Raw genomic sequence first — 57,671 nt, 5'->3', positions numbered from 1 at the left:
GCTGGACGGCGTCAGCGTGCGCTACGAAGACGCCTGGGCGGCCGCCCACCCGGACGAGGCGGGGCACACCTTCACGCCGCACAACCCGCTGGTCCGCGCCGGCCAGATGCCCCTGGAGCGTGGGCGCCGCATCGACTACGCCATGGTCCGCGGCGGGCCCCACGGCCCGTTGCTCGACGTCGCCGACTGCCGCCTCATCTTCACCGAGCCCGTCGACGGGGTGTGGGCCAGCGACCACTTCGGTGTCTGCGCCGACCTCCGGCTGCCACACCACCCACCGGGCACGTGGGCGTGACCGGGGACCTCAGGCGTGTCGGTACCCTTTCGCGTGCCAGACCGCGGTCGCCGCGGCCACCGCGATGATGCCCACGGAGACCACGCTCACCCCGGCGAACAGTGACAGCACGTCGCTGAGCAGCCCGACGCTGACGGCGGCGACCGTCACCCCGAGGTACACGCAGGTGATGAACGCCGCGGTCACCTCACCCCGCCGCTGCTGGGGTGCGAGGTGGTTGACCTGGGTCTGCGCGCCGATGAAACCCAACCCGAGGCCGGTACCGGCCAGCACTGCGGCGATCAGCAGCAGCGGCAGCGATCGGGGCGGGAACGCGCCCACCAGGGCGATCAGTCCAGCGATCAGCACCAGAAGGCCGATCAGCTGCCCGGTCGCCGAGCGCAGACCGGCACGCAGCGACACGACCTGGGCCACGCACGCGGTACCGAGCATCACCGCGGTCACCGCGCCGAGCAGCGCCAGGTCGTGTGTTTTGAGCACCGTCCCGGCGTAGGTCGGCACCACCGACAGGAACAGGGCACCCACCGCCCACACCGCGCCGCCGGTCAACCCGGCCCGGGCGAACTCCGATCGCCGTTCCCGGGGCACCGACGGCCACTGCGGGCGCCACCGGCCGCCAGGAACGGGTGGCTCGGGTACCCGCAGCGTCGCCACCGCCACCACCGCGGTCAGCGCGGCGCCGACCAGGTAGCACAGCACCCGGGGCGCGGGGGCCCACTCGGCCAGTACCCCGGCGAGGACCGGCCCCGCCGCGCCGCCGCCGGCCTGGCCCAGGGTGGCCGCCAGGGCCGCGCGTCCCTGGTTCCCGTCCGGCTCGTGCTCCACCAGGGCGGCCGTGGCGGTACCGGTGATGACACCGACCGCCAGCCCCTGGGCGGCCCGGGCGGCGAACAGCCATCCGGTCCCCCGGGCGAGCGCGAACAGCACCATGGCGACGGTGGCCACGGCCAGTCCGAGCGCGATCACCCGCCGGCGCCCGATGCTGTCCGACAGCTGGCCGAACACCAGCAGTGAGGGCACCAGCACAATGGCGTAGGTGGCGAAAATCAGCGTGAGTACCGCACCGGAGAAGCCGAACCGTTCCCGGTACACCGAGTACAGCGGCGTCGGCAGGTTGGCGCTGAGCAGCATCACGAAGATTCCCGTGCCGAGCAGCCAGAACGGCCACGATGCCCGCTGGCCGGCGGGTGGGGCTTCGCGTTCTTCGGTAGCACCGAACATTCTCACGACTATCACTCCCCGCTGACCGCGTACCCGATGCCCCGCGTCGTCAACCCGCCGCCGGCGAGTGCGTCCACCGGCGGATCAGCGCGACCGGGTTGGACCGGCTCGACGCCGCGTAGGCACTGGCCAGGATGAGCACCGAGCCGACCAGTTGCAGAACCGACGGGCGTTCTCCGAGTACCACCGCGCCGAGCACGAGCGCGCCGATCGGGGTGAGCATGAGCAGTGCCGCACCCACCTCGCTGGGCAGGCGCGGCGCCGCCAGCGCCACCAGCAGCCAACCCACCACCTGACCCACCACTGCGACCAGCGCCAGCCAGCCGATCGCCGCCCACCCCGGAGCCATCGACACGCCGTGCCACAACGCCCCCGCGACCAGCGACACCACCGCCGAGACCGCGATGACCCCGCAGTATGCCTGGACCGCCCGGCCCCGCTGGTGTTCCGGGGTGCCGCCGGCCTTCGCCTGGCCGACGCGATCCTGACCGACCCGGCGCAACAGGAACAGGAGCATCGAGTAGCACACCGCCGCCAGTACCGCGTGCACGGTGCCCCAGGTCGGGTCGCTGCCGGGCACGCCGTTTTCCAGCACGCCTCCGACCAGCAGCATCCCGGCCAGCATCACCGGCAGCGAGAGCACGAAGCGCCGGGCGATCCGCTCGTGGTCCACGCTCCAGGCCAGCAGCGGCACGATCATGATCTGGGCGTTGACGAGTACCGTCGACAGGCCGGCACCGACTTCGAGGATCGCCTGGGTCCACAGCAGCATGTCGCCGGCGAACATCGCCCCGGCGACCACCACGGCGATCCACTGCCCACCGGTCAGACCGCCGCCCCGGCGACGCTCCGCCAGGGCTAGGCCGACCAGCAGCGGCAGCGCGAGCGCGCAGCGGTAGAAGGACGCGGTTCCCGGCGTGGTGTGTGCCAGCTCGATCAGGATCGCGGAGAAGGACACGCACAGCGCGCCGGCGGCCATCGCGACCGGCGCCGGCAACCGCGTGCCGGCCAGCCCACGTTCGGTACGGCCGCCCGTCTGCGCGGTGTTGGTCTGCTCGGTGTTCGTCTGCGCCGTGTTCGTCTGCTTGATGGCGGGGATCGGTCCGCTCCTTCCGTCCGTCTGATCGCTCCAGTTCCTCAATTCCTTCCGGGTGAGCGCTTCAGTAGCCCTCAGTAGCACGGCCTACCCGGCCCGTCCGCCCACGAAACCGGGGCGACGGGCGGCATCGACAGCTCTGTGCGCATCGATGTCAACACGCAGCGTGAAAGCGGGCCGAAGACGGACTTCCGTGATTCATCCGACGGCCGGAGTGGGTAGGCGGGGAAGTATGCGAGCACTCATCTACCAAGGCCCCCGAGATGTGGCCGTACGCGACGTTCCCGACGCCAGAATCGAACGCCCCACCGATGTGCTGGTCCGGATCACCAGTACCAACATCTGCGGCTCCGACCTGCACATGTACGAAGGCCGCACCAGCGTCGAGCAGGGCACGGTGCTCGGCCACGAGAACCTCGGAGAAGTCGTCGGGGTCGGCCGGGCCGTCGACCGGGTCAAGGTCGGCGACATGGTCTGCCTGCCGTTCAACGTCGCCTGTGGCTTCTGCAGGAACTGCGAACGCGGCTTCACCGGCTACTGCCTGACCGTGAACCCGGGCTTCGCCGGCGGCGCGTACGGCTACGCCGACATGGGCCCGTACAGCGGTGGACAGGCCGAACTGCTGCGCGTCCCGTACGGCGACGTCAACTGCCTGCGGCTGCCACCCGACGCGCGGGAGAAGGAGAACGACTATGTGATGCTGAGCGACATCTGGCCCACCGGGTACCACGCCACCGAACTGGCCGGCGTGTCCACCGGCGACTCGGTCGTGGTGTACGGCGCCGGACCGGTCGGCCTGATGGCCGCGTACTCCGCGATGCTGTGCGGCGCGAGCAAGGTCATGGTCGTCGACCGCCAGCCCGACCGGCTCGCGCTGGCCGACAAGATCGGCGCGATACCGGTCGACGACGGCCTCGGCGACCCGGTCGAGCAGGTCCTCGACCAGACCGGCGGCGAGGGAGCCGACAAGGGCTGCGAGTGCGTGGGCTGGCAGGCCCATGACCCCGACGGGAACGAGCGGCCCAACCAGACGATGAACAACCTGATCCGGTCGGTACGGGCGACCGGCGCGCTCGGTGTCGTCGGGGTGTTCGTCCCGCAGGACCCGCAGTCACCCGACAGCCTGATGCGCGACGGCGAGGTGGCCCTCGACCTCGGGCTGTTCTTCCAGAAGGGTCTGCGGATGGGCTCCGGTCAGGCCGACGTCAAGCGCTACAACCGGCAGTTGCGGGACCTGATCGCCGCCGACCGCGCCCAGCCGTCGTTCCTGGTCTCCCACAATCTCGGTCTCGACGACGCGCCGGACGCCTACCGGCACTTCGACAACCGCGAGGACGGCTGGACCAAGGTGGTCCTGAATCCGTGACCTCGGCCTCGCTTTCGCCGGTGCGCGTCCGGCCGCCCGGACCGGCCGCGCACCGGCCCCGTTCTGTCGCACCCGCCAGGCTCTGTCGCACCGGCCAGCTCGTTCGCGCCGGCCGGCCGTGCCGCGGTCAGCAGCTGGCGTGACGCTGCGCGCACGCCTCGTGCGCGGTCTTCGCGTATACCACCTTCGGGCTGCCGGTCAGCGTCTGCCAGTAGTAGTAGGGCCGCTTCGTGGTGTCCGGGTGCAGGGCACCGGTCAGCGCGTCCTTGCCCGGGTTGCTGATCGCACCGGGTGGCAGTCCGGGATTCAGGTGGGTGCTGTAGGGGTCCTTCGGACTCGTCAACTGGGACACCGTGAGGCTTTCGGACTCCTGCGCCGAGTGCCCGGTGATCCGCAGCCAGTAGTTGACTTCGCTGTCGATGGACAGCGTGGATCCGGAGTCACCGCCGCCCGGGCGGTAGATCCGGTTGTAGACCACCTCGGAGACGCCGGCCATGTCCTCTTTGGACTGTGCTTCGGCCTGGGCGATCGACGCGGTGATCAGAGCCTCGTACGGCGTCATGCCCAACGTCTTCGCGCCGGCCTGCACGTTCAACTGGCTGGGGCCGGTCGCGTCCATGAATTCCTTCACCATCGCGCTCAGCATCTGCTTCGCCGTCTCCCCCGGCGTGAACGTGTACGTGTCCGGGAACAGGAAACCCTCGATCGAGACGATCGGCTTCTTGCCGTCGTCGCGCGTGTACCACGACGACGGAACACCCAGCGACACCGGATCCTTCGCCGCCGCGACGAAGTCGGCCAACGGAACGCCGGTCTTCTCGTGCAACTTCTCGAAGATATCGACCGAGATCATGCCCTCGGTGATCGTGATGCCCGGCGCGAGGTTGACGAGAGCGCCGTCGGAGTTCCGCGCCAGCAGCATGTCCAGCGCCTTGGCGGCACTCATCCGCTGGTGCAGGTTGTACGCACCCGGCTGGATCTTCACGCTGTCTGGGTTGGTGGCCGCCGCCTGGATGAACGCCTTGACGCTCTTGATCACGTCCTTGTTCGTCAGCATCGTGCCGACCACCGTCGCGGTGTCGCCGGAGTTGATGACGACCTCCACGGTTCCGTTGCCGGAACCGGCGTAGTCGGGTATCGCGAAGTGGCTCTGGTAGAACCGGAAACCGGCGAGGCCGATGGCTCCGGCGAAGCCGACGACCAGGACGAGGACGAACGCCAGCACCACCCGGCGCTTGCCGCGTGGCTTGCCCGGCTTCTCGTCGTCGACCCCCTGGTCCGGGGCGCCGTAGTTCTCGTCGCCACGGCGGGCGGCATAGCTTTCGTCGCCACGGCGGGCGGCGCCGGTGTCGTCGCGGCGGCGGACGGCGTTGCGGAGCCGGCTGTGGTCGCGGTCGGAGCGGTCGTAACCCCGGTCGTCGGGTCCGGCGCCGGGATAGCCGTCGTCGTAGCCGGTGCTCCCGTAACCGGCGCTGTCGTAGCCACGCTCGTCGTAGCCGGGACTCTGGTAGCCCGGCTCTTGGTAGCCGCGGTTCCGATCGGCCGGTTCCCGGTAGCCGGGACCCTGGTGCCCGGGATCCTGATAACCGGGATCCTGATAACCGCGGCCGGGATACCGGTCGTCATGACCAGGGTCGGCATGGCCCGAGGCGGCCTGGCCCGAGGCGGCCTGGCCCGGGTCGGCGTAACCCGGGGTGGCGTAGCTCGAGGCGGCCTGGCCCGGTGCGGCGTAGCCCTGGGCGGCGTAGCCTCGGTCGGCATGGCCCGGCTCGCCGTAGCGGGAGCCCCGGTGCCTGTCGTCGTAACCCGGGCCGCCATGGCCGGTGTCGCCGTAGCCTGTGCCGGCATAACCGGTGCCTGAATGGCCGGTGTCGGCATAGCCGGTGTCGGCGTATGCCGCTGTCTCGCGACCGGGCCCCGGATAGCCGTTGCCTTCGTGGCCGGCGGGAGCATACCCGGACTCGTCGTAGCGATCGCGATACCCGCTGTCGTACCCGTCGCGACGCGCACTGCCCCGGGGCTCGGGGCCGCGGGCCGGCGAGCCCTGGCGGTCGGCGAGCCCACCGGTCTCCGGCATGCCCCGCCGGAATCCGGCGTCGCCGCGGCCGGCGCCGCGCTGACCGGTCTCCTCGGGTGGACCCCAGGCGCCGCTGGGGTGCTCGGGCGCGTTGCCGGCGCCAGGAGGGCCGGCAGCGGCAGGGTGGCCGGCAACGTCAGAAGGGCCGGGAACGGCACCGGCATCGGTGGCCGCGGCCGGGTTTCCGCGGCGGCCCCAGACGCCGCGACGCTGGCGGGGCGCGGGGTCGTCGTCGAAGCCGCGCTCGATGAAGCTCGGCGCGAAGCCACTGTCCTCACCGTGCGATGCCGGCGCGTACGCGTCGTAACCCCGCTCGGGGTACCCGGCCGGCTCGGCGCCGTCCCGCGGGTCGCGCCAGTCTCCGTGCCCGCGGTCCGATTCGGAACGCTGCCTTCGCTGGCGACCTCGACCGTCGTCGTAGGGTTGGTTGCGCCAGTCCGTCATGCGTGAGTCCGCTCCCCCGAGACCGACCAGGCGACAAGGCCGATGTGCTCGCCGCGCCCGCTCATCGCGCCCACTCCTGCGCCCTTCGAGTCAGCCTCGGTCATTGATTAAGGGCTACCTGATCAATCACAGTTCGCTGACACTATCGTCTGACGCCGTGGTCTAGCCAGCCCAGAGGGCGGCGGTGTTCGAGCCATGCGGAGCGCGACCCGTCCCGGTAATCCCTGGGTGACGGCGCGGTGACCGGGCGCAGGCGCCCGGTGGTGGCCCGGCCACTCGCCGACTGGCCGCGGCCCGGGCAGACCGGCCGCGACCCCGGGCGAGCCGACTGCGGCCCGGGCAGACCGGTCCGGCGGTGGCGGGGATGCGTGCGCCGGTCGCCCGTCGCCGCACCGGACGGTCAGTGCCCTGGCGTGGGCGGCCCGAGATAGGGAAAGCGCGGCATCAGGTCGGCGTGCGGCATCAGGCCGGTCGGCGGCACCTTGCCGTTGGTCAGCCAGGCGAACCGCATGCTGAAGACGTCGTCGGTGAGCGCCCGGCCATTGGGGTAGGCGGCGGCCTTGCCTCGGTCGTACCGGAGGATGTCGGGCAGCACCTGCATGGCGACCGCCTTGGCCTCCTCGGGTGAATAGCCACCCTTCTCGATGAGTAGCTGGGACCACGGGCCCAGGTAGTTGGCCACGTCGTCGGCGGGCTGCCGGGTGTTGTACAGATTCTTTTCCCCGTCCGGGTTGATGAACGGGTTGATGGTCGGGTTCCCGCCCCGGTCCATCTGCTCCAGCACACCGTTCTCGCGCCGGCTGATCGAGGCCCACATCCCGATCGACGGCCCGGATCCGAGCAGATCGGCGGGCACCTCCAAGACGATGGAGTCCACGTTGTTGCCGGCGAAGTCGTCGTGCCCGGTCCACTCGAACCCGTGCAGTGCCCCCTCGACATCAGCGAAGAACGGATCGCTGCGCAGCCCGGCGAACAGCCGGATCTGGCTCGGCCCGCCGACCAGGATGGGCTGCGCCGAACCGTCGAAGCTGACCGGGAAGGAGTCGACGAGCACCTGGCCGGCAGGCTCGGGCTGGCGGGCATCGCCACCGGTGGCGCACCACGCGGTCCCGGTCTGGCTGCCGTTCGCGTACTCCGAGAAGGTGAAGGTGAACGCGACGTCGGCCTGTGCGTCGCCGTCACTGTCGATGTTGATCCGGTACACCGCGCCGGGGCAGAACTCCGGGCCGGTGGTGGGTGCCGGAATCGGCGGCGGGGCAACGGTCGGGTTCGCATCGATGATCAGCACTGTCTTGCCGGGATCCTCCGGCGAGGCGAAGGCGAACACGTCGGTCAGCTCGAGGCGACGGTCGTCGCCGGGAAACTTGAGGTTGTCGGCGCTGAAGTGGTTCGACATGTCACTCCTTCGGGCACGCGGGCGCGCGGTGCCGGTCGGGCCGGATTTCCCTTACTGACGCTAGCCGTGGTCACGGTCCCGGCGTGCTCGATTCGGCGAAGGTGTACCCGCGTGCCAGGGCACACCGCGCCGGTCGGCACGCCGTCGCGGCGGTCCGCTATAGTCACCGCTTGTTAGGTTTGCCTACCCTAAGAACCGCGGGATGGAGGCGGTACGTGGACGTCCTGGACACGGTTCGGCCAGCCGCCGGGGTCGCTGCGAGCCGCCGGTCGAGCCGCTGGATCGTGCGGCTCGCCGGCCTCCTGGCGGCGGTCGCGGCGCTGCTGCTCGTCGCGCTGCTGAGCCTGGCCGTCGGCGCCAAACCCATCCCGCCGGGCACTGTCGTGCACGAACTGCTGCACTACGACGGCTCGGACGACGGCGTGGTGATCTACAGCCTCCGGCTGCCCCGCACCGCGCTGGGGCTGGCCGTCGGCGCCGGGCTCGGCCTGGCCGGTGCCCTGATGCAGGCCCTGACCCGCAACCCGCTGGCCGACCCCGGCCTGTTGGGGGTCAACGCCGGCGCCGCCGCCGCGGTCGTCGCCGCGATCGGCGTGGTGGGTGTGCGCAGCGCCAGCGGGTACGTGTGGTTCGCCCTCGCCGGCGCGGCGGTCGCCGCGGTCGGCGTCTACCTGCTCGGCTCGCGCGGCCGCTCCGCCGCCACCCCGGTACGCCTGGCGCTGGCCGGTGCCGCGATCAGCGCGGTGCTCGAGTCGTTCATCTCCGGGCTGGTGCTGACCGATCAGCGGACGTTCAACGACTTCCGGTTCTGGTCGGTCGGCGCGATTGCCGGGCGCGACCTGACCGTACTCTGGCAGACCGGACCGTTCCTGCTCGCCGGCGCCGTACTCGCGCTCGGGCTGGCCCGGCCGCTGAACGCGATCGCCCTCGGCGACGACGCCGGACGGGCGCTGGGCGCGCATCTCGGCCGCACCCGGGTGCTGGGCATCCTCGCCATCACCCTGCTCTGTGGAGCGGCGACCGCGGCGGCGGGCCCGATCGGTTTCGTCGGGCTGGCCGTTCCGCACCTGGTGCGCGCCATCACCGGCCCCGACCAGCGCTGGGTGCTGCCGTACTCGATGGTGTTGGCACCCGCCCTGTTGCTCGCGGCGGACATCGTCGGCCGGGTCGTCGCCCGGCCCGGGGAGATCGAGGTCGGCATCGTGACCGCGTTCGTCGGCGCCCCGGTCCTGGTGCTGCTCGCCCGTCGCCGGCGGCTGGTGGCGCTGTGACCGGCGGACCGATCGGCGCCATCCGGGCCCGTCCCGTCCACACCCGGATTCTCGGCAGCCGTCGCAGCGGCCTGTCGGTGCGCGTGCACACCCGCTCCTGCCTGGTGGCCGGCGTCCTGGTCGCGCTGATCCTGGTCGTCTCCGCGGTGATCCTGACCACCGGCGACTACCCCATCTCGTTGCGGGACGCCATCCCCGCGATCGTCGGCCGCGGCAACGGCGCGGCACAGTTCATCGTCACGACGCTGCGCCTGCCGCGACTGTTGACCGGGCTGCTCGTGGGCGTCGCCCTCGGCGTCGGCGGCGCGGTCTTCCAGAGCCTGTCGCGCAACCCGCTCGGCTCCCCCGACATCGTCGGCTTCGACACCGGCGCCGCGACCGGCGCGCTGCTGGTCATCCTCGTGCTGCACGGCACGATGTTCCAGATCGCCGCGGGCTCGGTGCTGGGCGGCGTCGCCACCGCGCTGCTGGTGTACCTGCTGGCCGTCAGGCGCGGCGTACAGGGGTACCGGCTCATCCTCGTCGGGATCGGTGCCGCGGCCATGCTGTCGTCCGTCAACTCGTACCTGCTGACCCGAGCCGACATCACCGACGCTCAGACCGCGGCGGTCTGGCTGACCGGCAGCCTCAACGGCCGCGGCTGGGAGCATGTCAGGCCGGTGGCGATCGCGCTCGCGGTGCTCCTGCCGCTGGCCTGCTTGCTCGGGCGCGAGCTGCGGATGCTCGAACTCGGTGACGACACCGCCCGGGCACTGGGCGTCCGCGCGGAACGTACCCGGCTCGCCTCGGTGGTCGTCGGCGTCGGACTCACCGCGATCGCGACGGCCAGCGCCGGACCGATCGCGTTCGTCGCGCTGGCCGCACCGCAGATCGCGCGCCGGCTCACCGCCGTGCCCGGCCCCAACGTACTGCCCTCGGCCCTGGTCGGCGCGCTGGTCCTGTCCGCCAGCGACCTGGCCGCCCAGCGCGCCTTCGCGCCCACCCAACTGCCGGTCGGCGTCGCCACCGGCGTCATCGGCGGCGTCTACCTGGTCTGGCTGTTGGCCCGCCAGTGGCGCCGGGGACACGGATGAGCAGAACCCGTCGAGAAGGGAACCGCCGGTGAGCCGCCTGCGTGCCGAGCACGTCGAACTGGCCTACGACCAGCGCACCATCGTCCGTGACCTGGACGTCACGATCCCCGACCAGTCGTTCACGGTCATCGTCGGCGCCAACGGCTGCGGGAAGTCCACGCTGCTGCGCGGACTGGCGCGGATGCTCACCCCCAGGGCGGGGGCGGTGCTCCTGGACGGGCAACAGATCCGGTCGCTGCCGTCCAAGGAGGTCGCGCGCCGGCTCGGGCTGCTGCCACAGGGCCCGATCGCACCGGACGGCATCACGGTCAGCGATCTGGTCGGCCGCGGCCGGTACCCGCACCAGGGCCTGCTGCGGCAGTGGTCGCCGAACGACGAGCTAGCGGTCACCGACGCCATGACCGCCACCGGAATCACCGAACTGGCGGACCGCTACGTCGACGAACTGTCCGGCGGCCAGCGCCAGCGGGTGTGGCTGGCGATGGCTCTGGCCCAGCAGACCCCGATCATGCTGCTCGACGAGCCCACCACGTTCCTGGACATCGCCCACCAGATCGACGTGCTGGACCTGTGTCGCGACCTGCACGAACGCGGGGGCCGAACCCTCATCCTGGTGCTGCACGACCTCAACCACGCCTGCCGGTACGCCACCCACCTGATCGCCATGCGCCAGGGACGGATCATCGCCGAGGGCGGACCGGGCGAGATCGTCACCGCGGAACTGGTCGAACAGGTCTTCGGGCTGCGCTGCCGCATCATCACCGACCCGGAGTCGGGCACGCCGCTGGTAGTTCCCGCGGTCCGCCGGCCCGGCGGGGCCCACCCGGACGGGATCAGCCCGGACGGTGGGAGCTACGTGCGGTGAAACCCCCGGCGGCGGCCGGCGGACGAATGGCGGGTTACAGTGACTTCAGCGCGGTCTCCAGCGCGGTCTCCAGCGCGTCCAGTGCGCCGAGCGCGTCGCTGTAGCCCCCGGGCAGGAAATGGATGCTGCCGAATAGGTGCCGCTGCCGCGCCGCAGAAAGCTGGGTGAACGCCTGCTGCGCGAACAGTTGCGGTCCCAGATTCGCCGGCTTCCCGTCGTTGGTGGTGTAGTAGAAGACCGCGTCGGCGTCGGCCAGCGCGTCGATCCGCTCGTAGGACAGGGCACGCTGTCCGGTCGGTGCCGTGGTTGCGGCCGACCCGCTCGCGAAGCGCACGCCCGCGTCGGCCAGGATCGTTCCGATCGGCGACGCCGGGCCGTAGAGCCAGTACTGTCCCTGGTCGAAGCCGCCCTGCAGTACGTCCCACCGGCTCACGGCGAGAACGCCGGCATACCTGCTCTTGATCTCGGCGGTACGCGACGCGTAGCGGCTTCGCAGGGCCTGGAGAGCGTCGGTGCGGCCGACCGCCGTGGCGGTGTCCTCCGTCATGTCCCGCCAGGCCACCTTCGACGCGGCGAACGGCATAATGACCGTCGGCGCCAGCGCCGTCAACTGGTCATACGGCGACTTCTGCGCGTCGATACCCAGGATCAGGTCGGGCTTGCACGCGGCGACCTTTTCCAGGTCGACGGCACCGCCGATCGTGCCCCCGGAAATCTTCGCGATCGTGCGCCACTTGGCCAGGAACTGCGGCTGGACGTACTGCTCGCCGGCGCTGTAGACGCCCACGGGATCCATCCCGAGGTCGAACATCGCGGCCATGGAGAAGTCGTCCAGGGTCACCACCCGGGCCGGGCGGGCCGGTACGGCGATCGGCCCGTTGACGCTGTCCACCTGCCGGGCGGCCAGTCCAGCGTTGCCGGAGGCCGCGCCCGTACCGGCGGCACCGCAGGCGGCGAGGCCCAGCAGTGCGGCCGATCCGGCAGCGGCACCGAGAAAGCCCCGCCGGGTCAACGCATCCACGATGCGCGCGAACTTAATGTCGGCATCCGGTGTGGGTTTCCGACCAGTCCGGCTCGGCGTGTCTGGCGCCTCGCCACGACCCAGACCAGTCGCGAGCAGCGATGTCACCACAAATTTCCTTTCGGTTTCACTGGTGTGCTAGCAAGTCGCGAGCGCGCGACAGGGTCAGAGCCCGGCCTGTTCCAGCGCATCGTCGAGCATGTCGATGACGTCGTCTTCGGACTTCCCGTCGCGGATGCCGGCCGTCCAGAGTTCCTCCATCCGCGCCTCGACCGAGCGGTACCGGGCGAGCCACGCCTCCTGCTCGGCCCGCCAGTACCCGATGATGTCGAACCGGGACGCGGCCAGGTGCCAGCTGGTGCGCGCGTGCTTTCGGATCGTGCGGGCGATCCCGGCCTCGGCGGCCGACCAGACGTAGCACGGGGACGCGGGGAGCGCGAGCGCGCGCACCGCACCGGTGAGCGCGCTCGGGCCGACCCCGTTCCCGCTGCCCACCAGCCACTGGACCGACAGGTCCGCGGCACACCGCCACCGCTGGACGTCAGCGCTCTCGGGCACCTCGGCGAGCACGTGCGCCCGGGCACCGGCCGGGAGGGTCTCCACGATCCGTGCCAGGGCGGGAAGGCCGGCGAGGTCGGCGACCAGCAGCCGCCACGCGGTGTCGGCCGGGGGCCGGTACCAGCCGGTGTCGGCGTGGACATAAACGACGGCTCCGGCCCTGGCCCGCCGGGCCCACTCGGTGGCCACCCCGGCGGCGTGCAGCGCGAAGTCCACGACCAGTTCGCCGTGCCGCGGGTCCCAGTCCCGCACGGTGTAGCTGCGCAGTTCGGGGCACCTCGTCCCGTCGGGGTACCCGCGCGACCCGTCCACCGTCACCGGCGGGGTGGGCTCGTCCTCACCGGGCGACGGGAGGGCGATGATGACCCGCTGATCGGCGTGCCCGGTCGCGGCGAAACCGCGCAGTTCGTCGCCGCCGAACCGGATCCGCATCAGGCTCGGGCTGACCGGCTCCGCCGAACACACCCGCGCGCGCCGGTAGTCTTCGCGCCGGTCCCGGCCGGTCACGCGGGTACCTTCGTCGCCGGATCGCCGTCGACGGCGGCGGACAGCTGCGGGACCAGGTGCTGAAGCACGTACGGCAGGCTCAGCACCGAGGCGAACGAGATGGCGTTGCCGTAGTCGGCGGACTGGTCGACGAGGACCTCGCGCCCGTCCCGCACGACCGGTTGCCGCGAGTACAGCGTGCCGTCGTGCAGCGCCGTCGTGTCGGCCGCCGGGTTGTCCAGCAGCCACACCAGCGCGTCGGTATCGAGCAGGGCGGCGCGCTCCGGGCTGATGCTTCGCCCGTAGCTGTCGCCGGTGACGGCGACGAGGTCGGCCGGGAACGTGAAGCCGAGCCCGGTCAGCAGCCGCGTGCGCGGGTCGTCGCGACCGTAGACGAAGTAGCCCTCGTACGGGGTGACCATGGCCGCGGTCTTCCCGGCGAACTCGGGGTGTGCCTCGCGTGCCGCGGCGAAGTCGTCCTTCACCCCGTCGACCAGGCGCTGGGCCTCGGCCTGCTTGCCCACCGCCCTGCCGACGGTCAGCGTGGCCTGATCCCAGCCGATGCCGAAGTCGGGTACGCCGGCCGGAGGCGCGACCGTCGCGGCAATCGCGGACAGGGTGGTGTAGTCCTTCTGGGTCACGCCGGAGTACAGGGCCAGGATCAGGTCCGGGTGCAGCGCGGCGATCTTCTCGAACTGGATGCCGTCGGCGTCGTCCAGCACGGTAGGTGCCGGCGCGCCGCCCAGCGACCGCTTGGCCCACGGGCCGATCTCACCAGGGTAGGCGCCGAGCCACTTCGTGGTCGCGATCGGAACGACACCCAGCGCCAGCAAGGCGTCCTGCTCGGTCAGCCCGACCGCGACGATCCGCTTCGGTTGAGCCTTGATCGTCGTACTGCCGAACTTGTGCGCGATCGTCACCGGGAACGTGGCGGCGGACGAGGAGCCGGCGCCCGGTACGCCGGAAACCCGCCCACCGTTCGGCGAGCACGCGGCTGCCGCCACGAGCACCGCGGTTGCCGCGAGCACGGCCAGCTTTCGCGGGAACAGGTGGCGGCCGGGGGTCGCGGCGGTCAGCGACGTCATGCGAAGGGGTCCTCCGGTCGGTGAGCCGCCGGCGCGCACGGAATCCACGCTCCGCCGCCTGCGGCTAGTAAGGTAAGGCACACCTAATTTAGGGTAGACTAACAAGGAGCGCAAGAGGCCGGCGACACGCACATCCACCGGGCTTGCCGGCGGGCGTGAGCACGAGGTTTCCTGCCAGACGACACCCCTGCCGGACGACGCCCCGCCGGGCCACGCGGCAAACACCTGGACGTCTCCGCCGGGTAGCGCTAACTTGCGACGGATGCGCGCCTACGAGGAGATCACCCGGCACCGCGACCCCGACCCGTCCGAAAACCCGTGGGTCGTCGGGCCACCCGCGCACGAGACGGTGACGATCGTCCCCTACGACCCGCAGTGGCCACGCCGCTACCAGACCCTCGCCGCGCAGATCCGCGCGGCACTCGGCGACGTCGCTCTGGGCGTCGAACACGTCGGATCGACATCCATCGAAGGGCTGGCCGCCAAGGATGTCATCGACATCGACCTCACTGTCGCCGACCCGCGGCAAGAAGACAGATACGTCCCGGCACTCGAACGCCTCGGCTACGTCCTGGTCATCCGGGAACCGTCATTCCACGAACACCGCTGCCTGAGGTTCCCCGATCCACCGGTAAACCTGCACGTGTTCGGCCCGGACAGCCCGGAGGCGATCCGGCACCGCATGTTCCGCGACTGGCTGCGGGCGCATCCGGACGATCGCGCGCTCTACGAGGAAGCGAAACGCTCGGCGATCCCCGGGGGCGGGAACGTCATGGACTACAACGCCCGCAAGCAACGGATCATCCGTGACATCTACGACCGGCTCTTCCGCGCGGCGGGCATGCTGTAGGCGAGGGCCGGCCATCCGCACGCCACCACCGTCGCCAATCAGCCTCAGGCGTCCGACAACCTGCGCAGGCTGCGCCCCAGCGCGTCATCATCGACTGTCATGCCACGTCCGCCAGTGACATCGCCTGCCGCACCGTCGCGATCACCCGCAACTGCCCGCCCAGGCGCAACGCCTCGGTCATCAACCGCAACGAGACGGGCGGGTCAACCACCACCAGGGACCGCCCGCGCCGGCGCATCCGGGCGCTCGCGTCGATCAACACGTCCAGGCCACGCAGGCCGACGAACCGGTCCGGGCCAGCCATGACCAGAAGGCACCGCACGGCTTCGTCGCGGCACAGGCGCGCCAGCCTCATCCGGGCGGCACCCTCGGTGGCCAGATCCAGGTCCGCCAGCAACCGCACGCACATCACGCCGTCGTCGGCGTCGCGCGTCTCTTCCCAGAGACCGCCGACCAGCAACCATTGATTCATAGACAACACAGCCGGTACCTCCGCTCATCGTGCTGTCGTTCGCCATCAGTGGAACGTCCAGCACCGCGGACACACGGCGGCACCTTCGAGTTTCGCGTGAGACGCTGGGCTCTCCCGCCGACACTACGCCGTCAGTCGCCATCGGCAACCGCAGTGCGTGATGTGCCGGCGACTCATCGGGTGGCATACGACCGCCGCCGGTCGTGCGCTGGCTGGTTACCCTGGGCGCATAGGGAGGCGACGATGAATGTGCCGGACACTGTGGAGACCGAGTTCGCGAAGGTCGTGGTACAGGCCGCCGCGAGCGGGATGATCGCTCTGGCGAAGAAGCTGCCGGCCCTGTTCCGCAGGCAGGGTTTCCGACGGGAGGAGTTCGTAGCGGCGGAGCTGGAGCGTACACGTGCCAGCCTGCTCGCCGCCGGCGAAGACGACGGGCGGCAGCTCGTCCGCCAGGAGGCAGCCTGGGAGGTTCTGGTGCGCGGCCTGCTCACCGAGCACCCGGACGCGGCCGCCGAGGTGTCCGCGCTGTCCGCGGAGATCCGTGCCGCGCTGTCCGCGGCGCCACGCACCGTGTACCAGCAGTACGTGAGCGGTGGCAGTGCCGGTGCGCAGGGCCCTGGCGCCACGGCCGTCGTGTATCACCGGCCCGAGGCATGACGCCCGAGTACCACCAGCACGTCGCCCCCGGCGGATACGGGGTGCAGGGGCCGGGTGCTCGGCTCACCATCCACCACACCGGGCCCCGATACCATCTGTGCCGGTTCGAGCCGGTGCCGCCGACCCCGGTCGAGCGACTTCGGCACTGGCTCGACCAGCCCGGTAGCCTGCTGCGTGAACATCGCCAGGTCGTCCCGTTCACGGCCCGCGGGGAGCTGATCCGGGAACTGGACGGTTGGCGTGACCAGCCCGACGCGCCCGCCGCCCTGCTGCTGCACGCCGCCGGCGGCCAGGGCAAGACCCGCCTGGCCCGGCACGCCTGCACCCGCTGGCGGGAGGCGGGCTGGGCGGCGGTGTGGGCGCACCACGCCACCGATCCGCCGGCCGCAGAGACGGCCGGACCGCCTGCACCCGACCGACCGATGCTGCTGGTGGTCGACTACGCCGAGCGGTGGCCGGCCGTGGACCTGACCCGGCTGCTGCACGACCAGCTCGCGCCGCGCCGCGCACCGACCCGGGTTCTGCTGCTGGCCCGGTCGATCGAGTGGTGGCCGCGGATCGCGGCCGAGCTGGACAAGCTGGATATGCGCGGCCACGTCCGGCCGCTGCCGCCCCTCGCGATCAGCGACGGCGAGCGCGCCCGGCTGCTCGCCCAGGCTCGCGACCGGTACGCGGAGATCTACCGGTATCCCGACCCGTCCGCGGTAGCGCTGCCAACGATGACCGGAGCCGACGCCGGACAGGTGCTGAGCATCCACATGGCGGCGCTGGCCGCGGTGGACGCGGCCAGCCGCGCGGCCCGGCCACCGGGGCATCTTGCGGACGTGACCGCGTACCTGCTGCTGCGGGAGCGCGAGTACTGGGCCAAGCTCTACGGCGACGAGCGGGTAACCGCAATCGCCCGGACCACCTTTGTGGCCGCGCTGACAGGCCAACTGGCCAACGCAATCGCTGCGTCCACAGTGGACAGTACCGGGCTGCCCGCGGCCACCGGGCTGCCCGCGCAGCAGCTCCTCGACGCTCACCGGCGCTGCTACCCGGGCCTGGACGGTAACGCGCTGGAGCCGCTGTACCCGGACCGCCTCGCCGAGGACTTCATCGCATTGAACCTGCCCGGGCACGACGAAGGGTATCCGGCGGACCCGTGGTGCGGCGAGCTGCTGGTGGCCGCAGGCGATCCGGCCCGCCCCGGCCGCCTGTTCGCCCGGGGCACCGGCAACGGCCTCGCGCCGTACACCGGTCGAGCGCTGACGTTCCTAGCCGCGTCGGCGGCGCGTTGGCCGCAGGCCGGCCGGTACCTGGCGCAGCTGTTGTCCGCCGATCCCGCCATCGCCATGGACGCGGGCGGTGCCGCGCTGGCCGCGGTGGCCGCCGCCGCCGACCCGGCGCTGCTGGTGCGCCTGGCCGAGCAGCTACCCGAGCGCCCGCACGCCGACCTCGACGCGGCCGCGGCGCTACTGACCGAGCGCGCCACCAGGTACCTGCTGGCCGGCGAGACCGACGACGCCAAACGAGCGCAGCTGAAGCATGACCTGAGTTGGCGCTACGCCCAGGCCGGACAGGCGGCGGCCGCCCTCGGCCCGGCGCGGGAGTCCGTCACGCTCTACCGCACGCTGGCCGCCGACGACGCCGCCTACCGGGGCAAGCTGGCCAACGCGCTCGACAATCTCGGCAACCGGCTGGATGACATCGGGGAGTACGCCGAGGCCGCCCGCGTCACCGAGCAGGCCGTCGGGCATCTGGAGGCGCTCGCGACCGCTGACCCCGCCGCGGTACCGACCCTGGCGACCTGCCTGGACAATCTCGCGAACCGGCTCAAGCACCTCGGCCAGGACGACCAGGCGCTGCGGCTCAACGGCCAGGCCGTGGAGTTGCTGCGCACTGTCAGCCGGGCCGCCCCCGCGCTCCGGCCGCACCATCTCGCCATCGCGCTGAACAACCGCGCCGCGCTGCTCCTCAAGCTCGCCCAACGGCACGCCGGCAGCGCTACGCGGAAAGGGCAAGCGAAGGCAGGCAACAGGCGGGAAGGTGAAGGCGAGCAAGGCGGGCACACGGCGGGCTTTGTCGAGCTGCTGGCCGAGGCCAGGGCGGCGGCCGAAGAGGCGCGTGACCGGTACCGCGCGCTGGCCGCGGCGGACGGCGACACGTACCTACCGGGGCTGGCCCGGTCCCTGGCCAACCTCGCCACGGCCATCTCGGGAGACGGCGACCACGCCGGTGCCGCGCGCCTGCTACGCGGGGCCGTCGACGCGTTCCAGACCCTCGTCGCGCGTAATCCCGCGTACGTTCCCGACCTGGTCGGTGGGCTGTTCAACCTCGGCTGGACGCAGATTCAGGCCGGTCAGCGTCGCGAGGCCCTGAACACGCTGCGCGAGGCCCTTGGTACGCTGACCGCCCACCCGGTACCGGCCAACCGTGAGGTGTACGCGCAGCAGCTCACCTTGATCCTGCGCACACTCGCCGCAGTCGCCAGTCCCGATCTTGACGAGATCATGCCCGACATCCAGGCGCTGGTCACCGCGCTGCACACCGCCTCCCGCGCGACGGAGGGCGCCGATACCGACGACCGGCACTGGTTGGCGCCACCGCCGGTGCGGGACCTGCTACGCAAGCTGGCGTCCGAATCCCTGTTCACCTCGATTGACCGGCTCGCCGACCAGTTCGGCACCGACCTCGAGACCGCTCGCTGGACAGTGGCGCAGTACGCCGATGCCAGACAATGGGCCGCCTGGCGTACCGCACCCGGCGGGCAGGCCCTGCCACTTACCGGTGACATGCTGCTCGCGCTCCAACCGCACGACCGGTTCTGGCTAGGGCTGGCAATGCCGACACCCGGCCATACCGCGAAATGAACACCTTGACAAGCATGAGGAAGGCGGGGCATGGGCAGGTCAACGCGGAGGGCCACCGGGAAGGGTCGGACCAGGCCCGCACCGCAGCCAGCTACCCCGCCCGGCACATCCGACCGGCACGACGACCGAGCGGTGAGCAAAGGCCGGTCAACCACTGAGCCCACCGAACGGCGCGATGACGCGACACCACTGCACGTATGGTTCCGTCGTGCCGACCACAGCCCGGTAGGCTCCGGCTACCTGGCATTCGCCGCGGTCCTCACCGCGCCCATCGTCGGATTGATCGCCGGCAAGTACGCCGGATGCCCCCAACAGGCCACCGGCGCGGCACATGTCGCGCTCTCGGCCGTCGTCGGCGTGCCCGCGGGCTTAGGTCTCGGCACCTTGGCAATGATCGTCCAGAGCCTGGGCATTCCGCCAATGCGTACCGAGCGAAGCTCGCGCACGATACGCCGGGTGGTGGAGCGAGCGGGAATCGCCGCTGTCTACGGAACCTTCATCACCGCGACCGCAGCCATTGCGGCTCTCGGGGCCAACGACCAGTCGTGCTCCCCCGACCTGCTCGAGATGTTCGGAAACGGCGCGACCTGGGGAACGCTCGCCGGCCTGGGTATCAGCCTACCCACGCTGATCCGGAGCATCTCTGCCGATCTCCTGGAGGCAAGGAGCGGCAACGGAAGGATCGAAATGGTCCGGACCTTGGCAGTGGGCATCGTTCTGGCGACCCTTACCGCCTGCATCTACACCAGCGGTCTCCTGCACGGGTCCGGCTGGCCGAAGTGACCGGCACCTCCATCAGGTCCGGCCACATCGACCAGGCTTCCGCACGGCGTATGGCTTCGACCGAGCATGTGGGTCGACGGCGTTGCTGTCACGGTCCGGCGAGTTGGAACTTGGAGCTTCCCCCCACGGCGAAGCCGCACGCCCTGTCGGTACCGGCCAGGCAGCCCTTCGCCGACATCATGGCGGTGTAGTAGTCGATGTACCGGAAACCATAAGTCTCACCGCGGGCGAACGCTTGGTTCTGGATCGCGGTCCGCCACCGTTGGAAGGCGCCGTCGGGGATGGGCACATAGAGATCGGGTGCGAAACCCTCGGCGTCCTCCCAGTTGTCAGCGTGCAGGAGCTGCCTCACCCCGTGACGACCGAGAGGACTGTCCACCGGCAGCGAGGCGAGAAACCGTGCACGCTCGACAAGGATCGCGGTGCGCTCGTGATCGCGGTGAATACTGTTTCGCCAGTGGGTGATGACGATGTCTGGCTTTTCCGCCCGGATGATGTCGGCGATCTGGTTGGCTGCTTCGTCGTCGTCGGGCAGGAACCCGTCGGAGTAGTCAAGCACACGGAACTGCGCGCCGATGTCCTCGGCGAACTGCTCACCCTCGCGCACCTTCTGGGTGCGGTATTCCTCAGGGCTGAGACGGGGGTGGCCCCGCTCACCGTAGGTGCACGCGAGAATGATCGCGCGGTCGCCGTCATCGACCATCTTGGCGAGTGTTGGCCCTGCGGTAAGATCCATGTCACCGATGTGGCCACCGACAGCGAGAACTGTCCTGCTCACGCTAGCTCCGTTTCCATCTGGTTCGCGACTACTTCATTCCGCTCAGTACCACGCCGCGGACGTAGTACCTCTGCAGGAAAAGGAATGTGATGAGCACCGGAAGGATGCTGATGATGATGCCGGCCATGACGATCGGCGTGGTCCGGTTCGGGTCGATGAAGCTCTGCAACTGCTGAATGCCGACGGGGAGCGTCATCAGGTCGGGGTTCGTCGACGCGATCAGCGATGTCCAGATGTATTCGTTCCACTGGCCGACGAACGTGATGAGGCCGAGGGTGATGGCCACGGGGCCGGTCTGCGGGAGGATGATGTTGTAGAACAGGCGCCATTCACCAGCCCCGTCAAGCCGAGCCGCCTCCAGCATCTCTTCGGGGACAGCGATCATGAATTGGCGCATCAGGAATATCCCGAAGCCACTCACCAGGAACGGGAGCATCAGCGAGACGATGTTGGTGGTCATGCCGCCGTCACCGTTTTGGCCGATGATGTTGTTCCCGCCGGCCAGCGGCCAGTTCAACATGATGATGAAGTCGGGGATCAGCAGCAGGAACGGGGGAAGCATCATCGTGGCCAGGATGAACCGGAAGATGACGTCCCTGCCGCGGAAGCGTAGCTTGGCCAGCGCGTAGCCGCCCATCGCCGAAGTCACCAGCACAGACGCGGTGACCGCCGCGGTCACGATCACGCTGTTCAGAAACAACCGGCCCAACTGCAGCTGGTCGAATGCCGCACCGTAGTTGCTCCAGGTGAAGTGGTGCGGGAGAAAGTGGTACGGGAGAATCCCGTACTCGCCCGGACCCTTGAACGAGCTGGAGAGCATGTCCAAGAACGGCAGGGCCATGAGCAGTCCGCCGATCGCGACGACGCTGTACGAGAACCAAGGAGTGCGGCTTCGCCTGTTGCGGGCCATCAGTCGTCGTCTCCTGCTCGTCGACTGATCCACAGTTGGATCAGAGTGATGATGAAGATGATGACGAAGAGCACCATCGCCATCGCACTTGCCGTGCCCCAGGCGCCGAACCGGAAGGCTTGCTGGTACATCTCAAAGGCGGCGACGTTCGTGGCGTTGGCAGGTCCGCCGTCCTTGGTCATCACGATGATGAGAGCGAACGACTGCATCCCCGCAATGCATTGCGTGATGAACACGAACAGCAGCGACGGACGCAGCAACGGGAGCGTGATACCCCAGAACGTCCTCCAACTGTTCGCGCCATCGATCTCCGCGGCCTCGTAGATGGTGCGGTCGATCGCCTTGATGCCGGCGGTAAGGATGAGCACCGCGGCGCCTATGGACGCCCACGCTTGCACGACGGCGACCGACGGCAGGGCCTCGTGCGGATCGGAGAGAAACCCGATGGAATTGACGTGCAGCAGGTTGAGGATTCCGTTGATGAGGCCGGACGGCTGATACATCATCTTCCACACGTTGCCGACCGCGACGACGGTCGCGACGACCGGCAGGAAGTAGAGGAATCGCCAGAAGCCCTGGAACCGCAGGCGCTCGATGCACTGCGCGACCACCAACGACCCGACGACCGCCAGGATCACGGACAGGGCCGCGAACACCAGGGTGTTCACCAGGATGGGCGAGACGAAGGTGCTGTGGAGGTTGAGGATGTCGCGGTAGTTCTTCACCCCGATGAACTTGATCTGCGTGAGGTCGTAGCCGCCCCACTGGGACAGCGACAGGAAGATCGCGAAGAGGGACGGCAGTATCAGAAAGACCATGAAGAACAGCAGGGAAGGCGCCAGGAAGAGGTAACCGGCCCTACCCTGTCTCCGCAAGCGTCGCGACCGTGGCGCCACCGGTGGCGCCGCGGCGCCCTGCCTGGCCGACGCCTGGCGCGTCGCGGCCGCGTACGTTCCTGTCATATGCGTCGGCTCCCACCTGGCAAGGCTGTCGGTCCGCGGTGACGGGGCGACGGGTCCCCGCCCCGTCACCGCGGGACACTACTTACGGTTGATCTCGGCGATCAGATCGTTGAACGTACGATCGACCGGAGCGTGGTTGACGAGAATCTTGTCGAGCGCGTTGTGCAGCGAAGTCTTGGCCTTGTAGCCGTTGGCCGCGTTGGACTCGGCCATCGCATAGTCCGCGGCCTGATAGATAGGCGTGAGGTTCGGGTCGGCGGCCTGCAGCTTCGCACCGAGGATGTCGGCGTCGGCCTTCCGCGGGGGGATGAGGCCATTCGTGGCGAGGAAGTCCCCCATCTCCGTGACGCCCTGCGTGTTCTTGTTCGAGTTCAACCAGGTGAGGAACTGCCACGCCTGCTGCTTGTGCTTGCTTCGGGCGTTCACCCCGGTGAAGAACGCATACGCCAGCGACCCCTTCTTACCCGCCTCGGGGCCGGGCACCGGGGCAGTGCCGACGTTCTTGTAGTCGCCCTTCATCTGGGTCTTCAGGCTGCCGATCCACCAACCGGCCTGGATCGCCATGGCCACCCCGTTGCTCGGGAAGTTCTTGGTCGGCATGATCGAGGTCGTCGTGGAGCCGGACTTGACGAGGTCGGACTCCAGTTGCATGACAGACTTCGCATTGTCGTCCAGTGCCGATTCGCCGCCGGGCTTGAGGAACGTGCTGCCGGTGGAGTTGAGCAGGGACAGGAACGGGTGGGCGGTCTGGTTGTCGCCGTCCTGGATCAGGCTCAGCCCTTCCACCTTGTAGTTGCCGGACGAATCCTTCTTGGTGGTCTTCTCCGCGATGTCTTTGAGCTCAGCCCAGGTGGACGGTGGCTTGGTATAGCCGGCGTCGGCGAGCAGCTTCTTGTTGTAGAACAGCACGTACGTGTTGAATTCCGTCGGGTAGCCGAACACCTGCCCGCTTCCCGAGGTGACAGCGGCCGCCGCCGCCGGGCTGTAGTTCCCCGCTATGTCCTTGGCGACGTCGGCGGGTGGCTTGTCCAGCACACCGTTGGCTGCGAGCTGGCCGCCCCACAGGGCGTACGAGCTCAGGATGTCCGCTCCCCTGCCGCCGGTCTGTCGAACGTTGAGCGTGGTGAGCAGATCGTCGAACTTCACCGTCTGCTGCTTGACCTGTACGTCCGGATGCGACGAGTTCCATTCGTTGATGAGCTTGGAGATGCCGCCCTTCATGGGCTCGTCGCCGTAGTGGCTCAGGAAGGTAAGGGTGACTTTGCCGTTGGCGCTGCCGGAGCCACCTCCGCAAGCCGACAGCACGAGCGCTGCGGCACCGGCGACGAGCGCGAACCTGGCGGTTCGGCCAGGTCGGCCGAACAGTGCTGGTCTCATGATCTTCCTCTCGGTGCTGTGGATCCGCGTGTCACACCACGAGCGGCGCGTGCAGAACCGCGAAGGTGCGGGTAATCGCGAAGCCGGTCTTCGCGTACAGGTGACCTGCCGGGGAGCTCTTTTCGGTCCACAGGAACCAGGCGCTGTGTGCCCCCAGCGCCCGCATCCGCTCCAGGGTCAGGTGAAGCAGGATTTCTCCGAGACCGGTACCGCGGCTCTCGGGCAGAACACCGAACGGCCCGAAGCGTTCGAGGACGTTCTCGTAGGTACCGTGCATCGCCCAGCCGAGCATCAAGCCATCCGGGTCGCGTACCGTGATGATGCGTTCGAGCGGCTGCCCACCGAGCACACCCTCACGGACGCCTCTCCCCCAGTCCGGGTTGAAGCGGCTCCCGGCGATGGCGATCAGGTCGACCAGATCGTCGCCGCTTGGTGACCCGAAGGTCCAGCCTTCCGCCTGCAGCGTGGCGACGCGCTTGCCGATGCGCTCCGGCAGTTGGTAGTCGTTGAGACTTCGGTCCATGGCGACGCACTCGTACTGAGTGGTGAAACCCAGCGAGGCGAGCAGCTGCGCGGCTGCGGGATAGCGGGCCGCGTCCAGTCCCGGGAGGAAGTAGTTGGGTGTGTACGACGAGAAGTACGCAGTCTTGGCGCCCTTGGTCGCCAGCCACTCCATCGCGGCGCGCACGAGCCGCGCACCGAGGCCCTGGCGACGCGCCTGAGGAACCACGAAGAAGAACGGAATCCAGCCCGAACTCGTTTCCAGATCCGCTCCGTCGGCGGGGATGAGGCGGCGCACGCCGTAGGCGGCACCGACAATGCGACCGTCCCGCTCGGCAACGAACAGGCCCGCGGCGTCGAAGTTGCGGTCGAGCAGGAACATGTCGCGGAAGCGGTCGTAGGTGATGCCGTCTCCCGGCGCCGCCGCCGTCCAGGCTCCGGCGATCGCTGGCCCGTCTCCCGGATGGAACCTTCTGATCGTCGCAATGGAGTGGGGCTGCGTCATCGATCCTCCCCGCTGCACGTTCAGTCCCGTGCATCGTCGATCATGGCCGTTGGACGAAAATTGTCTTCGCGTCAGCAAGCGAAGTCAAGAAGTTTCACCAGATGGACGCACTCGGGTACTGATTTACACGGGCGCGGTTACGCAGCGGAAGGGCGTCGATAGAGCAGAACGTCGTCGCCGTAGACAGCGTTGACGGCACGAGTACCTGGGTGGAGCGCAAGGGCGGACCGTCCCGCCTGCACGGCCTCGCGCAACCCCGCCGATCCCCAGAGCCGGTCGACGGCGTGGCCACGCTCGGGCGCATCCACCCGTTCACCTGGTGGCAGGAAGCCGAACTGGTCCGGGTACAGGTCGGCGACGGCATCAAGCATGATGAGCGCCGTTGCGACAGGATCGAACACAGCCCGGTCAGTGACGTGTAGCTGGACGCCGCGGACGGTCTGCCCGGCGTACTTGTGGAAGGTCGGGGTGAACCAGATCTCCCGGAACATGACACCGGCGGTCTCGGTCTCACGCAAGCGCCTCGCCAGGCGTCCGTCGATATAGGGTGCACCTATCAGCTCGAACGGCCGGGTCGTGCCACGCCCCTCACTGAGATTGGTCCCTTCGAACAGCCCGGTGCCGCAAAAGGCGAACGCCGTATCAAGGGTGGGCATGTTCGGCGACGGCGCAACCCAGGGTAGCTGCGTGTCATCGAAGTCGGTGGCCGCTTCCCAGCTGGACATTCGCACGACATCGAGGTCGACACGAAGGCCCTGGGCGGGTAGTTCCCTGCTGTTGAACAGGCGCGCGAGCTCGCCGGCCGTCAGACCATGCCGGACATGGATGTCGCTGCGGCCAACGAAGCTGGCATGCCCCGCCACGTCCAGGCCCGGGCCTGAGACCACCGCCCCGCCGAGGGGATTCGGTCGGTCGAGCACGACGAAGCGGACACCGGTTCGCCCCGCCGTCTGCATGCAGTCGTACATCGACCAGATGTACGTGTAGAAGCGAACCCCGAGGTCCTGCATGTCGAACACGATCGTGTCGACACCCGACGCGGCGACGAGTTCGTCCAGCTCGGTGCCGTTGCTCAGGTACGTCTCGAAGATGGGCAGCCCAGTACTCGCGTCGCGAGCGTTGACCTCCGTCTGCCCGGCCTGCACGGAACCGTTCAGCCCATGCTCAGGGCCGAACAGAGCCGTGACAGGGGCACCGGCGGCCACCAGCGCGTCGACGCTACGACCGAGGTCCGGCGTCGTTCCGGTGAAGTTGGTGAGCAGGCCGATACGGGTGCCCCCGAGGATTCCGGGGTTCGCGAGAGCGACCTCCACGCCGGTACGGGTACGTTGCGCTGTCATGCCCTTCCTTCCACTATCCGTACGCCGCGGTGGCCGGCACCCAGATCGCGGCACGGATCAGTGCCGGTCGTCGCGCAGCTCCCTGACGATCTCGTACGTGCTCTTCAGCGCCTGCACGGTGTGGTCATAGCGGCTACGGGCGACGGCGACGAACAGGTAGTCCACGATGGTCAGCTGAGCGATTCGACTCGCCATCGCGCCCGACCGGAACGTCGTCTCTCTGACCGCGGTACGCAGCACGCTGTCGGCACATCCCGCCAATGGCGATTCCGCTACGTTCGTGACAGCGACCGTGTAGGCGCCGCTCTCGCTCGCGCCACGCAGAAACGCGCTCGTCTCCCTGGTCCTGCCGCTGTGCGAGAACCCGATCGCCACGTCGTCCGCGCTGAGCAGGGCCACCGAGACCATGGCATCGTGAGCGTCGTGAAACGCCAGCGCGACATGGCCAATCCGCAGTAGCTTCTGAGCCAGGTCCTGAGCGCCGGCGTTGCTCGCACCCACGCCGAACAGCACGACACGTCTGGCGCGTTCCAGCTTACGCACCACACGCCGCAGCACGTCGAAGTCGATGCTGTCAGCGGTCTCGCGGATACCGAGGATCTCGCTGCTCGCGATCTTGGCGACCATCTCCGCGAGCGTGTCGGACGGGCTGATGTCCGCGCCGTAGCTGCTCGGCTCGCCGATGCCAAACTCAGCGGCCTCCTTGGCCAACTCGGCCGCCATCTGCAACTTCAGCTGTGAGAAGCCGGTAAACCCGATGGCGCGGCAAAATCGCACGACTGACGCCTCAGAGGTGTCGCACGCCCGCGCGACTTCGCTGATGGACTTCTCGACCACCAGTTGTGGCCGATCGATAATCGCCTCTGCGACCCGGCGCATCGTGGGGGGAAGGGAGCCTGCCCGCGCTTGGATGTTGGTCTGGATGCTCACGGGTGAGAGCCCAATGACATGGTTCGCCCACGCCCTGTCTGTCCGATCGGAACCCCGAGGTCGGTGCCATGGTATGGACGCGCTCGATCATGTGTCAATGACTTTCGCCAGGCATGCCGCTGTTGTAAGTTCCCTTCATCCACCCCTGATGGAAGAGATCGTGACCAGACAAGCGGCACCGAGCTACATCGCCATCGACCTCGGCAAGACGCACTGCCGGGTCAAACTGCGCCGAGCCTCGACAACCACCGAACTACGGGGAGCCGGCTTCCCCGGATTCGCCGCCGCCGGCAACGTCAACCTCGCACTCGATGCCATCCAGCCGCTCGTCTCCACCATCATGGACGAGGGCCCGGACATCGTCGGGCTGGGAGCCGGGGCAGCGGGCGTCGAATCCAATCCCGACGCCGCCCGCGAGGCGGCGCAACGCATCCGATCGCTCTGGGGATTCGATGTCGTCATCGCATCCGACGTCCTCACCGCACACATCGGCGCGTTCGGCGCAGGACCAGGCACCGTACTGGTGGCAGGGACCGGCTCGGTCGCCTACCGCGTCGACGCCGACGGCACGGTCAGCCGCTCGGACGGGTGGGGCCCCTGGCTCGGCGACGAGGGCAGCGGCAGATGGATCGGCCAAGCCGGACTCGCCTGCGCACTGCGCTCCGCCGACCGGCGCGGACCTCACACGTCCCTCGAAGACGATGCTCGTGCCATCGCCGGCGACATCCGCCACGTTCCCCACGCCGTCACCGGCGGCACAGACGTCGCTCGGGCGTTGGCGTCGTTCGCGCCGGTCGTCCTCGCGCGGGCCACAGCCGGCGACGTGGTCGCCGGCGGCATCGTGCGCAAGGCCGCACGTCGCCTCGCGCAGACCGCATCGTCGATCGCCGACCCCCGCTTGCCGGTGAGCGTGGTCGGCGGGCTCACCAACGACACCTCCTTCCTGCGACTCCTGCTCAACGAACTCGCCCTCCGCGACCTCACAACGCGCCGTCCCGCCGGAACCTCGTTGGACGGAGCCGAAATGCTTGCCGCCCACCGGGACCTCCCCCACGAAAAGCACGCAATCCGTGTCTGACCTAACTTGATCGGGATGACGTGACTTTCCACGACGGCGGCCAGAATCTGCCCGCGGCGAGCAGTTGCGGCTGCCTCACCGCCAAGGCGACGCCTCGGTTCATCACTCGACCGCGACATTGGCCATCATCGCCATATCCTCGTGTTCAAGGTTGTGGCAATGGAACACGTACACGCCGGGGTACTCGGTGAACCGTGCCAGCACCTGGCCGTCCTCGCCCGGCGCCAGGTCGAAGGTGTCCTTCCAACCCCCGTCCGTGGGGCGCAGGCCACCCGTACGCGCGATGATCTTGAACTGCACAAGATGAAGGTGCACCGGATGGTGCGCGCTGGTGCTGATCTTCCAGATCTCGGTGGCGCCGAGCTTCGGGTTCGCGTCGACCCGGTGAAGATCGAATGGTTTGTTGTTTATCTCCCACGGGTCGCCGCCGGAAAACCGCATCGCGCGAGTACCGCTGGCCCGATCCGGTGTCAGCGCGTCGAACTCGCTCATGTCAGCCAGGACTCCGGGCACCCAGCTGTCATCGGCCTCTTCACGCACCACGCGAAACTGCATCACCACGGTCGTCGGGCCCGAGCCTGCCCGGTTGATCAGCGTGACCCGGTCACCCACCCGGTACTGCCCGAAGTCGATGACCACGTCGAAGCGCTCGGCTTGGGCGATCGGAACGAGGTCATGCCCCACCGGGCGGTCCAGCAGCCCACCGTCACTGCCCACCTGGATGAAATGCGGGCCGTCGGCGGGCGGCGGATCCAGCGCAAGCTCGAACCGGCGGGCGTTGGACGCATTGAGGATCCGGAACCGGTAGCGGGTGTTCGACACTTCGAGGAACGGCCACGGCACGCCGTTGACAAGGATGGTGTCGCCCAGCACACCGTCGTGGTACCTGCTGGACACCCCGGCCTCATGTTGCAGGCTGGGACCTGTCGACGGGTACTTCAGCTGCCCGTCGCCGTCGAACGCCCGGTCCACGATCATGAGCAGCTGATCCTTGTCGCCGCCCGGCAGCGGCAGTCGTGTCTCTTCGTCGTCGTACACCAGGTGGAAGCCAGCCAGGCCGCGGTACACCTGCGGTCCGGTAAAACCCATTCGGTGATCGTGGTACCACAGTGTGGCCGCACGCTGGTTCAGCGGGTACACGTAATCCCGGTATTCGTAGGAGACCTGATAGTCGCTCGGCGACATGGTCATGCCCACGTACCGGCCCAGATCCGGAAGACTGCCACCGGTCCGCACGATCGCGTCGGTCGGGTACCCGTCGCTGTCCGCTGGAGTGTGGCCTCCATGCAGGTGGGGCGTGGTCGGCACCGGCAGCTCGTTGATGTGACGCACCACCGTCCGGCGCCCGCTCCGGCTGACGATGGTCGGGCCTGGAAAGAGACCGTCGTAGCCCCAGATCGTCGTTCGCGTTCCCGGGAGCATCCGCGCTGAGCCGGCACGCGCAGTGACCTCGTAGTAGTCGGTGGTGCCATCGACTGACGCGGGCCGCAGCACCGGCGGCTGCGGCAGCGGCACCGCGAAGTACGGCGGCCGCGGTCCGTCACTGTTCAACTGGGTACCGGTAACGGAGCCGGTATCACAGTCCCCGGCCGACGCCGCGGTGCCCGACAGGACCAGCCCCGCACCCACCGCGCTCGCGTATCGCATCAGTTCACGCCGGCTGTAGCCCATCGGTCGCCCGCCTCCCGTCGAAGCACTAGTCCTCGCAGGACATCCCCAGCAAATGCACCGCCAATCCGTCCTCTACGGCCTTACTTGAAGGAGATCGTGCCCGCGTTCGAGCACTATTCGGAGCGGCTGCCCAGTATCGCTGGACCGGCAGACGAGGATCGGCACACGCGTCGTCCACAGCACAGTCATGGTGTGGTCGCGGCTGGGTCGAGCCGCGGAAGCACGGTCACCGGTAGATTCGATCGAGGTGCTGCTGTACCCGGTCGGCGTCGGCAACCCGCCGCTGGGTGCGGTACATCGTGAGAGCCTGGCCCCAGTCGTGCGCCGCCTCGTCAAGGTCACCGAGGTCACGATGCACCTCACCGAGCTGGTCCAACGAGTCGGCCTCACCATAGGCGTTGCCCAGCTTGCGGAACATCCGTAGGGCCTCGCGGTAGTAGGTCAGTGCGCTGTCGAGCTGGCCGGTGCGGTGGACGATGTAGCCGAGGCTGTCGAGAGTGTGCGCCTCACCGTCGTGGTCGGCGTGCCGGCGACATAACTCCAGCGCTCGTACGCAGTGGTCGTGAGCTTGCTCGTACTGGCCGAGCTGGGCCTCGTACCAACCGACGGTGTTGAGCGCGTCGGCCTTCCACACCGGGTCGTCGAGGAATTCGTGCAAGTCCAGGCCCCGCTGGGCGTGACGCAGCGCTCGCGGGAAGTCTCCGGACAGTCCACAGTTTCCGGCCAGAGCGCTGTGGGCGTGTGCCTGGCTGATGATGTCACCGGCCTCCTCGGCCAAGGTGAGCGCCCGGCGCAAATGCTGGATGGACTCCTGGTGTCGGCCAATGCGGGCGCACGCGTGACCGAGCAGCCGATAAGCCCGGGTCTGTGCCGTGGGATCGCCGATCCTGTCGGTGGCGGCCGCCCCGGCCCGCCAGGCGCGCAGGTCGTCGTCCACGAGCCCCTGTCGCTGGTGGAACGTGTTCAGCGTCCAAGCCAGCTGCCACACCGCGCGGTCCCACCCGGACGTCGCTGCCGCATCCTGGACAGCCACCAGGCAGGCATGTTCGGCAGAGAACCAGGCCAACGCCTCGGCCGGATCCGACACGGGCAGCACCGGGCCGTCAAACGGGTCCACCTCGATCGGCGGGCGGTGCGGATCGAGCAAACGATCGCTGGCATGCGCGGCATGCACGTAGAAGTCGGCCAGCCTGCGTGCGGCCGCCTCACGCTCGCCGGCTGACAGGTCGATCACGGCGCGCTCGCCCGCGTACAGCCGGATCAGGTCGTGCATCCGCCATCGTCCTTCGACGTGCTGCTGGACCAGGGACTGGCGCTCCAACGCGCGCAACGCCGCGCGTGTCTCGTCGGTAGCCAGGCCGGCCAGAGCACAGGCGGCGGTCAAGCTGATGTCCGGACCCGGCGCCGCCCCGAGCAGCGCGAACAACCTTGCCAGTTCGAATGGCAGAGAGGCGTAGGACCACGACATGACGGCACGAAGGCTCGCCTGCGGGTCGCTGTCGTCCAGGGCCTGCAGCCGCGTGGCCGTGTCCCGGAGTTCCGCGGCGATCTCCGCCAGCTGCGCCTGGGGCTGTGTCACCACGCGGGCGGCGGTGACACTGAGCGCGAGCGGTAGGCCCCCGCATGCGGACAGCAGGGTGGCCAGCGCGTCCGGCTCGCCGGTCAGTCGGTGCTCGCCCAGACGGCCGGCGAGCAGATCCCGGGCCGCCGACTCTGCCAGCACATCGAGGAGCATCGGGTGGGCGGTGTGGGCGCTGATCAGACCGGTCAGACGATTCCGGCTGGTCACGATCACCATGCAGGACAGCGAGCCGGGCAGTAGGTCCACGACCTGGGCGGTGTCGCGTGCGTTGTCGAGCACGATCAGCATCCGCCGGGCTGCGACCAGGCTGCGATACAGGCCGACCTGCGCCGCCAACTCCCTCGGGATCGCGTCGGGAGCGACCCCGAGGGCGATCAGCAGCCCGCGTACCGCGGTGGCCGTCGACATCGGCCGCTGGGTCGGATCGAAGCCGTGCAGATTGACGAACAGCTGCCCGTCCGGGAAACGGTCCCGATGCAGATGGCCCCAGTGCAGGGCAAGCCAGGTCTTGCCGATGCCGCCGGCCCCGACGATCATCGCGATCACGTCGCTGCCGACGGCCTCAGCCTGCGTTCCGTCGAGCATCTTCGTCAGCTCGGCCAGCTCACTGGCTCGTGCGGTGAACCACCTTGGCGCGGCCGGAAGCTGCGCCGGTACGCCGGCCGGGCTGTGGGGGACGGTGACCAGTCCCCGATCGCCGCGGAGCATCCTGTCCTGCAACGCGCGCAGTTCAGGCCCGGGATCGACGCCGAGGTCCTCGGACAGGCGGGCACACAGCCTCCGGTAGGCGCTCAGAGCGTCTTCGTGGCGGTCACAGCGGTAGAGGGCGAGCATCAGCTGACCGGTCAGCCGTTCCCGGTACGGCTGCTCCTCTACCAGTTCGGATATCTCGTCGATCACCTCCCGGTGCCGACCAGCTGCCAGTTCGGCTTCGAACATGAGTTCTGCGGCGGACATCCGCAGTTCAGCCAGTTCGGAGCCAACCCGGATGCGCAGCCGAGGCGACGCGGTGTCCGCCAGCAGCGGGCCCCGCCACAGCGAGATGGCCTGACGCAGAAGTTCCACCCGCTCGTCGCCTTCGGTGGCCTGCGCCCGCCCGATCAGCTCCCGGAACCGGTGAGTGTCGACTCGGTCCGGGTCGACCCGGACCGAGTACCCGCCAGCGTCGCCGACCAGGTCGATGACCGAAGGGTCATGGCCACCGGGGGCGAGAGCGGCTCGGAGCCGGGAGACGTGGGTATGCAGACTCGCGCGGGCGGCCGGAGGAGGCTCGCCCTCCCACAACAGGTCGATCAACCGGTCGATCGAGATCGGTCGGTTGGGTTGGAGCAACAACACGCCGAGCAGGCAACGCTCGCGTCGTCGCTTAAGCTCCAGCAGCCGGCCGCCGCTGGCTATCTCCAATCGCCCCAGTAACCGAAACTCCACGATCCCTTCCCCGCTACCGGGCCAGCGCCGATCACCGATCGTCACTCGCCGACGGCACCCCAAGGCACCCAGGTGAGCAAGGATACAGCCGCGCCACAGGTGACATCAGCATCGCGGCTGGAGCCGACCCCACCCGACCGCTGCCGCGGCTACCCACGCGCCCGGCCACGAACTGCAACGCTACCGGGGCGTCCAGAGCCTCGACGACGTCAAGGGGCGTCAGCCCCGCCACGTAGCTTCGCGACAGCGTCGTCGAGGCGCCGTGGTCACAAAGCCTAGATCGTCCTAGGACAGGGCCGCCAGGCTCCGACGTCCTCCGTAATGTGCCGCGGTCAACTCACGTTGATGCAAGACCGCTACCGGGAGCACGAGATGTTGGCGTCGATGTTCCAGGCGTCGAGCGTCACCCGTCACAGCCCGGGCGCGAAGGCATACGAGGAAGGCACCTTCTGCTGCTGAGCCGCCGTGCCGTAGACGACCGCGATCTCGTCGTGCGCGTGCAGCACGATCGCGGCCGGATCGCCATCCACCGCCTTGCCGTTGACGTACGCCCGCAGCTGGTGGCTGGCGTCAACAGTCAGGGCACCAATGTGGTCGCTCGACAGGGACACCTGCCACTCCGTGAAGAACTGTCCCAGACTGAACTGCGCCTGGGTCGGCGACTCGATATGGATCACGCCTGTGGTGTCGTGCGTGTGCAAGGGACTGATCTGCTGGGCCGCGTCATCGATGCCCACCTCGGCCGGTACGGTCACCGGTTGACCATTGACGGCCACGTCCAGGTGAGCGTGGATGTGCAGGACCGTGCCCTCCGCGCCGAGCATGGGCAGGCCGGCCGCCTGAACCGCCGCCGACGTGTCAGCCGGTACTGCCCACGGCGGAGTGCTGTCACGGCCGGTGGCGGTGTTGGCCGGAGTCGCGGGAATCACCGGAGCCGCCGTACTGGCCGACTTGCCGCCACTGAGGCCGACCACGCCGACCGCGATCAGGGCGATGATCACGGCCGCGACCCCGCCACCGATGCCCAACCTGGTCAGCTGGCTGCGGCGTTGCGCGCGGGCGGCGGCCGCCTTGGCGGCGGCGATCCGGGCACGTTTGTCCGCTTCCTTGTTTCGTCGGCCGGCGCCACTGGGCGTTCCGGCACCGTTAGGCGTCTTTGTCCCCATCGGTTGCCCCTGCGAATTCGAACGGTTCGAACGGCGACCAAAGGTACTCCGGCGCCCGGTCAAGTGGCACGTCATGGGCGGCATGGCACCGGCCTGGGCAGCGATCGAGTCGCTGTCCCGGGGACTGGCCGCCGAACTGGGACCACACGGCGTACGCCTCGTGTGTCTGAACGCCGCGGGCATGCCGGAGACACCGCAGCTGTCCGAGGCGTACGGGCTTACCGGAGCCATCGCCAACCTCAGCGGCGGCATGATCGCCGACTGATGACCTGGCCATATCGATCAAGAATGCCGCGCGCGTACTGTCTTCACCGAGAGACAGTCCCCTCGGCGGCCGCGGGACAGCCCGCCTCGCGCAGCGGTTGCACCGGCGAGGTGCGCGTCGTAGGGAGGAGGCGACGTGGGCTACGGGACACCGGATACGCAGGCTCCGCAACGGCCAAGCCGTGAAGAATTGACCGCGTACGGTGCTTCGCGGACAGGTGCGGACGCGACCGAGGCTGACGTCAACGTCCAGGGGAGAATCCTGTACCTGAAGTCCTACCTGCTGATGCGAGCGGCGATCGGCTTCCTCGGCCTCGCGCTTCCGATCGTGCTGTTCCTGGGCGACGCGTTCTGGCTGAGCGGTAGCGTGAAGGCAAGAGGATCGCTCAGCGCCTACTACCACTCTGGCATGCGCGACGTGTTCGTCGGCATCCTGTTCGGCACCGCGGTATTTCTCATCACCTACAAGGTGTTCGAACACCAGCTCGACAACGTCATCACCACGATCGCCGGAATCGCGGTCCTCGGCGTGGCGCTGTTCCCGACCAGCCGGCCCCCGGACAGCACCAGCCCACCCACTCCCCTGGAAATCCGCCTCGGCGAACAACACGTCGCCATCGTGCATTACATCTGTGCGGGGACCTTCATCGTGTTGCTCGGCGTCATGAGCCTCTTCTTCGGCATCCGGGAAGGAAAGCGGACGAGATGGCACGACGGCCAGCGCGCCCGGATGTCCCCGGCGTTCTGGCGGCGCTTCCATCTGGGCTGCGCGGCAGCGATCGGCCTCGCGCTGCTGTTCATCGGCGCGACGCAGGCGACCGGCTGGCTCAGCGACTACTCACTGATCATCGGCGAGACCGCGGCCGTCTTCGCATTCGGTTCCTCGTGGTTGATGAAGGGACTGGAGCTCAACATCCTGCTTATCCCCCGAGTCACCGCTGCGGAGTTGCCCGGCCCCGTGGTTCGTTGACGGGCCGCGACGCGTCCGGGCCCCGGAGCGTGCCCGATGCAGGGTGGCACCCGGGACCCGGCCGATGATCAGGCCGCCGCGTCAGCGCAGCCGGATGCCGTGCACCACCCCGTTCTGGTCGCCGACAGCCAGCATTCCGCCGGTGACCGCCGGCCGGCCGAACGTGTACACCAGGCTGTGCTGCAGCCAGCCGGCCCGGGCCCCGTCGGCCAGCCGTACCCCGATGAGTTTGCCGTCCACGGTCAGTACCCAGGCGGTGTCGCCGTTGACCACAACTCCGGCGTTGAACACGCGCAGCGCGAGGTTGTTCTGCCAGATCGTGGCGCCGGTGGCCAAATGAACCAGGGTGAGCACACCCCACTCGGTGGTCAGCAGGCAGGTGGCGTCGTCCAGGATCAGCGCGGGCGCGTACATCGTGCTGCCGGACACCGTCCAGCGCTTCGCGCCGGTGGCGGCGTCCAACGCGATCGCATTGGACACGGTGGCCACGACCACCAGTCCGCCGCCGACGGCCACCACCGCGTCCCAACCGCTGTAGAGGTCCAGGTGGTGCTCGTCCCCGGTCACCATCTGGTACGCCCACAGCTGTTGGCCGGTGCGCGCGTCATAGGCTCGGGCGTACCCGTCCGCGCCGGCCGCGTAGACCCGCTCACCGTCGCAGGCCGGCCGTCCCGACGAGAAGCTGGAGTCGGGCACCGACCACACCTGGTGGCCGGTCGCCGTGTCGAGCGCGAACAGGCCCTGCCCGGCTGAGAACACCACCCGCTGCTGACCGTCCACCTGGGACACCTCCGGCGCGCCCAGCACCGGCGCACCGGCGTCGAACTGCCAGCGGCGGTGGCCGGTGCGGGCATCCAGCGCGTACAGGTGATGGTCGGCGGAGGGCACGAAGACCGTCTCGCCCGCGGCGTCGGCCCCCGGCTGCCGGTACACCGGACCGGTCTGTGCCCGCCACACGCGGCTACCGTCAGTGCGCAGCGCGACCACCTGGCCGCCGCTGGACCCGGCGACCAGCAACGCGCTGTCCTGCTGGGCGCTGCCGCGGCCTGACTTCGCGTCGACGGCCAGCGCGATCCCGCCCTGTGCGGCGCCGGGCATTTGGTACTGCCAACGCTGCCGCGGGTCCCGTGCGCCGCCCGGCACGGTGAACAGGTTCGTCTGCTCCCACCAGGTGCCGTCGGCCGCCTGCACGCGCACCTGCAGCCGCTGCTGGCCGGGCGCGAGCGCCGAGACGTCAACCGTTCCGGTGAAGCGGTCGCCGTCGGCGGTCAGTGCCTGGTACGCGGGCGCGCTGCTGCCGCCGAACACCGCCTGGGGGTACGGCTGCACGCCCACCTGAGGAGAGCCCGCGTCCGGGGTCAACCGTACGGTCACCGGCAGGACACCCGCGCCGACCCGCCCGAGCAACACCTGCCGGGGCCGCTGCGCCCTCCCCTGACCCGTTCCGGTCAGCGGCATGGTGGACAGCGGCACTTCGGTCTGCGTCCCGTCCGCCGCCACGCTCACCCGGCTGACCTGGAGTACAGGCATGCCGCCGCCGTCCGTCGACTTCTCCACCCAGTAGTAGACCGGGGCGTTGAGGACCGCGTTCATCGCCACTTGAGTCAGGCCGTTGAAGTGGCTGATGTCCTCGCGGTGGATGTGGCCGGCGAAGATGCCGCGCAGGTTGTATCCGGCGAAGTGGTCAAGCACGGCCGGCTGGTCGTCGACGTAGTAGAACGAGTTGCCGAGCGGGAAGTGCTGAAACAGCACAGCCGGGGTACCGGGGGGCAGCCGACGCAGGTCGGCCTCCAGCCAGGCGAACCCGCCTGGACCGTAGTGGCCGGGCTCCTGCAGAACCTCGGAAGGGTCGAAGCCGATGATGTGAATACCGCCCGCGTCGAAGGAGTACGGCGCCGGGCCGAAGTGGGCGCGGTAGAGCTGCTTGGCGGTGGGGTCCCAGCGGGTGTCGTGATTGCCGGGAGAGTAGTGGATCTTGCCACGCAGCGCGTCCGGCAGGATCTGCGCGTACCGGTCGTACTCGTCGGGCTGGCCGGTGTCGGCGATGTCACCGCAGTGCAGCACGAAGTCGGGTTCGCGAGTGGCGAGGGCGGCGTAGATCTGGGCCAGCCAGGTGGTGGACTGGGTGTTGGTCAGGTTGATGTGAGTGTCCGTGACGACAGCGAAGCGCAGCGGCTTGTCAGATCCGCCGGGCCGGTGGCCGGGCGCGATGGCCGCCGTCGCGCCCGGAGCCGCGCCCGCTGGCGCCGCGCCGAGCAGGGACGCCAGTCCTACCGCGGCCGCGGACCCGCCGGCCATCCCCAGCACGTGCCGGCGGCCCAAGCCGCGGTGCTGGCAGGGTTGCTCATTCATCGGTGGTCACCTTTCGGCAGCGCAATGATCACAAAGATCCTTCGCCGTCCGGCTGACCTGGATCTTGCCCGTTCTTGATTGCCGGCTGAACACCTCGCGACAACGACCAGATGCTGTTACTTCCATTCAGACAACCGGAGGCGTCTTCACGGTCGGGATCAGGCACACTGGCGACGGCCAGGCACACCCCACATGAATTCCGGTCGCGGCGACTCCGAATACCGACCCCCGGATGACGTGACCCTGGCGGTGGCGCTGGACCGATGTACGCCTACTGAACTTCCGCCAGCACTTACGGTGAGGAGACGGGGCAGGGTTCTGGCGGGGGGCGGCGAGTGGAATCGTATCCGTTCGTTCATGCGCACGGCCTGATCGGCGACATGCAGACAGCGGCGCTGATCGCCGACGACGGCACCCTTGACTGGTTTTGCGTACCGAGGTTCGACTCGCCCAGCGTGTTCGCAGGACTGGTCGACGTCGAAAGAGGCGGGCACTTCAGTATCACGCCCTGCGACACCCGATACGTCAGCAGGCAGCTGTACCTGCCGGGAACACCGATCCTGATCACCCGTTTCTCGACTCCCGACGGCGTGGGTGAGGTGATCGATTTCATGCCGGTTGCCGGCGACACCCCGACTGATCGTCATCGCCTCGTCCGGATGATCCACGTCATCCGCGGCACCATGCGTTTCGAGGCCCAGATCCAGCCGCGATTCAACTATGGACGGGACCGGCATGAGGTCGATGTTCACCCCGAGGGTGCCGTCTTTCGCAGCCCGACGCTCAGCATGACCTGGCACCGGCCCCGCTACGTGGACCAGCCCCCCGCGGAAGTCGAAATCAAGCGCGACGGCGACGGGGTCCGCGTCCTGGCTACCTTGCGCGAGGGTGCCATCGGCGGAGGCATCCTCGAAACCGGCTCGGACGAGCCACCCCGTCTCATGGCCCCGGAGGTGGTCCACTCGCTGTACGAGCAGACCCGGGATTTTTGGCGGGGCTGGCTCGCCGGCTCCTGCTATTTGGGCCGGTGGCGGGAAGCGGTGGAACGCTCGGCCCTGACGCTGAAACTCCTGACATACGCGCCGAGCGGCGCCCTGATCGCCGCCCCCACCGCCGGTCTACCGGAGCACATCGGCGGGTCGCGGAACTGGGACTACCGCTACGCCTGGATCCGCGACGCCTCGTTTTCGGTTCACGCCCTGCTCGGTCTCGGATTCACCGAGGAGGCACGCCGGTACCTGCAGTGGCTCAACGAGCGGATCTGCGAGGCGGCGGACCGCGCGAGGCCGCTGCACCACCTCTACCGCGTTGACGGCTCGACCGCCCTCGACGAGGAGATCCTCGACCACCTCGAGGGCTACCGCGGTTCCCGCCCGGTGCGGATCGGCAATGGCGCCATCCACCAACTCCAGCTCGACATCTACGGCGAAGCGCTGAACGCCATCCACTTCGCGGACGCCTATGGACTGCGCACGTCCTTTGAGGCGTGGCTCAACACCGTCAGGCTCATCGATTGGCTCTGTGAGCACTGGGACATGCCCGATGAAGGGATCTGGGAGACCCGGGGTGGCCACCAGGACTTCACTTTCGGCCGCCTCATGTCCTGGGTGGCTCTCGACCGGGCCATCCGTATTTCTCGCCGGCACGGGACACCCGCCGAGATCGACCGCTGGGTCAGGGAACGGGACCGGATCTATCACCAGATCATGCGCCGGGGATACCACCCCGGACGAGGGGCGTTCGTCCAGCACTACGGTAGCGACGTAGTGGACGCCTCGCTGCTTGCCATGCCGGCGGTGGGGTTCATCGCATCGGACGATCCGATGTGGCAGTCCACGTTGCGGGCGATGGACGAGGACCTCGTCTGCGACAGCCTCGTCTACCGGTACCACCGTTCCGCGTCGCCCGACGGCCTGGCCGGAAACGAAGGCACCTTCAGCATGTGCACCTTCTGGTACGTGGAAGCCCTGGCCCGCTCGGGACGCCTGAACGACGCGCTGGTCGCGTTCGAGAAGATGCTCACTTATAGCACCCACCTCGGCCTCTACGCCGAGGAGATCGGCCCGACCGGCATGCAGCTCGGCAACTTTCCCCAAGCATTCAGCCACCTCGCACTGATCCGTGCCGCCATGACTCTCGATGAACTCATGCCCTCCACACCGGCAAAGTGTCACGCCCCGCTCGGAACCGTCTACGAATGAGACGCCGTAGCTTCCCGCTCATGGGACTGGCGGCGACGCCGTCTGGCCAGGTTTCAGCGTCAACTGCGTTGGCCGCGGGTGATCGCGGTACTCCGACCGGCGGCTGCCGCGATCACCCGCGTGATCTGCCCGCTTATTGCACGACGGACCAGACGAAGGTCGCCGTACCGGTGACTGCCTGGGAGTCCTTCGCTGTCACCGTCGCCGTGTAGGTACCGAGCGCGGTGCCGGTACCCGAGACCGTGCCGTTCGCCGCGATCGTGATGCCGGGTGGCAGCCCCGTCGCGGTAAAGGTGAGGGTCTCGGACTTGTTGGAGTCCACGGCCTGCATGGCGAACGAGACCGCAGTACCCTTCGGGCTGCTGTAACCCCACGGGTTCACCACGCCGACCGTCTCCGAGCCCGGTACACCCGAGTTCGGGGCGACATTCGCGCTGACCGCGGTGTTGGCCGGCGAAATGCCGGCGCCGGAGGTGCCCGCGGCGACCTGGCCGGTGAGTTGGTGCGCCAGGCTGGTGGTCGCCGACAGCGGCCGGTTGGCCGAGGAGTCGCCGACCGAGATGCCATAGGTACCGGCCTGGGCCTCCCACTGGTTGTCGGCGGTCGACCAGTTGGCGAGGTCGTGGATGGTCAGGGTGAAGCTGACCGTCGTGCTCTGGCCGGGGTTGAGGTTGACCCGCTGGAAGCCGGCGAGTTGTTGCGGCGGGTTCCCGCTGGCCGCCGGATCGCTGACGTACAGCTGCGCGACCTCCGCCCCGGCCCGGGAGCCGGTGTTGGTGACGGTAGCCGTCACCGTGGCGGTGCCGTTGGCGTTGAACGCGCCGACGTTGAGGTTGGAGAACGAGAAGTTGGTGTACGACAGGCCGAAACCGAACGGGAACGCGGGCGTGATGTTCTGCGACTGGTACCAGCGGTACCCGATCTTCACGCCTTCGCTGTAGCTCACCCCGGTCGAGGTGCCCGGCCACTGCGCCTGCGTCTGCGCCGGTACCTGGCTCAGGCTGCTCGGGAAGGTGACCGGCAGCTTGCCGGAGGGGTTCGCCGTCCCGAAGATCAGCGCGGCCATGGCGTTGCCGACCCCCTGGCCCGGGTACCAGTTCGCGAACACGGCCGCGACCGAGTTCAGCCACGGCATGACCACCGGACCGCCGCTGTTGAGCACCACGACGGTGTTCGGGTTCGCCGCCGCCACCTGCTGGATCATCGACTCGTCCGTGCTGGACAGGTCCAGGGTGGTGAGGTCGCTCTCCTCGCCCTCCGGGAGGTTGACGAAGATAATCGCGTCGGTCGCCGCCCTGGCCGAGGCGACCGCCTGCGGGATGTTGGCAGTGCCGTTGTCGTTGCCAGCGGTGTAGGTGACCTTGACACCAGACCCGACCGCGTTCTGGATCCCGGTGATCGGCCAGATCGTGTTGGAGCTGGTCACCGTGCCGCTGCCGCCGCCGGCGAGTTCCACGCCGGCACCCGCGTCGGTGCCGATCACGGCGATCGACTCGGTGCCGTTCGGGTTCAGCGGCAGAATCCCGTTGTTCTTCAGCAGGACCGAGCCCTCCTCGCTGAGCTGCAGCGCGGTCTGCTGGTGCGCCGCGGACGTCACCGTGCTGGAGAGGGAACCGCTGGCCGGGTTGTCGAACATGCCGAAGGCGAACATCTGGGTCAGGATCCGGGCGACGGCCGCGTTCACCGCGTACTGGCTCAGCGTGCCGTTCGCGATCGCGTTGGCCATGTCGGTCGCGATCGAGCCCGGGAACGGCATCCCGATCTCCATTCCGCCGACAACCGAGGCGACGTTGTTGTAGTCGGCTCCCCAGTCGGAGGTGATGTAGCCACCGAAATTCGCCTCGTTGTTCAGGCCCTTGATCTGCATGTCAGCGTTCTGGCAGGAGGCGGCGCTGTTGACGACGGCGTACGAGCACATGAACGACGCCGGAGCCGACTGGTAGACGGCCGACTGGAAGGGGGCCAGGTACAGCTCCTGCAGCGCCTGCTCGCTGACCGTCTCGTTGTTGTTGCCGTTGGGGTACTGCTCCTGGTCGTAGGCCGCGACGTGCTTGACCATCGCCTGGACGCCCTGGCTCTGCAGGCCCGTGACCTCGGCCGCGGTGATCCGGCCGGCCAGGTAGGGGTCCTCACCGTAGGTCTCGTAGGTCCGGCCCCACCGCGGATCGCGCACCAGGTTCGTTGTGGGCCCGAGCGAGACGTTCACGCCTTTGCCCGCGAATTCGGCGCCCATCGCAGCGCCCTCCTGCTGGATCAGTGCCGGATCCCAGGTGGCCGCGGCGTTCTCGCCGTCGGGGTAGGCGGTGACCCCGCCCGTCCCGTCGCCGACTCCGTTCGGCCCGTCCTGCATGTTCATCGCCTTGATGCACAGGTTGGGGATGGCGGCGACCTGGCCGATGTACGACGAGCCGCCGTCGCCGGAGAGCAGGGTGAACTCCTCGGACTGGTTCATCGTGTTCAGCACCTGCTGGACGCGCTGGGCAACCGGCGCGGTCGAGTTGACCCACGGGCAGACCCCGTTGCCGCCGTTGCCGTTGCCGCCGCTGATCGGGGCGACGGTGGTCAGGCCGTAGACGCGGAACTCGAGGATCGAATCGCCCCACTGGGTCGCCCGCGCCGTGGCGTACACCCGGATGTAGCGGTCGGTGGCCGAGACGGTCAGCGACTCGCTGCCGCCGACGGCGGTCGTGGTCGAGTAGACCGTGCTCCAGGTCGCGTTGTCGTTGGACACCTGGATCTGGAACGCCGAGGCGTAGGCGGCCTCCCAGAGCAGGCTGGCACCGCAGATCTGGGTCTGGGAGCCGAGGTCGACCTCGAGCCACTGCGGGTCGCTGTACGCGCTTTCCCAGCGGGAGCCGGGATTGCCGTCGGTGGCGAAGGACGCCGGGTTGGCGGTGGCGGAATAGGTCGAGGAGGCCGTCGTCGGCTGGCCCACGGCGAGATCCTGGTACCCGCAGTACTGGGTCGGGCCGCCTCCCCCGCCGGTCGGACTCGTGGTCGGTGTCGGGCTCGGACTCGACGTCGTACCACCGCCGGTCGTGTTGACGGTGAACTCCCAGATCGAGTACCCATACCCGGTGGCGCGCGCCGTGCCGTTCATCCGGATGTACCGGCCGGTGCTGGAGACGGTCAACGCCTGAGTCCCGCCGGTACCGGTCGTGGTCGAATAGATCGTGCTCCACGTCGACCCGTCGTTGGACACCTGGATCTGGAACGCGCTCGCGTACGCGGCTTCCCACTGGATCCCCACCTGGCACACGGTGACCGTGGCGCCCAGGTCGACCCGCAGCCATTGCGGGTCGCTGGACGCGCTCGACCACCGGGTACCGGCGTTGCCGTCCACGGCGGCGCTCGCCGGGGTACCGGCGTTCTCGGTGGAGGACGCGGTCGCCGGCTTGTTCAGTGCGGCGTCGGCGGTACCGCAGCCGCCGCCACTGCCGAGCGTGCCGTAGACCTGGAACTCCCACAGCGAGTACCCGTACCCGGTAGCGCGTGCGGTCCCGTACACGCGGACGTACCGGCCGCTGCCCGAGACGTTGAGCGTCTGCGTGCCACCGGTACCGGTCGTGGTCGAGTAGATCGTGCTCCACGTCGACGCGTCGGCCGACACCTGGAGCTGGAACGCCGTGGCGTAGGCGGACTCCCACTGCAGCACGACCTGGCTGATCGTAGCCGTCGACCCGAGGTCGACCTGGAGCCACTGGGGATCGCTGAACGCGCTCGACCACCGGGTACCGGTATTGCCATCGACCGCGGCGCTCGCCGGGCTGCCGGCGTTCTCCACCGACGACGCCGTGGCGGGCCTGCCCTGCGACAGCAGGGTCGCCGCGGCCCGGGCGGTGCCCACGGCGACCGCGAGCCAGGCCAGTAGGACCAGGATGAGCGCACCGGCCAGGATCAGCCGGTGCGGATTTCGGGCACGCCGAAGCGGCACCAGGGCAACAGAAACCATGACTCTTCCCCACGGGACGGTATGGGACGGAAGGAAGAGCGCTCTCAGGATTAGAGATTCGCGGTACCGCCGCACCCTGTCAAGATTGAGCGCCCACCCCGGGCCGCCGCTGGCAAGCCGCCGCAGGGATTTGTGGCCATCGACGAGCCGGACCGGAACCGCGCTGACCAGGACTTTTTTCGGGACTAAAGTTAAATGGCGGACCGCAGTCTGTCGGCAAAATTGGCACACGGTTGCCAGGGCGGGGATGACGTCGTCACCGCCCGTCCAAGATCCGTTCACCTCCGGGCGAGCGACGCTCAGCCGGCGATGCGGCGGCGGCGGGCGCGTTGGCGACAGGTGGGGCCGCAGTATCGCGCCGGCCGCCCGGTGGCCCGGATGCGCAGCCGGATGCCGCACTCCACACAGTGCTCCACGGCGTGTGCCGCGGTTTCGTGACGCGAGCGCGAGACCGCGTCACGAAACACGGCGGGTTCCGTGACGGGCCCGGTGCGCAGTCCATCCAGCAGCAGCCGCACCAACCGCATGCCGTGTGCCCGGCTCCGGTGCGCCGACCGCAGCGCGGCACCACCGGCGATCAGCGCGGACAGATCGTCGACCTGCACATCAGCGCGTATCGCACCGGCGCGCCTGGCATCGCGCAGCAGGCGGTCCAGCGCCTGGCCGAACCGCTGCGCGGCGGCGGCGAGCCTGACGTGCGGCCAGCCCCGGTCAGCGGTGAGCGCGTCGCAGACTCCCTGGCGAACCGCGGACTTCTCGATCGCCTCGAACAGGAACCCGAGCAGTGCCTCACCGGGCGCGGTGCGGCCAGTCCACCGGTCGGCCGCGCGCACCAGACTCTCGACGTGTTCGGCGAGCACCGCCTCGATCAGCATCTCCTTGCTGGGAAAGTGCCGGTAGACGGTGCCGGCGCCGACCCCGGCGCGCTTCGCGATCCGGCCGAGCGGCACGTCCATCCCGTCCTCGGCGAACACCCGCACCGCGGTGCGCAGCACGACTTCCCGGTTGCGGCGGGCGTCGGCGCGACCGGCAGGTGTGGCACCGGGTAGCGAAGGCACTGGCGTCATGTCACGTAATCCTTGTCCGCGCGCGGTAACCGGGTGGATCGTTCCGGGTCGTGCCAGTATCACGCATCCCAGGAACGGACGCCATGACCACCTCCACATCGGGCAACCCCGACTCCCCCATCCTCGTCACCGGTGCCACCGGCAAGCAGGGTGGCGCCACCGCGCGGCGCCTGCTTGCCGCGGGACGGGCGGTACGAGCCCTGGTGCGCGACCCGAGCGCGCCCGCCGCCGCCGCGCTCGAAGCCGCCGGTGCCCAGCTTGTACGCGGCGACTTCGACGATCCGGCGAGCCTGCAGCCCGCACTCGACGGCGCGGTCGCCGTGTTCGCCATACCGCCCTCGGCCTTCGGCCCGGCCGGACCCGACACGAATCTTGAAGTGGCACGCGGGCGGGCGCTGATCGACGCGGCGGCCACGACGGGAATCCAACAGGTGGTACTCAGCACCGTCGCGTCCGCGTCGACAGCGCTGCCGGGCTCAGCGGGAAAGGCCCTGATCGAGCAGTACCTGCGCGACCGCATCGCATTGCCCACCGTGCTGCGTCCGGTCCGGTTCATGACCAACTATCTCGGCGTCGGAAGGATCGCCATCGACGGAATCGCCAACGGCGTACACCGCCATCTCTTCCCGCCGCACGAACCCATGCAGATCATCGCGCTGGAAGACATTGCCGAATTCGCCGCGCTCGCGTTCGCGGATCCACCGCGATTCGCTGGACGAACCCTGGAGTTGGCCGGTGACCAGCCGACTCCGGTCGAGGCCGCCGCCGCCATCTCCGAGGCGACCGGCGTTCCGATCCGGTACGAGCAGCTCACCGACGACGAGGCCGCCGCGATCGGCCCGGAGGTCGCCGACACCAGGAAACGCTGGCAGGCCGGTCACCGCTGGCACGCCGACATCGAGGCACTGCGCGTCATCCATCCCGGACTGCGTACCCTCAACGACTGGCTCACCGAGTCCGGGGCCGCCGCCATTCGCGGCCACCTCACACCCTGACTCCGACACTCTGCCGACCCAGGGGAACGCCTGCGGGAGCGGCACTTCCCGGGGAAGTGCCGCTCCCGCCCTCTCCTTATCCGGCCGGTGTCGTGGTCACCGTGACCCCGCGGTCGTTGGCCGCGTACAGCTCGAACGAGGCCACGTTCGCGTGCGAACCGTTCGTGCCCAGCCAGCGGTAGTACCGGTAGGGCGTGGTGCTGTCGACAGCCTTCACGTACCAGGAGGACGAGTTCGCCGTTGTCGGGCTGTCGGTGATCGTCACCAGATCGACGAAGCCGTCAGTGGGCGACGTGTTCGAGCCCTGGAGTGTCGCCCCCGCGATCCGAGCGGCGTTCGTTCCCGAGCGCGGCAGGAACCGGAGCACGTTGACCGCCGTCGGGCTGCCGAAGTCCCAGCCCACGTACGGCGTCGCCGAGCTATGGTCGTAGAACGTCGACGGGTTGTCGTCGAACGCGTTCTGCGGCGGGTACGAACCCGAGCTTGTCGAGCCGAACGCGGTCCCGGTGCCGGCGCCGTTCAGACTCAGGTTCCGCAGCGGCGGGGGTACCTCGGCGAAGGTCACCGTGGCCACGACGTCCGCGGCGCCCGCAGCCGTCGCCGTCACCGTGTAGCTGCCGTCCCCCGACACCCACAGCAGGCCGCCGCTCGCATCGATGGTCTCGCCGGGCGCGGCCGAGTCGTCGGCCGGCGTGACCGTCCACGTCCGCCCGGCCCCGGCGAGCAGCTGGACCACATGCCCGCCATTCACCGTCACCGCACCCACGCCGGACAGGTCGACCTGCGGGATGTCCGCAATGCTCGCGGCCGCCGATGCCGCCAACAGGGCGGCGAGGGCGGCGTCGACGTCCGGCTGGGTCGCCTTCGGGTCGTCGTTCAGCGTCTTCGCCGCGGCCAGCGCGGCCTGCAGGGTGTTCCACGCCTGCGGGGTCGCGAAGTCATCCGCGGTCAGCTGCGAGGCGTGGGCGATCGCCGCAGCGAGATCGGTCTTGTCCGCCAGGTTTCTGTCCGGCAGGGTGACCGCGAGGGTGGGGTCGATCGCCCGGATGGCTTCGTTCAGCGCGACGGCCGCGAAGTACGCGGTGTCCTTGCTGATGTTCACCGCGGAGTAGCCGGAGTAGCGCGCCTTCACCCCGAGGGCGTTGATGTACGCCATCTGGAAGCGTTCCTGCTGTCCCTCCCAGTTCGGGCTGGCCGAGACCCGCGTGAAGCCTCCCTTGCCGGTGCCGTCGCCAGCGTACGACGAGATCGACTTCGCCGCAGACAGCACCGAGGTCAGCCCGTCGTACCCGCTGTAGTCCTTTCCCGCCCCGGTCACCGTGACGGTGGTCGTCACCGGGGGCAGGCTCGGGTTGGCCATGCTGGTGCCGGTAATCGTCACGGTGCCCGCGCCGCGCGCGACCACGAGACCGTTCTTGTCGACCATCGCCACGTTCTGGTTGCTCGACCGCCAGGCGATCTGCCGGTCGTAGGCGTTGGCCGGAGACACCGAGACCGTGAGCTGCAGGCGGTCCGTGCCCGTCACCTTGTCGGTGCTGGCGCTGGTGGACGCCGGCCCGTAGATCGTCGCGTCCGGCGGGCTGAGCAGCGTCAGCCCGGTCGGAACCGTGGACACGTCGGCGACCTGGACCTTGATCGTCTGGCTCACGCCGCCCTTGTCCAAGCCGCCCGGTTCGACGGTGCGTGCGGTGATCGTCGCGTCCGCGACCTTGCCGCGGCCGGAGCCGACGGCCCTGATCGTCGCCGTCCTCGCGTCCCCGGAGACCCTCACGACCTTGTCGTCGGACGATGTCCACATGACCCTGTCACCGGGCTTGGCGCCTTCGAGCGTGACCGCGACGGTGTCGGTGCCGGCGGGGGCGTTGCGGTTCTTGCCGTCGTACACGAGCGTCGTGGAGTACTTCGAGAGCGAGATGCCGGTGACGAGGTGGGTCTGTTGGGTGGTGTCGACCATGACCAGGTACCGCTTGCCCGGCTTGGCGTTGAACACGATCTTGCCGCCGCGCACGTCGTACTTGACGCTGTCGCCCAGCGTGTCGTTGGCGCGGACCTCCTGAATGACCGGACGGCCGGCGGCCCACGGGTCGACCAGCGCGATCTTCCCGTTCCGCTTGCTGGTCAGGTCCACATAGGACACCGAACCGCTGGTCGCGTCGAACGCGCTGGACACCTCGACGTTGCCCTTCGCCCCCAGCCGCTCATAGCTCAGCGACTGAGTCCGGTCCCAGTTCGGGAAGACCTGCAGAGTCGTCGGTACGTCCGGTGTCGTGCCGCTCTGCAGCAGCATCGAGTCCAAGCCCTCCATCGCACCGACGGTCTCGACCGCGCCACCGCTGCCGTAGTAGGTCAGGTTGCTGGTACGCACCTTGGCGGCCAGAGCGGTCTTGAATTTCGCCAGCAGGTCGGCGGCCGGCCAGCCGGCCCGCGCCGCGATCGGGAACACCTTCGGGAAGCCGTTGTTCTGGCTGCTCCAACCGGCGAATCCGGTGGCGGCCCACGCGTTCATGTACTCCAGCGTGTTGCGTACCTTGGCGAGCAGCTCCGGATCACCGTCGAGCTGCTGCACGTTCTCGAAGGGGAACACCACGCCCTCGAGCTCGACCGGCTGGTCGCCCGGCTCGATCATGTCGACGTGCGGCTGGTTCGGCGACTGGTAGTCCGTGGCCATCAGCGTCGGGACGAAGTTGTCGTTGTTGTTCGCGGAGAAGATGCCTTGGGGCAGCATGGCCTCCGGGAAGGCCGTGTGCTCCGCCAGGTCCTTCCAACGGGCGACCGTCGCCTTGGCCTCGCCCATCTCGGCGGCGTGCTGGGAGAGGAACGTCGACATGTACTTGATCGCGCCCATGTCGAGGTCGGGGTTGATGTCGGCGGCGTCGCCCTCGTGGATCGACGAGCCGACCACGGAGTAGTGGTACTGCCCGTTCCCGTCGTCCTGCTTCAGGACGTAGGAGCTGTAGAAGGCGAGCAGCTGCTTCAGGTACGGGTACAGCACAGTGCGCAGGTAGTGGTCGTCCAGCGTGTACTCGTAGTAGGAGACCATGTTGACGGCGGAGAAGTAGCCGTTCGACTTCTGGTCGGTGGACCCCGAGCTGAACCCGTAGACCGGCACCGCCGCCTTCGGCGCGAGCGCCGGCTGGGGGTTCGCCATCACATCGAACGGAGTCTCCGTCCGCACATGCACCGCGCCGTCGAAGCCCTGCGCGGCGGCGTTGTTCTGCTGCCACGGCAGGTCGTAGGCGATGACGCGGTTGAACGGCACCTCGGTGTCGACGCGGTTGGTTGAGCCCGACGCGTAGTACTGGGCCTGCTGGTTGTAGTTGAGGAAGTACCGGCCGCCCCAGCCGACGTTGTCCGCCGGGACCCACTCCCCGTACATCGAGCCCGGCAGGTTCTGCGGGTTCACCTTCCCGTTCGCGCTCGTCGGGCGGTTCGAGCTGCCCAGCACGTAGAGCGAACCGTAGTAGTACTGGGCCAGCGCCGGATCGGTGAACTGGACATAGCTGCGCAGCCAGTAGTCCTTCCACCAAGCCTCGTGCGCGGCCTTGAGCTTGTCGATGGCGCTCTGCGAGGCGTACCCGCGGACCTCATTCACGGCGTCCTGTTGGACATCGTCGACGCTCTTGATCGCGGTGTAGTTGCCGCTGCTGCTCGCCAGGTAGGTGACCAGCGACGCGGTCGCGCCCGGAGCGACGGTGAAGTTCCCCGACTCGCCCAGAGAGTTGTAGTACTTGCCCTTGTTGCTGTCGTAGTAGTCATTGGCCTCGACTTCCTGGCGCGGGTCGACGAGGCTCGCGCCGACGACCGCCGTCGCGGTCGCCATCCGGCTGCGGTAGCCGCTGGTGTTGCTCGTGGTGCTGTCCCGCGTCGTCCACAGGACGGGATCCGTCTGCGAGGAGTCCACGCCCCCGGTGTACGGATAGGTGTTCTGCGCATCGGTGAGGTCGGTCGCGCTCGCGCTCGCGTAGGCCATTGCCGGGACCCACTGCTTCGCCTTCAGCGTGACCGGCGCGGTGCCGCCGTTACGGACCTCGGTGACGAAGACGTCCGCCGTATCGGCTGTCCACGAGCTCAGCTGGATCGCGGCGTCGCCGCCCTGGTCGTCCTTGAGCTGGAGGTTCGTGGTGACCTCGGCGTCGAGGATGTCCTGTCGCATGTTGAACGCGGCAGCCGCGCCGGTTCCGGCCCCGGTCGTCGGCCAGACGTCCAGACCGCCGCCGGCCAGAATCCCCGCGTTGTCCTTGACCGAGGTTCCCTGGGCGTGCAGCTCGCCCCAGAAGTCGTTCTTGGCGAAGTAGAACTGCTGGGAGGTGGTCGACACCCCGGCCGCGACAGCGCCGATGTCGCCGTTGCCCATCAGCTGCCCGGTCGTATAGCTGCCCTTGTCGACATCACTGATCTTGAGCGGCGACGTCACCGAGCCGGAGATGCCGGAGAGCATCTGCTGGAGCTTGCCCCAGTCGTTCTGGCCGAGATGGTCGAGCACCGCCTGCGGCACGTGGAACTTGCCGGTGGCAGCCTGTGCGGGGGCCGCCATGGGGGTGGCGACAAGAATGGCGAGCGTGAATACCACAGCAATTGAGGAGCGTCTCACATCGACTCCTTGAATAAGGGGGTGAAGAAGCGTGTGGCAACTCGGGAAGTAGGTCGACCGTGCGCAGGGCCGTGATGCGGGGCATGGCGTGACCATAGATCGGACGTTTTGCCGAACACAAGACTTGATCTGGTCCATCGTCGGAATTTCCGCCACGCAGTAGTCCGATGTCTGGCGGACTGACAGTCCGCCAGAGCTTCAGCCCAGCTGCGTGCGGGGCCCTGATTTCGTCAGGGCCCCGCGTGTCATGGTCGGTTCCGAAGGATGCGATCGCGCGAGGCACGTCAACCCGCTTGTCCGCCGACCACCTTCGTGAGCTTGAGGTAGTCGATGACGATCGACCCCGGCTTCACGGCCTCGAAGCGGATCGGATGCTGTCCGGCGTCCGCGAAGGTGACTTGCCCCAGGCTCACCGGGACGTACTGGTTGGCCGTCGAGCTGTTCTGGTCGACCTCCGCCCCACTCGCGACGCCGTCCACGTACGCCTGGACCGTCGCCCTCCCGGACGTGTTGGTCTTGTATTGGTACGAGATGTCATAGGTGCCCGCGACGGGAACATCGACGTTGAACTGGATCCACTCCCCTGCCGGCACCGAGCTGGCCTGCAAGTACGCAATACCGTTCGTCGAGGAGGTGGACAGGGTGATGGTCGGGACGCTCTTCTCGACCGAGCCGAGCTGTGACTCCCCCTCGATCACCAAGTCCGGTGAGACGACGATCCGGTACTCCGCTCTGGTCGTGCCGTCTTCCGCCGTGACGACCAGGGCGTCCCCGGTGTCGAGCAACGCGTCCGCGCTCTTTGGCCGACCGTCGGGATCGGCGACCGCATACGACTGGGCCGTGCCGTCCGTCGACTCGATCTGCGTGGTCAGGTCGGCCGCCGTGGAACCCAGCACCGTTGTGACGACCCTCGATCCGGTGTCCAAGCTCGTCACGTTCTCATGCCCGTCCTGCTTGAGCTGGATGGCGGTGCTGTGCGGGTCCTTCACGATCGGCGGGTATGCCTGGGCGTCCGACACCGTCACGTTGGTGAGGTCTTCGAGAGGAGTCAGATTGTTTCCCCAGGTGCCGTCGTAGAAGGCGGAGTTACGCAGGTTGATGTTGCTGGCGTTTTTCAGTTCGACGACGCTGGGATTGTTCTTTCCCCTCACCATCGTCACAGTGTCGAGCTCCGCATTCTTGACGTCATCGAGCACGAAGGCGTAGCGGTCGTCATTGCTCTCGAAGTTCGTGGTCACGTTCGTGAAGCTCAGCCCGTCCACGTGCCTCGCCCAGAACCCGTAGGAGGGCTGCACTCCGAAGTCTGCGACGTTGTACTTCCCGACGCCGAGTTCCGGCGGGCTGACCTGCGAGTCCTTGTAGCTATTGCCGCCCTTCACCAGCAGGTTCACGTTCTCGAAGCTGACGTTCTCGACGTAACCGATGGTGCGACCGTCCGGCAGGGCCGGTCCGCCCTCGCCGACCTGGTAGCCGGCGATGATCGGCGTCGCCTTGGCCTGGTCGGTGTAGGGAACCCATCGCTTCGAGGGGTCGCTGTACTGGCTTCCCTGATAGACCTCCTCGATATTGACGTCCTTGATGTGAACGTTGCGAACATGGCCGATGTTGACGTTGGTGCTCAGCAACTCGTCGCGCTGCACGCCGTTCTCCATGAACTTCGTTCTCTGCGCCTTCCCGCCGATCACGCGGCCCCGGTTGGAGATCGAGATGAAGAACGGTGTCCGCGTGCGTCGCATCTGCGCCTCGTGGTGGACCGGTCCGGTCCTACCCGAGTTCAGGTAGACGTTCTCCACCGTCGCACCGTCGTTCGTGGAGATGGAGAAACCGGCCTTGTTTCCCGCTAGCACATAGATGTTGTCAACATAGGCGTTCCTGATGTCGTCGGCTGTCTCGCTGCCGATCTGGAAAAGGTTGCAGTTCGTGTCGCCGATAATGTTCCGGACGTAGAAGTCGGTCGCCGGCCTGGTGAACCCCAGGGCGGAGTCGCTGCCGGGTTTGACGATGTCGTCGGACGTCCCCTTGGCGTAGACGTTCTTGACGTTGACGTAGCTGCTCTCCATGAGGTCGAAGACGTCTCGCGCCTGCCCGCCCTTGCCCTTGTCGTAGTAGAAGTCGTGAATGTTGATGTGGTCCGTTCCGGTAGCCAGCAGCGCGAAGTGCCCGGCGTTGTCGACCCTCAACATGTTGCTGATGTCTGTCTGCTTCGACTCGGTCGTGCCGTCCTTGGCCAGGCTCTTGATGTAGTACGGCTGGTCGGTCGTGGGTGAGTCGGTCTCGTCGTACCAGAGGTCCAAGCCGTTGTCGATCCCGCCGAACTCGAAGTTGGTGCTGAGCTTCACGGTCACCAGTTTGTCGGCCCTGAGGTCCGGAGCGTTGTCCATGACGCCGTCGCTGGTCACGATGTTGCCGTTGCCCGTAATCCGGCCGTTCCCGATGATCTTTACGTTGTCGACCCTCTCGCCGAAGAACATGCTGTTATGGAAGTAGGTGTGGCCGACGTCCTGCTTCGTCGTGTTGTTCTCGGGATCCTCGTAGGGCCCCGGGTCGGTCGGAGAGGTACCCGAGCGATACGCCAAGTCGGAGAAGTACAAGGGCTCAGGCGCGTCGGCACCCTTGATCGCGGAAATGGTCGCGTCCCTGTTGACGTACAGGTAGACGTTGCTGAGCAGGTGAACGGTCCTGACGTTGAACGTGCCGTTCTCGAACAGCAACGTTCCGCCGCCGATCGCGTTGAGGTAGCCGATCGCCCGATTGACCGCATCCGTGTCGTCGGCGACCCCGTCGCCCTTGGCCCCCATCAGCTTGGCGTCCAGCTTGCCGGTGTAGAACTTCGCGACGTTGGACTCGCCGTGATTCGTACCGCCGCTGACGTCCAGCCTGAAGTCGTACTCGGTGTTCGGTGTCAGGTCCTTGACCTCGACTTCCCCGGAGCGGGAGTCGACCTTGGCCTTGCTCTGCTTCCAGGTCGCGCCCTGGTCCGTCGACTGCATCAACCTGACGGACGCCGCGTGCTGGGGCGTCGTCCACCGGAATCGCGCCGTTGTGTAGGTGTCCGGGGCTTCCTTGTAGGTCAGGCTCTTGTCGAGCACTCGCTGCAAGTCGCTGACAGTGTTGACGACCTGGAGGGTGGCCGTGGCTGCCGGGCTCGTCAGTTTCTCGGGCTCGGAGGTGGTGTAGGAGGCTTCAAAGGGGTAGCTGCCCCGCTTCACCGAGACGTGCGTGAACCGGATCTGCAGGTCGATGCCGTTCGACGGCCTGAGATCGAGCCCGTGGAACGTGATGACCTGGCCGCCGTCTCGAGTGTCCTCGATCGTGGCCGTCCCCACCCTCTGGAACCGGTAGCCCGCTCCGACCCTGCCGATCGACTGCGTCGCGAGCCCGGATAGTTTGACTTCCCCCCGCCCGATGACGTTGACGGTCGTGTTGTCCATCGTGGCGTGGATCCCTCGCGGCACCCGCACGCGCACTTCCGTGGCGGGACTTCTCATGCCGGAGGTGAAGTTCACGACCACATCCGAGCTGGTGTTCGCGGTGATCTGGCCGGATTGCAGCCCCAGCTGGCCGCGCACGGCGCCCTTGACGACGTCGATCGTGTAGTCGTGGGTCTTATGTCCTGCGGTCACGGTGAGGACGTCGCCCGGCACGACGCGGTCAGCGGCGTGCTTCTGAGCACCCTGTGAGTCCTCGACCGTGTAGGTCTGAGCGGACCCGTCCGCGGAGGTGATCTCCTTCAGCAGCTGGTCCACCGTCTTGACCTCGAGAGTGGTGCGGCCCTGACCCTCGGCGGTGTCCACTGTGTAGATGAAGGTGTCACCGGACGCCAGAGTGATCGTGTTGCTCGAGATGTCAACGACGTGGATGCCCTCCGCCGAGGGGACGACAGACACGGAGCCCGGGGCCGTGCCGCGGCTGGCCGGTGCGGGCGCCGGGTCAGGCACTCGCCCGCCTTCGGCAAGGGCGGGTGGGGCTATGGAGAGCACCAGAACCGTCAAGGCAGTTCCCAGGAATGTCGCGCGGGTGGCGCTCTTCATCGGTCCACGACCTCTACCTCTACTTCCGATCTGCCCGGCAGCGCAGGCTCGCCGACCCCGGGACGGAGCCGCACCTGACCGTAGTTCCGGTGCGGCCCCGCAGACCATCAGTTGCTGTGAGTTGCCTTGACGCGTGGTAGAAGGCGAGAGGTAGCGCGACGAAGTGGCACGGCCGGTCCTCCAGCGCGTTCAGGTAGCCGGCGTACCCGCCGGTGTTGAGATCGGCGGGCGCACCGGGATTGCGGGGGGAGCGAGCCGGGCCGGGCGCCGTTCATCCGTGGAGGCGCGGACCACCAGGCGGGTCGGAATCGAGACCGGTTTGTCAACCGGAGGCTGGGCGCCGGAGATGAGGGCGAGCAGGCTTTGCACGGCGGTGCGTCCGAGGAAGCGCAGCGGCGCGGCGAGGGTGGTCAGGCCGGGCGTGACCAAGTCAGTACCGAAAATGTTGTCGCACCCCACGACGCTGACGTCCTGCGGCACCCGGACACCGGCGGCCGAGAGGCCGCGCAACAGTCCCAGCGCCACCAGATCGTTGTAGGCGATGACCGCGCTGGTCGATCGCCGCCAGAAGTCGTCGGCGGCGGCGACGCCGCCGAGCATGGTGGGCGGATAGGGACCGAGACGGTGCAGTCGCAGGCCCCATTCGACGCCGGCCTCACGTAACGCCTGCCAGCGGATGCCGTCCGACCACGCGGCCTCCGGCCCGGCCAGATAGGTGATGTGGCTGTGTCCAAGGCCGTGCAGGTGTTCCACGGCCTCCCGCATGCCGTGCCGGTAGTCGGTCACCACCGACGGCACACCCGCGACGGCCCGGTTGAGTACGATCAGCGGCCGGAGCTTGGCCATCATCCGAATCGAGGTGTCGGACATCCGGGTGCTGGCCAGCACGATGCCCTCCACCGTCCGGGCGGCCCGGTCCAACGTCTCCCGCTCGAGCCGGTCGGACTCTTGGCCGTCGGCGAGCAGCATCGTGTAGCCGACCTCCATCGCCGCCGCCTGAGCACCACGGATGATCTCGAAGCAGTACGGGTTGGTGATGTCGGAGATGGCTAGCGCGATCATCGAGGAACGCTCGTTGAGCAGCGCGCGGGCGAGGGGATTGGTCCGGTAGCCCATCTCCTCCGCGATCCTGCGGATCCGCCCGGCGGTCTCTGCGTTGACCCGGGCCGGGCGGGCGAACGCCCGGGACACCGTCGAGGCCGCAACGCCCGCGGCCCGCGCGACGTCGTAGATGGTTGGTGCCGCCTGCCCGTCACCGCCGGTCGAGCCTGCCACCGGGCCTCCTCGAGGTAGCGCGGACGTTGTCCCAATCTAGATCTTGAGACAACGGACGACAACCTCTTGCCACCTTCGAGACGGCCTCGGCCTGAGACGGTATGAGCGGCCGGGTTGCATCGGATCGCTCCAATGGGTTCATGCCCACGATGCGTGACCCTGACGTCGATATCGAATCCCAGCTGGTTGACTGCGTTCTCAGCGGGGAACTGCTTGACCTGGCTGGCGCGGAAACGGTTGATGAGTCGGCTATGCGGTCCTGGGATGACTCACGGACCGTCCAGGCGAATCTGATCCGTGAGATCCTTCGCGGACGGCGAGCTACCAGCGCTGACCCGCGCGGGCTGCGGCTGCGGGGGGCGCGGATCGCTGGGCGGCTCGACCTTGAGAACCTGACGGCTGCCGTCGCCCTGGAGTTGCAGGATTGTTTTCTGCCTGACGGAATCATCGCCCGCGACGCTGCCCTGCCCGGCCTTGCCCTCGATGGTTGCCTCATCGAGCACCCCGCTGAACCGCCGTTGGCGGCTGACCGGCTGCGCTCCGCGGCCGGCGTCTCCCTCGTGGGAAGTGTCGTCATTGCGGCGGCGACGGCCGGGGCGGTGCGTCTGGCCGCCGCGCACATCGGCGGCCAGTTGGACTGTTCCGCTGCACGGATTCGGAACAGATTGGGGCCGGCGCTCAACGCCGACAGTGTGCACGTCGACCAGAGCGTCTTCCTCCGGCGCGGGTTCGACGCGGCGGGTGCCGGGGAGACAGGCACGGTGAACCTGTCAGGCGCGCAGATCGGCGGCCAGCTGGACTGTTCCGGTGCGCAGATCCAAAACCAGTCGGGGCCCGCCCTCAACGGCGATTGTCTGCAAGTCGAACACGGCATGTACCTCCACAATGGATTCGAGGCTGTCGGAACCGGTGGCGGTGGCGCGGTGCGCCTGCTCGGTGCGCATATCGGCGTCCAGCTGACCTGCCGAGGAGCGAAGATCCGAAACGGGTCTGGACCCGCTCTGGCCGCGGACCGCGCACACATCGACGGCAGCGTCAATGTCGGAGATGGGTTCGAGGCAAACGGCGCCGGCCAGTACGGTGCGGTTCGCCTCCCTGGAGTGCAGATCGGCGGTCGGCTGGGGCTGTCCCTCAACGGTGTGCAGAACGAGTCCGACCCGCAGAGCCGGCTCCTGTTGGATGGATTGACCTACGGCGGCGTACCGATCGGCCCATCCATTGACGACTTGCTCGGGTTACTGCGCCACGGAACCCCCGTCTACGCCGCGCAGCCGTACCAGCAGTTGGCAGCAGGGCACCGGGCTGCGGGCCACGACCGAGACGTACGCAGGATTCTCATGGAACAGCGGCGGCATCAGATCCAGGCCAAAACGACGACTGGCAAGGGCGCGCGAGCCTGGGCACGGCTGACCGGCCTCACCCTCGGGTACGGATACCAGCCATGGCGAGCTCTCATCGGGCTGCTGGCGGTGCTCATCACCGCCGTTGCACTCTGCGTCCTCGCCGGTGACGGCCTGACTCACACAAGGAACTCAACCACATCCGGCACCGCATGCACGTCGGTGGAACGAGTCGGCGTGGGACTCGACCTCGGCCTTCCCCTGATCAAGACCGACGCCCGGACTCAATGCGACCTCACCGCGACCGCCGCCGGTCAGTGGCTGACCGTAGCCGGTTGGGTGTTGCAGTTACTGGCATGGGGATTCGCCACGTTATTCATCGCCGGCTTCACCGGCGCAGTCCGCAAGACCTGACAGTGACGACAGTCCAGAACCGTTGCGTCATCCGCGCCTTCGCGGGTCGGCACCCTCGCGTGGCCCACCGCACCCGATTCGGCATGAGCGGCCCGTGCTCCGGATGCCTAACGCGCCGCGTTG

The 57,671-nt window shown here is 68.5% G+C and carries 39 protein-coding genes (1 of these 39 running past the window's edge); 15 read left to right on the top strand and 24 right to left on the bottom strand.

What is annotated here, in order from left to right; all coding sequences use genetic code 11:
- Positions 1–295, top strand: partial view of an endonuclease/exonuclease/phosphatase family protein gene (locus Raf01_RS40860; RefSeq protein ID WP_373319736.1) — the 3' portion only. The gene continues 566 nt to the left of window position 1, outside the view; the window shows 295 of its 861 coding nt (coding positions 567–861); its start codon lies beyond the left edge, outside the window; it ends in the stop codon at positions 293–295.
- 9 nt (positions 296–304) lie between these two features.
- On the opposite strand, the gene Raf01_RS40855 is transcribed toward Raf01_RS40860, so the two are convergent.
- Both Raf01_RS40855 and Raf01_RS40850 read right to left on the bottom strand, forming a co-directional pair.
- A complete protein-coding gene (locus tag Raf01_RS40855; RefSeq protein ID WP_203923504.1) occupies positions 305–1,516 on the bottom strand; it encodes an MFS transporter in 1,212 nt (403 codons plus the stop codon).
- Between the two features lie 49 nt (positions 1,517–1,565).
- Positions 1,566–2,657, bottom strand: a complete 1,092-nt coding sequence (locus Raf01_RS40850; RefSeq protein ID WP_203923503.1) for a DMT family transporter — start codon at positions 2,655–2,657, stop codon at positions 1,566–1,568.
- 187 nt (positions 2,658–2,844) lie between these two features.
- Here Raf01_RS40850 and Raf01_RS40845 point away from each other — a divergent pair, with 187 nt between their 5' ends.
- Positions 2,845–3,978 (top strand): glutathione-independent formaldehyde dehydrogenase, encoded by a 1,134-nt coding sequence (locus tag Raf01_RS40845; protein ID WP_203923502.1) that lies wholly within the window; start codon positions 2,845–2,847, stop codon positions 3,976–3,978.
- 127 nt (positions 3,979–4,105) lie between these two features.
- On the opposite strand, the gene mltG is transcribed toward Raf01_RS40845, so the two are convergent.
- Together mltG and Raf01_RS40835 are read right to left on the bottom strand one after the other, a co-directional pair.
- Positions 4,106–6,499, bottom strand: a complete 2,394-nt coding sequence (gene mltG, locus Raf01_RS40840; RefSeq protein ID WP_203923501.1) for an endolytic transglycosylase MltG — start codon at positions 6,497–6,499, stop codon at positions 4,106–4,108.
- A 400-nt stretch (positions 6,500–6,899) separates the two neighbouring features.
- A complete protein-coding gene (locus Raf01_RS40835; RefSeq protein ID WP_203923500.1) occupies positions 6,900–7,895 on the bottom strand; it encodes a DUF4331 family protein in 996 nt (331 codons plus the stop codon).
- Positions 7,896–8,119: 224 nt separating this feature from the next.
- On the opposite strand from Raf01_RS40835, the gene Raf01_RS40830 reads away from it, so the two are divergent.
- From Raf01_RS40830 to Raf01_RS40820, 3 genes are read left to right on the top strand one after another with little or no spacing between them, the layout of a single operon-like run.
- Positions 8,120–9,166, top strand: a complete 1,047-nt coding sequence (locus Raf01_RS40830) for a FecCD family ABC transporter permease (RefSeq protein WP_308442697.1) — start codon at positions 8,120–8,122, stop codon at positions 9,164–9,166.
- 47 nt (positions 9,167–9,213) lie between these two features.
- Complete coding sequence (locus tag Raf01_RS40825) at positions 9,214–10,239, top strand: FecCD family ABC transporter permease (RefSeq protein WP_308442696.1); 1,026 nt, start codon at positions 9,214–9,216, stop codon at positions 10,237–10,239.
- Positions 10,240–10,267: 28 nt separating this feature from the next.
- Positions 10,268–11,104 (top strand): ABC transporter ATP-binding protein, encoded by an 837-nt coding sequence (locus tag Raf01_RS40820; RefSeq protein ID WP_203923499.1) that lies wholly within the window; start codon positions 10,268–10,270, stop codon positions 11,102–11,104.
- A 34-nt stretch (positions 11,105–11,138) separates the two neighbouring features.
- On the opposite strand, the gene Raf01_RS40815 is transcribed toward Raf01_RS40820, so the two are convergent.
- The 3 genes from Raf01_RS40815 to Raf01_RS40805 all read right to left on the bottom strand — a co-directional run bounded on the left by Raf01_RS40815 (position 11,139) and on the right by Raf01_RS40805 (position 14,254).
- Positions 11,139–12,125 carry an ABC transporter substrate-binding protein gene (locus Raf01_RS40815; RefSeq protein WP_203923498.1) on the bottom strand — a complete coding sequence of 329 codons (987 nt, stop codon included), beginning with the start codon at positions 12,123–12,125 and terminating at the stop codon, positions 11,139–11,141.
- A gap of 165 nt (positions 12,126–12,290) precedes the next feature.
- Positions 12,291–13,190 carry a siderophore-interacting protein gene (locus tag Raf01_RS40810; RefSeq protein WP_203923497.1) on the bottom strand — a complete coding sequence of 300 codons (900 nt, stop codon included), beginning with the start codon at positions 13,188–13,190 and terminating at the stop codon, positions 12,291–12,293.
- Entirely contained in the window at positions 13,187–14,254 is a 1,068-nt protein-coding gene (locus tag Raf01_RS40805) for an iron-siderophore ABC transporter substrate-binding protein (protein WP_203923496.1), read from the bottom strand. The genes Raf01_RS40810 and Raf01_RS40805 overlap by 4 nt, the downstream gene beginning before the upstream one ends.
- A 262-nt stretch (positions 14,255–14,516) precedes the next feature.
- On the opposite strand from Raf01_RS40805, the gene Raf01_RS40800 reads away from it, so the two are divergent.
- Positions 14,517–15,104, top strand: coding sequence for a GrpB family protein (locus Raf01_RS40800; RefSeq protein ID WP_203923495.1), 588 nt, complete (start codon positions 14,517–14,519; stop codon positions 15,102–15,104).
- Positions 15,105–15,201: 97 nt separating this feature from the next.
- On the opposite strand, the gene Raf01_RS40795 is transcribed toward Raf01_RS40800, so the two are convergent.
- Complete coding sequence (locus Raf01_RS40795; RefSeq protein ID WP_203923494.1) at positions 15,202–15,576, bottom strand: STAS domain-containing protein; 375 nt, start codon at positions 15,574–15,576, stop codon at positions 15,202–15,204.
- Positions 15,577–15,819: 243 nt separating this feature from the next.
- Here Raf01_RS40795 and Raf01_RS40790 point away from each other — a divergent pair, with 243 nt between their 5' ends.
- From Raf01_RS40790 to Raf01_RS40780, 3 genes are all read left to right on the top strand, one after another.
- Positions 15,820–16,233 (top strand): hypothetical protein, encoded by a 414-nt coding sequence (locus tag Raf01_RS40790; RefSeq protein WP_203923493.1) that lies wholly within the window; start codon positions 15,820–15,822, stop codon positions 16,231–16,233.
- Entirely contained in the window at positions 16,230–19,085 is a 2,856-nt protein-coding gene (locus Raf01_RS40785) for a P-loop NTPase (RefSeq protein ID WP_203923492.1), read from the top strand. The genes Raf01_RS40790 and Raf01_RS40785 overlap by 4 nt, the downstream gene beginning before the upstream one ends.
- 132 nt (positions 19,086–19,217) lie before the next feature.
- Positions 19,218–19,868 (top strand): hypothetical protein, encoded by a 651-nt coding sequence (locus Raf01_RS40780; RefSeq protein WP_203923491.1) that lies wholly within the window; start codon positions 19,218–19,220, stop codon positions 19,866–19,868.
- Positions 19,869–19,956: 88 nt separating this feature from the next.
- Here the strand turns inward: Raf01_RS40780 and Raf01_RS40775 are convergent, their stop codons facing one another.
- The 7 genes from Raf01_RS40775 to Raf01_RS40745 all read right to left on the bottom strand — a co-directional run bounded on the left by Raf01_RS40775 (position 19,957) and on the right by Raf01_RS40745 (position 27,171).
- Positions 19,957–20,646 carry a PIG-L deacetylase family protein gene (locus Raf01_RS40775; RefSeq protein ID WP_203923490.1) on the bottom strand — a complete coding sequence of 230 codons (690 nt, stop codon included), beginning with the start codon at positions 20,644–20,646 and terminating at the stop codon, positions 19,957–19,959.
- A gap of 28 nt (positions 20,647–20,674) precedes the next feature.
- The gene (locus Raf01_RS40770) at positions 20,675–21,556 is read right to left on the bottom strand and encodes a carbohydrate ABC transporter permease (protein WP_203923489.1); all 882 of its coding nucleotides are present in this window, start codon (positions 21,554–21,556) and stop codon (positions 20,675–20,677) included.
- Positions 21,556–22,452 carry a carbohydrate ABC transporter permease gene (locus Raf01_RS40765; RefSeq protein WP_203923488.1) on the bottom strand — a complete coding sequence of 299 codons (897 nt, stop codon included), beginning with the start codon at positions 22,450–22,452 and terminating at the stop codon, positions 21,556–21,558. The genes Raf01_RS40770 and Raf01_RS40765 overlap by 1 nt, the downstream gene beginning before the upstream one ends.
- Before the next feature lie 144 nt (positions 22,453–22,596).
- On the bottom strand, positions 22,597–23,895 hold the full coding sequence (locus Raf01_RS40760; protein ID WP_203923487.1) for an extracellular solute-binding protein: 1,299 nt from the start codon (positions 23,893–23,895) through the stop codon (positions 22,597–22,599).
- A gap of 31 nt (positions 23,896–23,926) precedes the next feature.
- Complete coding sequence (locus Raf01_RS40755; RefSeq protein ID WP_203923486.1) at positions 23,927–24,901, bottom strand: GNAT family N-acetyltransferase; 975 nt, start codon at positions 24,899–24,901, stop codon at positions 23,927–23,929.
- Positions 24,902–25,038: 137 nt separating this feature from the next.
- A complete protein-coding gene (locus Raf01_RS40750) occupies positions 25,039–26,241 on the bottom strand; it encodes an exo-beta-N-acetylmuramidase NamZ family protein (protein WP_203923485.1) in 1,203 nt (400 codons plus the stop codon).
- 57 nt (positions 26,242–26,298) lie between these two features.
- The gene (locus Raf01_RS40745) at positions 26,299–27,171 is read right to left on the bottom strand and encodes a MurR/RpiR family transcriptional regulator (RefSeq protein WP_203923484.1); all 873 of its coding nucleotides are present in this window, start codon (positions 27,169–27,171) and stop codon (positions 26,299–26,301) included.
- Positions 27,172–27,244: 73 nt separating this feature from the next.
- Here Raf01_RS40745 and Raf01_RS40740 point away from each other — a divergent pair, with 73 nt between their 5' ends.
- Positions 27,245–28,249, top strand: a complete 1,005-nt coding sequence (locus tag Raf01_RS40740; protein ID WP_203923483.1) for an N-acetylglucosamine kinase — start codon at positions 27,245–27,247, stop codon at positions 28,247–28,249.
- Positions 28,250–28,351: 102 nt separating this feature from the next.
- Here the strand turns inward: Raf01_RS40740 and Raf01_RS40735 are convergent, their stop codons facing one another.
- From Raf01_RS40735 to Raf01_RS40725, 3 genes are all read right to left on the bottom strand, one after another.
- Positions 28,352–29,920, bottom strand: coding sequence for a multicopper oxidase family protein (locus Raf01_RS40735; protein ID WP_203923482.1), 1,569 nt, complete (start codon positions 29,918–29,920; stop codon positions 28,352–28,354).
- A gap of 226 nt (positions 29,921–30,146) precedes the next feature.
- Positions 30,147–32,930, bottom strand: a complete 2,784-nt coding sequence (locus Raf01_RS40730; protein WP_203923481.1) for an AfsR/SARP family transcriptional regulator — start codon at positions 32,928–32,930, stop codon at positions 30,147–30,149.
- A 410-nt stretch (positions 32,931–33,340) separates the two neighbouring features.
- Positions 33,341–34,096 (bottom strand): hypothetical protein, encoded by a 756-nt coding sequence (locus Raf01_RS40725; RefSeq protein WP_203923480.1) that lies wholly within the window; start codon positions 34,094–34,096, stop codon positions 33,341–33,343.
- 73 nt (positions 34,097–34,169) lie between these two features.
- On the opposite strand from Raf01_RS40725, the gene Raf01_RS40720 reads away from it, so the two are divergent.
- Positions 34,170–34,361, top strand: a complete 192-nt coding sequence (locus tag Raf01_RS40720; protein WP_203923479.1) for a hypothetical protein — start codon at positions 34,170–34,172, stop codon at positions 34,359–34,361.
- Positions 34,362–34,496: 135 nt separating this feature from the next.
- The gene (locus tag Raf01_RS40715) at positions 34,497–35,330 is read left to right on the top strand and encodes a hypothetical protein (RefSeq protein WP_203923478.1); all 834 of its coding nucleotides are present in this window, start codon (positions 34,497–34,499) and stop codon (positions 35,328–35,330) included.
- Positions 35,331–35,411: 81 nt separating this feature from the next.
- Here Raf01_RS40715 and Raf01_RS40710 read toward each other — a convergent pair whose 3' ends face one another.
- Positions 35,412–37,682 (bottom strand): outer membrane protein assembly factor BamB family protein, encoded by a 2,271-nt coding sequence (locus tag Raf01_RS40710; RefSeq protein WP_203923477.1) that lies wholly within the window; start codon positions 37,680–37,682, stop codon positions 35,412–35,414.
- A gap of 335 nt (positions 37,683–38,017) precedes the next feature.
- Here Raf01_RS40710 and Raf01_RS40705 point away from each other — a divergent pair, with 335 nt between their 5' ends.
- A complete protein-coding gene (locus Raf01_RS40705; protein ID WP_203923476.1) occupies positions 38,018–39,883 on the top strand; it encodes a glycoside hydrolase family 15 protein in 1,866 nt (621 codons plus the stop codon).
- 133 nt (positions 39,884–40,016) lie between these two features.
- On the opposite strand, the gene Raf01_RS40700 is transcribed toward Raf01_RS40705, so the two are convergent.
- Together Raf01_RS40700 and Raf01_RS40695 are read right to left on the bottom strand one after the other, a co-directional pair.
- Positions 40,017–43,835 (bottom strand): discoidin domain-containing protein, encoded by a 3,819-nt coding sequence (locus Raf01_RS40700; protein WP_203923475.1) that lies wholly within the window; start codon positions 43,833–43,835, stop codon positions 40,017–40,019.
- A gap of 299 nt (positions 43,836–44,134) precedes the next feature.
- A complete protein-coding gene (locus Raf01_RS40695; protein WP_203923474.1) occupies positions 44,135–44,902 on the bottom strand; it encodes an SbtR family transcriptional regulator in 768 nt (255 codons plus the stop codon).
- Positions 44,903–44,985: 83 nt separating this feature from the next.
- Between Raf01_RS40695 and Raf01_RS40690 the strand changes: the two genes are divergently transcribed.
- A complete protein-coding gene (locus Raf01_RS40690) occupies positions 44,986–45,897 on the top strand; it encodes an NmrA/HSCARG family protein (protein WP_203923473.1) in 912 nt (303 codons plus the stop codon).
- Positions 45,898–45,973: 76 nt separating this feature from the next.
- On the opposite strand, the gene Raf01_RS40685 is transcribed toward Raf01_RS40690, so the two are convergent.
- From Raf01_RS40685 to Raf01_RS40675, 3 genes are all read right to left on the bottom strand, one after another.
- The gene (locus Raf01_RS40685; protein ID WP_203923472.1) at positions 45,974–50,488 is read right to left on the bottom strand and encodes a glycosyl hydrolase family 95 catalytic domain-containing protein; all 4,515 of its coding nucleotides are present in this window, start codon (positions 50,486–50,488) and stop codon (positions 45,974–45,976) included.
- 284 nt (positions 50,489–50,772) lie between these two features.
- Entirely contained in the window at positions 50,773–54,426 is a 3,654-nt protein-coding gene (locus tag Raf01_RS40680; protein WP_203923471.1) for a carbohydrate-binding domain-containing protein, read from the bottom strand.
- Positions 54,427–54,708: 282 nt separating this feature from the next.
- Complete coding sequence (locus tag Raf01_RS40675; protein WP_203923470.1) at positions 54,709–55,794, bottom strand: LacI family DNA-binding transcriptional regulator; 1,086 nt, start codon at positions 55,792–55,794, stop codon at positions 54,709–54,711.
- Between the two features lie 140 nt (positions 55,795–55,934).
- Between Raf01_RS40675 and Raf01_RS40670 the strand changes: the two genes are divergently transcribed.
- Complete coding sequence (locus Raf01_RS40670) at positions 55,935–57,548, top strand: hypothetical protein (protein ID WP_203923469.1); 1,614 nt, start codon at positions 55,935–55,937, stop codon at positions 57,546–57,548.
- Positions 57,549–57,671: the final 123 nt, after the last annotated feature.

This window comes from Rugosimonospora africana, from assembly GCF_016862975.1.
GTDB classification, from domain to species: domain Bacteria; phylum Actinomycetota; class Actinomycetes; order Mycobacteriales; family Micromonosporaceae; genus Rugosimonospora; species Rugosimonospora africana.
This window is presented reverse-complemented; position numbering and strand designations above follow the sequence as displayed.

Coding starts and splice junctions, on each gene's coding strand:
- Raf01_RS40835 (WP_203923500.1), bottom strand. CDS start 7,895: ATGTCGAACCACTTCAGCGCCGACAACCTCAAGTTTCCCGGCGACGAC.
- Raf01_RS40670 (WP_203923469.1), top strand. CDS start 55,935: ATGCCCACGATGCGTGACCCTGACGTCGATATCGAATCCCAGCTGGTT.
- Raf01_RS40735 (WP_203923482.1), bottom strand. CDS start 29,920: ATGGGCTACAGCCGGCGTGAACTGATGCGATACGCGAGCGCGGTGGGT.
- Raf01_RS40855 (WP_203923504.1), bottom strand. CDS start 1,516: ATGTTCGGTGCTACCGAAGAACGCGAAGCCCCACCCGCCGGCCAGCGG.
- Raf01_RS40805 (WP_203923496.1), bottom strand. CDS start 14,254: ATGACGTCGCTGACCGCCGCGACCCCCGGCCGCCACCTGTTCCCGCGA.
- Raf01_RS40725 (WP_203923480.1), bottom strand. CDS start 34,096: ATGGGGACAAAGACGCCTAACGGTGCCGGAACGCCCAGTGGCGCCGGC.
- Raf01_RS40790 (WP_203923493.1), top strand. CDS start 15,820: ATGAATGTGCCGGACACTGTGGAGACCGAGTTCGCGAAGGTCGTGGTA.
- Raf01_RS40700 (WP_203923475.1), bottom strand. CDS start 43,835: ATGGTTTCTGTTGCCCTGGTGCCGCTTCGGCGTGCCCGAAATCCGCAC.
- Raf01_RS40710 (WP_203923477.1), bottom strand. CDS start 37,682: ATGAATGAGCAACCCTGCCAGCACCGCGGCTTGGGCCGCCGGCACGTG.
- Raf01_RS40750 (WP_203923485.1), bottom strand. CDS start 26,241: ATGACAGCGCAACGTACCCGTACCGGCGTGGAGGTCGCTCTCGCGAAC.
- Raf01_RS40800 (WP_203923495.1), top strand. CDS start 14,517: ATGCGCGCCTACGAGGAGATCACCCGGCACCGCGACCCCGACCCGTCC.
- mltG (WP_203923501.1), bottom strand. CDS start 6,499: ATGACGGACTGGCGCAACCAACCCTACGACGACGGTCGAGGTCGCCAG.
- Raf01_RS40695 (WP_203923474.1), bottom strand. CDS start 44,902: ATGACGCCAGTGCCTTCGCTACCCGGTGCCACACCTGCCGGTCGCGCC.
- Raf01_RS40760 (WP_203923487.1), bottom strand. CDS start 23,895: ATGAGACCAGCACTGTTCGGCCGACCTGGCCGAACCGCCAGGTTCGCG.
- Raf01_RS40690 (WP_203923473.1), top strand. CDS start 44,986: ATGACCACCTCCACATCGGGCAACCCCGACTCCCCCATCCTCGTCACC.
- Raf01_RS40795 (WP_203923494.1), bottom strand. CDS start 15,576: ATGAATCAATGGTTGCTGGTCGGCGGTCTCTGGGAAGAGACGCGCGAC.
- Raf01_RS40845 (WP_203923502.1), top strand. CDS start 2,845: ATGCGAGCACTCATCTACCAAGGCCCCCGAGATGTGGCCGTACGCGAC.
- Raf01_RS40720 (WP_203923479.1), top strand. CDS start 34,170: ATGGGCGGCATGGCACCGGCCTGGGCAGCGATCGAGTCGCTGTCCCGG.
- Raf01_RS40740 (WP_203923483.1), top strand. CDS start 27,245: ATGGACGCGCTCGATCATGTGTCAATGACTTTCGCCAGGCATGCCGCT.
- Raf01_RS40785 (WP_203923492.1), top strand. CDS start 16,230: ATGACGCCCGAGTACCACCAGCACGTCGCCCCCGGCGGATACGGGGTG.
- Raf01_RS40770 (WP_203923489.1), bottom strand. CDS start 21,556: ATGGCCCGCAACAGGCGAAGCCGCACTCCTTGGTTCTCGTACAGCGTC.
- Raf01_RS40755 (WP_203923486.1), bottom strand. CDS start 24,901: ATGACGCAGCCCCACTCCATTGCGACGATCAGAAGGTTCCATCCGGGA.